This window comes from Ensifer sp. 1H6 (genome assembly GCF_001976035.1).
Taxonomy (GTDB): Bacteria; Pseudomonadota; Alphaproteobacteria; order Rhizobiales; family Rhizobiaceae; genus Ensifer; species Ensifer canadensis.
On record NZ_MOAI01000005.1, the window covers coordinates 57,163 to 114,833 of the forward strand.

Consider the following 57,671-nt stretch of genomic DNA (forward strand, 5'->3'; position numbering starts at 1 on the left):
GGCATTCTGGCTGAGTGCCTCGCGGAAGCTCTTTCGAGCACGCCGAACCTCCGGCAGGTTGAGTTGCTTGAGATAACGCTGGCCGAGCAGGTAGCTGCGATAGGAACTGCCGTTGCTTTCATAGGTCTTGCGCATGGTCTCGTTGCGCTCGACCTGACTGGCAATGGCAAACGCGATCTGTCGCGCAATCTCCTGGCGTGACCTCATCAAGCCATCGTCATCGAGCGTAAAGCGATCGGCCCAGATCACTTCGTCGTTGGCAAAGAAGATCAGCTGCGTGAACAGTGTCTGTCGGCTGCCTTCGTTCGTCAGGCGCGTATCGAGGATATAGCTGATGGCGTGTTGTTCGTAGGTGCTGGCCTTGTCCGCCTGCAGGCTGATCTGCGCTGCCGTGTAGGGCGCTATCACCGAAACCGAGCGGAGCGCGCAAAGGCCGATGGTCACGTCCTCGATCAGGGAGTGAGCAAACAGCGTGGCAGCAGCGTCGGCATTGCCGGCACCCGGCGGCAGCAGTACCACACGCGGCGGACGGGTTTCGCCCATGGTCTCCAGCAGCTGGGTGTTGGTCAAGCTAGACGGTGGTGCCGCCTTGGCGGTTGCGGCCACCAGTCCGCCGCCCGAAAGAAGGCGCGTGTCATAGTGCCGGCCCTCCAGCGTCAGGACGGTCTTGAGGATTTTGCGAACCTCGTCGTCGTCGGGGTTCTTCTCCAGAAGCTTGACGGCAGCGGACCTGACGAGCTTTCGATCCGGGCCGGTCGCAATCTCGGCCGCATTGATCAGGCACTCGCGCAGCAGGGCTGCGTGATCGGCGCGCCGTTGCTCGATCCAGTCGTGAAGCGCTCGGCCCTGCGACTTCAAATCCTTGAGAAAATCGTCACGGAATTTCTCCCCGGCCCATTGGAAGCGCGATAGCGCGTCCTGCTCGGCGTTCCGGCCGATGTCGTCGAGGTCGCTCGCAATCGAATCCGGCTGCATCCGAACAGTCGATGGCGAAAAACTGAGGAACGTGTGGCCGAGTTCTTCCTGACGCGACGTGATGCGGGAGATTGTCTTGCGCAGATTGACCAAGGCCTGGCTCGGAACGACTTCGTTCCACAAGAGCTTGGCGACTTCGTTTCGGGATTGCTCGCGATGGCCGCCGGCGATCGCCTGAGCGAGAATGAGCAGACCCTTCTCAGGGAAAGCGACATCGCAGTCGTCTTCGTCAACGAGACGTAATCGCCCGAGGGTCTGCAATCTAAATTTCATCTGGCTATCTCATCGGCAACCGGTGGCGGCTATCCATGCAGGTCTGGGGCGGGCGCAGTGCTGCCGTGGGCTGCGACTGTTTCCGCCTCGGGTGTCTGTGCGACGGCAGCCACCAGCGAGATGATTTTCTTGCGCAGGACCGGATCGGTAATCTTCAGGAAGGCCCGATTGAGCGCAATGCCCTCCTTTGACGAGACGAAGGACGAGATCTCGTTCGGCTCGCGGACATCGCCGAGGCCTGCCCTCGGGGATGCACCCTCTTCGCCTTCCTGGAAGAAGAAGCTCGGATTAACGCCGAGAACGTCGGCGATGGCTTGCAGCCGGCTGGCACCGATGCGATTCGTGCCCTTTTCGTACTTCTGGACCTGCTGGAACGTAATTCCGAGGCCGTCTGCGAGCTTTTCCTGGCTCAACCCGGCCATCAACCGACGCATCCTGACGCGGGAACCGACAAAGACATCAATCTGGCTGGGTGCTTTTGTGTTCACGTGTGTTTCCTCCGCATGTAGGCGTGACCAAATCATACATATGAGTTTGCTCGAATAAATGACTCGATGCAATCACTACGCGCCAAAACACGGATAATTGCGCTGTATGGCACGACTCATTCCCCATTGGATGGCAGGCGTTACGGCCGTTGTTACTGTTACGTACTTGCGCCCGGCCGGGGCAGCGGGTTGCTGTTGAGCAATGTGGGCCATGCCCGCCTGCAACGAAGTCCATTTCGGCAACGTCGGAGATGCGAGATGCGCGGAATAACCTTGACCTTGACGCTACTTTCCATAGCCGCTGCGCCGGCGTTGGCTGGTCCGGCCACGACGACTGCATCGGTCAATTTTCGGGCAGGCCCCGGCACCGGCTTCGACAGCATGGGGAAGATAGACGAGGGCGGACAGGTCGACGTCAAGGAATGTGACGATTCCGGCACCTGGTGCGCCGTCAGCTTTGAGGGGAAGGACGGTTTCGTCAGCGGCAAGTATCTGAACGCTGCCGATCCGAAAGCCCTTGGCTGGCCACGCGCCTACAAGACCGACAAGGGAGCGACGATCACACTCTACCAGCCACAGGTGAACGCCTGGAAGAATTTCGTCGATCTCGACGCCCTGATCGCCGCCGAATACAAGCAGTCCGACGATGCCAAGCCGATTTTCGGCGTCATCGGCGTCACCGGCAAGACCGTGACGGACAGTGGCTCGGACGAGGTCGTCGTCTCCGATATCAAGGTCAACGAGATCAACTTCTCGGTTCTCGATCGTCCGGAACTCGCCGACCTGGCACTGGAAGTCGGCAAGTTGATGCCTGTAGGCACGATAACGCTGTCGGAGGACAAGCTGACCGCGAGCCTTGCCGACTATGAGCGGCTCGGCAATGTCGAAGGGCTGAAAGCAGATCCACCGCCGATCTATGTCAGCAAGGAGCCGGCGGTGCTTGTCCAGACCGACGGCAAGGCGGTGTTTGCGCCGGTCAAGGCCGTCGAGGGTCTTTCCTTCGCCGTCAATACCAATTGGGACTTGTTCAAGCTCGACGCCGACAGCACCTACTACCTTCGCAACGAAAAGGCGTGGCTGCAGTCGAAAGACCTGTCGAGCGGCTGGCAGGCCGCAACGTCGCTGCCGAATATCTTCGGCAAGTTGCCGGATGATGACAACTGGAAGGACGCCAGGGCGGCAATCCCGCTTGCCACCGGTGAGGGCGTGACGCCAAAGGTCATCTATTCCGACAAGCCGTCAGAATTGCTCGTCTTCAACGGTGAACCGAAGCTCGAGGCGGTGCCCGGGATCGGCCTGAAGATCGCGACGAACACCGAGAGCGATGTCTTCTATCTGCCCGCGGATTCGAACTGGTACGTTCTTGTCTCCGGCCGCTGGTTCTCTGCCGCGTCGCTTGATGGTCCCTGGACCTTCGCCACGCCTAACCTTCCACAGGATTTCCAGAATATTCCGGAGGATGCCTCCTATTATACGGTCCGCTCTTCGGTTCCCGGCACCTCGGAGAATGCGGAAGCGCGACTGAAGGCGAGCATCCCCGAAAAGGCTCGCGTTTCGTTGGACGGCTCGGTCAAGGTTGACGTCGCCTATAGCGGAGACCCGAAATTCGAGAAAATCGACGGAACGTCGCTCACCTACGCCGTCAACACCAATGAGACGGTCATCAAGGTTGCCGACAAGTATTTCGTGTTGAAGGATGGAGTGTGGTTTGTCGGCGATACGCCGACCGGGCCGTTCACCGTTGCGAAGGCCGTTCCGGACGAAGTCTACACGATCCCGCCGTCGTCGCCTGTCTACAATGCCACCTATGTCCGGATCTACGAGACCGAGCCGGACGCAGTCTGGTTCGGATATACCATGGGGTATCTCGGCGCGTATCTTGCCTGGGACACGTTCGTCTACGGCACCGGCTGGTACTATGACGACTACTGGGACTACGGCTGGGCCGGTGGCGGCTATTGGCCATATTATCCGCGCCCGGTAACCTATGGCGTCGGCGCATTCTACAATCCGGCGGTAGGCACATTCGGTCGTTACGGCTACGCCTATGGCCCCTATCGCGGCATCGCTGCCGGCGCTGCCTACAATCCACGCACCGGCACCTATATCCGCGGTGCGGCAGGCTATGGACCTGCGGGTGAACGCGGCTTTGTCGCAGCCTATAATCCCCGTACCGGCAACGCTGCAATTGCTCGCGGCGGGAACAATGTTTACGGCAGCTGGGGGACGGCCGCCGTCAAGCATGGCTCGGACTTCGCCCGTATCAGCGGCGGGTCGACCGCTGGCGGCGCCGGTGCGCATTGGCGCACGTCCGATGGCAGCCACGGATTTGTCGCAGGAGGCAAGGGCGGCGACGTCTATGCCGGACGCGACGGCAATGTCTATCGCCGCGACGATGGCCAATGGCAGAAGCATACGCCCGACGGATGGCAACCGGTTCAAAAGCCATCGATTCAGGATGCGAAGAAAGCCGGCCAGCAGTTCGCGACCCAGCACCCGGATGCGGCGCAGAACCTGAACAAGCGCATAGACAATCGCGGTCAGATCGGCGACGGCAGCGCGATTGGTGACCGTGCACCCGACCATCTGGCAATCGACCGTGCGGGCCGCCAGATCGGCAATCAGCGTTCATTCGAACATCAGTCCTTCGACCAGCGGCCGTTGAATTTCCCGAGCGGCGGCGGCTTCGGAGGGGGCGGGTTCGATCGCCCCGGCGGATTTGGCGGTGGTGGCGGCGGATTTGGTGGCGGTGGCTTCCACGGCGGCGGCGGCGGATTCTCCGGCGGCGGTGGTTTTCACGGAGGTGGTGGCTTCCACGGTGGTGGTGGTTTCCGGCGCCGTTGACCGCAGAAATGTGCACCGAAAACGGAAGTTGGTATAAACGTCGGGGACTGTGTTAGCGTTTGTGCAAATGAGAACAGGAATCGATCGGCTCTCGCCGGTCGTTGGGGGTATGATCAGCATGGTCGGTGTCAGTTCGTTGCGTGGATTCTGGGGGCCGATGGCCCGCGTTCTCGCTTTCTTGATGGTGTTCCTAGGACTTGCGTCCGCAAGCCACGCGCAGAGCCAAGGCTCCACGTCCGCTGCGGAGCCGGCCAAGGTTCAGCAACTGATCGAGCTGCTCATGATCCGGAAGTGCGGCAATGGTTGGCCACCAAGCAGCCGGCGGCGCCCGGTGCGACCGCGCCGGCGGCAACGACATCGGCCGATGCCAAGCCGGAGCCCGGATTTGCGGCCCGCTGGACGGCTGAGATCCGCCACCATCTGACCGGCATCACCAACGCCGTGCCGCGCATTGGCCCCGAGTTCGACGCGGCGCGCATCCGCCTCGCTGGAGACATGGAAAACCATGGCTCGCCCCGATCCTCAAGGGATTCCTCTTGATTTTGCTGGTCGGGTACGGCGCCGAATACGCGCTACGCTATCTTTTGAGGCGGACGTTGCGTTCGGCGGCCTTGACCGGGGCGGCGCGCACGATTCTGGTCAAGGTGCTGCCGCTCCTGGTGTTCGCTATTGCCACGACCGCCGTGCTCGCCGTCGCTGAGTGGCCATCGCGGCTTGAAGAAACCATCGCGCCGCTCCTGGTTGCCTGGATCGGAGCCCGCTTGCTGATCACCAATGGGGCCGCAGTAATGTCTGGTGGAGCGGTCGATGCGACCGATCCATCCGGTCGAGCCGGCTATCTCTCGCTGACGGCTGAGGATGCGCGTTTTTGGTACCGCTCGTCAGTGGCAATCATTTGTGCCGCCGCCGCCATCTGGGGTATCGGCGACGCCATGCAGGCCCTTTCTGTCGCCCCCGACGTTCGCAACCTTGTGGCTGCCGCGCTCGGTCTTATCGTGCTTGCACTTGCAATCCTCACCGTGCTGAGGAGACCAGCCGCAACCACAGGATCGCGCCGTGTGGTCGGCAACATTCTGCTGGTCTCCTTCCTGGTGCTGCTTTGGGTGCTGTGGGTGGCCGACATGAGGGTTCTGTTCTGGATCGGCCTTTACTTCATCGGCTTGCCGCCGCTCCTGCGCTTCACCAGTGCCTTTGCCCGCACGATGCTGGATGTATCGGCGGACGACGATATGCGCGTCATGCGCAATGTGCTGATCGAACGCGGCGCCAGATTGGCGATCATTGCCTTGGCGGCCGGATGGCTCGCGCTTGTCTTCCGCGTCAACGCAGCGATGATGGTCCAGGACGACGTTTTCAATCGGATTTTCCGTGGTGCGCTTGCCGGTGTCGTCATTCTGCTCGCGGCTGACTTGATATGGCAGTTGACGAAGAGCCTGATCAGCCTGCGCGTCAAGCACGCTACCGTCGAAACGACTGACCCCTCCGAACGCGCACGCAACACCCGCTTGCTGACGCTGATGCCGATCCTGCGCAATTTCCTTGCGGCCTTCATTCTCGTGGTGGCGCTGCTGATGGTGCTTTCCGGCCTTGGCGTTCAGATCGGCCCGCTGATTGCCGGCGCCGGCGTTTTTGGCGTCGCCATCGGCTTTGGTTCTCAAACCCTGGTCAAGGATGTGATCAGCGGGATCTTCTACATGATGGATGACGCTTTCCGCATTGGCGAGTACATTCAAAGCGGCAGCTACAAGGGGACGGTGGAATCCTTCAGCATACGCTCGGTGAAGCTGCGGCATCATCGCGGTCCGGTCTTCACCGTGCCGTTCGGGTCTCTTGGTGCGGTTCAGAACATGAGTCGCGACTGGGTGATCGACAAGTTTATGATCAATGTGTCCTACGAGGCCGACATCGCCAAGGTGAAGAAGGTGGTGAAGGGCATTGGCGCGGCGCTTCTCGATGATCCCGACTTGGGGCCGACGATTATCGAGACGGTGAAGATGAAGGGCGTCGAGAGCTTCGGTGACTATGGCATCACCTTGAGTTTTGCGATGACGACCAAGCCGGGACATCAGACACAGGTCCGGCGCCGGGCACAGGCGATGATCAAGGAGGCCTTTGACAAGAACGGCATCTCCTTCGCTTCGCCGACAATGCACGTGGCCGGCGACGAACAGAACGCGGCTGCGGCAGCCGCGACGCGCGATGCGATCGCCAAGAAGAATGCAGCGGCAGCGCTCGCCGAGGGTGCACCACCGGAATAGGGTTTTCTCTGGCTGGGGAGGCCATCAATGAGACGCCTCGCATTGTTTCTGCTGTTCTTCGCCGTGGCGGGGACCGGTCATCTATGGGCTCAATCGGACGAAAGCACATTCCAGCCGATCATCGCCCCGCATATGGGTGATCTCGACGTCATGGAGAAGCGGCGGCTGGTGCGGATCATCGTGCCCTTCAGCAAGACCATCTACTTCATCGATCGCGGTCGGCAGCTCGGCACGGCAGTCGAGTTCGGAACGGCGCTCGAAAAAGAGCTGAATGCCGGGCGAAAGAAGGAGATCGAAAAGATAAGGGTCGCATTCGTGCCGATGGCACGTGGGCACCTGTTGACGGCGCTCGAGGAAGGCCTTGGCGACATCGTCATGGGAAATCTCACGATCACCGAGGCACGGCTGGCCAAGGTTGACTTCACCGATCCGTTGTTCAACGAGGCCAAGGAAGTACTGGTTACGGGACCGTCGGCGCCGGCGATCGCCAATCTGGACGATCTGAGCGGCCGGGAAGTCCGGGTTCGTACGTCCAGCAGCTACCACGAGCATCTGGTCGCGCTGAGCGATGGTTTCGTCAAGGCTGGGCGCGCGCCGATCACGATCAAGGAGATGGACGACAATCTCGAAGACGAGGACATTCTCGAGATGGTGAATGCCGGCCTTTTGCCCTGGGCGGTGGTCGACAGATACAAAGGCAGCATCTGGGCTACGGTGTTCACGGATATCAAGATGCGTGACGATATCGTTGTGTCCGATCACGGACAGATTGCCTGGGCGATCCGCAAGGATAGTCCTCGGCTCAAGACCGCGCTCGATGCCTTCGTCAAGACCCACCGGGTCGGCACCACCTTCGGCAACATCCTGAAGAACACCTACTACAAGAGCGACAAGATGCTGAAGCGTGCCTATGCGCCTGAGGACATGGAGCGCTTCCAGCAGCTGGTCGAGATTTTCCGCAAGCACGGCGGTACCTATTCCTTCGACTACCTGATGCTGATGGCGCAGGGCTATCAGGAATCGCAGCTTGACCAGTCCCGGCGCAGCCCGCGCGGTGCAGTCGGCATCATGCAGCTTCTGCCGTCTACCGCCGCCGACAAGGCTGTCGGCATCCATGGCATCGACAAGGACCAGAACCTGAATGTCGAGGCCGGATCGAAGTATCTGAGGTACCTGATCGATACCTATCTCGATGACCCGGCGGTCACGCCGCGCAACCGCATGCTCTTCGCCTTCGCGGCCTATAACGCCGGCCCCGGCAATTTGCACAAGTTCCGTGCAAAGGCAAAGGACATGGGCCTCGATCCGAATTTGTGGTTCGGCAATGTCGAAAATGCCGCGGCCGCGATCGTTGGGCGCGAGACGGTTCAATATGTCAGCAATATCTACAAGTACTACGTTGCCTACGGGTTGCTGGCGGAGCAGGCTCAGGAAGCCACCACAATAAAATCCTCGGCCGCTGCCAATGCCAGTGCGCAGTAGATTTGCATCACGTCGTCTTGAGTGGCCCGAGGCGTTCCTGATGACAGAGACCCGAAAGCCAACTGGACCTGATGGTGCCGACCGGCCTATTGAATGATGCCTTCAATCAATCGGATGAAGGCATTTTTGGGCGAGTGTGAAATGTTGCGGCGACCATGACGTACGTTTTTGAGGCGCTGGATACTGGGTCACGAGCGCCTCGTCCGGGCCGGCCCGAAGGAGGTTTTGGTGATGGTTGTATCGAGACGCGCGTTCCGTCCCTGCGGGCCATTGGTGCTGCTTGCAGTGTTGGGCCTGGCTCTGGCCGGCTGCACCACTCCGGATCTGGAGCCGATACCGGGAAGCATCACCTATGGCGGCCAGCCGAGGACGAAGCTGACGAAGGCGCCGGTGGGCAGCATGGTGCCGCATACTTTCGTGAGCGGGAACAGCTTTGTCAAAGAGACATACATTATCCAGCCGGATCGATCGCTCAGGCTTGTTCGAAGGGACTATTTCGACATACCTGTCAATTGATCCGGTTAAGGTCCGTGTGCGGCCCGAAGGCCGGCTTGCACTGCCGCTGCCGTTGACAGTGTCAAACGAAGACGCGATAGCTCGATCTGCATGAAAATCGCCTTCTACGCACCGCTGAAATCCCCCAGCCACCCCGTTCCATCCGGTGACCGGCTGATGGCGCGCCTGTTGATCGACGCGCTGCGGCAGGCGGGACATGAAGTGTGGATTGCCAGCGATTTGCGCAGCTTCATGGCGGATGCCAGCGAGGTACAATTCGCGTCGCTGGCGGCAGCCGCGGCCAGCGAAACGGAGCGTCTTCGCACGCTTTGGCAGTCCCTAACGCCACCTGATGTCTGGTTTTGCTATCACCCCTATTACAAGGCGCCGGATCTGATCGGGCCAGGGCTTGCTGCCGAGTTTTCCATTCCCTACGTCACAGCCGAGGCCTCCTACTCCTTCCGCCGCAATGAAGGCGTTCGCGCTGTTGCTCAACGGCATGTACTGCGCGCCATTGAACAGGCCGCGGTCAATATCTGCCTGACGCAGCGGGATCGCGATGGCCTGGTCGAGGCAGCACCCACCTGCCGGCAGGCGATGCTTCCCCCCTTCATCGATACGGCTCCGTTTACACGGGCATTCCGCAGTGCTGCGGATGGTTGTCGCCTCGTCACCGTGGCGATGATGCGCAGCGGCGACAAGATGGAGAGCTATCGTATGCTTGCCAGATCCCTGTCGCTGGTTGTCGATCGGCCGTGGACGATGACCGTTGTGGGTGATGGGCCGTGCCGGCAGGATGTCCACGACGTTTTTTCCACTTTGCCGGCAGACCGATTGATTTGGCTTGGCGAAAAAGATGCGAGCGACATCCCAGGCATCCTCGGTGAAAGCGCGCTTTATCTTTGGCCGGGCTGCGGTGAAGCCTATGGGCTGGCCTATCTCGAGGCACAGGCTGCCGGACTGCCTGTCGTTGCGCAGCGCACAGCGGGCGTGCCCGAGGTGGTGCGGGATGGCGAGACCGGGCTGTTGACACCCGAGGGCGACGTCGATGCCTATGCGGCAGCGATCCGCTGTCTGATCAACACCCCAGAGACCCGCCAACGGTTTGGCGAAAATGCCCGACGTTTCGTCCACGAAGAGCGGTCCTTCCCCGCCGCAGCACGGCGATTGGGCGAGATTTTCGATCAATTTCTGGAGGAGCCCGCGTGACCATTGATGCCAACTGGCACTTACTCGTCGATGAACTCGATCGCGCGCACGTGCGGGGACGAAAGGTCGACTTCTGGCTGAGGGACGACGATGCCATCGAGCCGAGTGTTCCGCTCGACCGGCTTCTGTTACTTGCCGCAAGCCATGCGGTGCCGGTGACGCTCGCCGTGCCGCCTGCGCCGGCAACCGAAGCGCTGGCGCGACGTCTCGCCGGCCTTGCCGATGTCTGCGTGACGGTGCATGGCTGGGCGCACCGCAATCATGCGCCGCCTGGCGAGAAAAAGCAGGAACTCGGTGCCCACCGGCCGCACGTCTTGATCCTCGATGAATTGCGATGCGGCGTCGAGCGTCTGCAAACGCTCTTTCCCGAACATTTCATTCCGATGCTCGTCCCGCCGTGGAACCGGATCGATCCGGCCCTGCTGCAACGACTGCCCGAGGCTGGATTTGCCGCCCTTTCGGTTTTCGGACCGGAGAAGCCGTCGCCTTTCCCGCTGGTCAACACTCATGTTGACGTCATGGATTGGCGCGGTACGCGCGGATGTCGGGACCACGGGCTTATCATTGCCGATATCGTCTCGCGCACGCGGCAGGTCAGCGGCGACATAGAGGGCAAGGAGCATCAGTCGGGCCGCACGGTCGGTCTCTTGACCCATCACCTCGTGCACGACGAGGCCGTCTGGGATTTTCTCGAGAAGCTCTTCACCGTCACGGCCGGGCACCCCGGTTGCCAGTGGCGTCAGGCGAAAGACCTCATAGATCGATGATCTGACCGTCACGGGCAGCGAACGCACCGGCAAACATGGACTGTACGTCGATTTCCATCGCGTCCAGCTGTGCGTCTGTTCGCGCGGGGTCGTGATGGAACATTGCCAAGCGCTTGACGCCGGCGGCCATCGCAAGGCGCGCGCCATGCATCCCGGTCGAATGACCAAAACCGCGAAAATGCGTCATCTCGCTTTCGAGATAAGTGCAGTCGTAGATCACCAATTCGGCGCCGGCGATGAGCTCAAGGACCGCCGGGTCGAGGATGCCGGGTTCGTGTTCGGTGTCGTAGACGAGCGCCACTGCGCGGCCGTTCCATTCGACGCGATAGCCGACGCAGCCGCCGGGATGGGTAAGGCTCGTCGTGCGGATCGTCACGCTCTCGCGCGGGGTCAGCACGTCTCCGGGCTTGAAGTCGACGCCTTCAAGGCTTGCCTGACAGATATCCGGATCGACGGGGAACCATGGCGGCCGCATGAAATCGCGGATCATTTCCTTGGTCGTCGTCAAGCCGTGCAGATGCCCCGACCAGAACCGCACCGACGACTGACACTTGTAGATTGGCTTGAAATACGGAAGGCCGATGATGTGGTCGTAGTGGCTGTGCGTAAAGAAGAGGTCGTAATTATCGACGCCTTCGGCAATCAAAGAGGCGCCCGCTTCGCGCAATCCTGATCCTGCATCGAAGAGCAACACTTCCTTGCCGCATCGAATTTCGATGCAGGATGTATTTCCCCCATAGCGCAGGAACTGCTCGCCGGATACCGGCAAACTCCCTCTTACGCCCCAGAACCGCACTCGAAAATTGTCTTCTTGCATTCCTGTTTCGGCTTCACGCTGTCCGCGCAAGCCTAGTTGCCTGCGCTTAACTGATAGACAAGCACATATGACCACCCCCCTGCAATGGCATGGGTTATTGTTTAGACATTAACCTTATCAATGCCCACAAATGACGATGGCATATTCGATGTTGTGTCGGGTGGTCCGAAGCCTTGTTGCGGGCAGTGGCCAACGGCCGTTTTGCAACAATCGTCAGGCTTTTCGGGAGCTTATCCGGCGACGTGGCCATCGCAGCTGTTGCTCCTCCTCGAGCTGATGCAGCGAATTCTTGCAATCGCCAGCGGATATGAAGCGGCACATCCCAAGCGTTGCTTCTGCCTCTACTCATGACGTTTGCGGCAGCGTCTGGTCACGATGTCACCATTTTATGCTGATGCCGATATTCCCCTCCAGCACTTGCGTTTTGTCTCCGCCGAGGTTGGTCGTGTAGTCCGCCGTCGCGAAGAGACTGGTCGATTCCGATATTTTTGCAACGAGACCACCGCCGATTTCCAAAGCGGTGCCGCCGACTTTGGTGACGATCGCGTCTGAGCCGAAGTTTATGCGCTGGTCCGCATCGAAGCCGTGCCAGATATTGGCTTTGACGTAGGGATGAAGCGTTGCCGTTTCTGTCGGAATGTCGCCTTGCAACCGAAAGCCCAAACGGCCGGTAACAGCGTCCTCGCTGTCGAAGGACGTCGTCGAGAATGCATCCTGTTGCTCGTCCAGCGAGAGATGTTGCCAAATCAACTGTGCCTGCGGTTCGAGCGTCCAGCTCTCGGTCAAGGCTATCGGATAGCCGCCCTCCAGCGATGCCGTAATGCCGGTTCCGTCAACCCCGATGCCGGTGCCGCCGTTGGAGTTCGCATCTCCGTCGAACCAGGTACCCATCAAAACGGCATCGAGATACCAGTCATTGGGGCCGATATGGGTCCAATATCCGCCGAGGCTGTTTGCGTCGACCTCGATGTCGCCGACGCTCAGATTGTTCCAGCCGAGCGCCTGGCCGGTGATGTCGCCGTCGGCGCGGACGTGGCTGAGGAAAAGACCGACGCGGTCATGATGGCCCGTATCGGTTTCCCATCCGAAAAGGTCCTGACCGGCCTGAAAGCCGAACAGGTTGCCATCGAATCCCGGCGCGACAGTTCCATCCCACTCCATTTCGGTGTTCTGGCCGAAAACACGCGCCCAACTTGTCGGCAGCGCTCCTGCGCCGTCAAGCAATGCCTGCTCGCCGCGACGTTCGTGGAACGTGCCGAGGCTGGAGAGGGCAAGATACTGGGCAACGGGCGGCACGGCCGCGTAGGTAGGCACCTCGACACGGTAGAGTGGAACGACTTCCACAGCTGTCGGCGTACCGTCTATCGTCACAACCACCACCTCGGGGGGTACTGGCGTGGCATCCTCTGAAGGGGGCGTAACGCCAGGTCCAGGCGGTACGATGACCACTTCCGGCGTCACGACCTCCGGCAGCGGGGTCGTCACCGGCGGCGAGACGATCTCTACCGGCGGGACGATCACCGGTGGTGTGACAACCGGAGGCGCAATGAGGGTGGAGCGCAGGTAAAAGTTCTCCTCCGTGCCGGCTGAAACACCGCCCTTGAAGAGAAAATATTCGCGGGCGCCGGCCGCAACCCGCCCATTGAGCCCGAACGCGCCGGCGGCCGCCGTTGCACCATTGGTAAGCTCGACCACCATGATGCCGTCCAGCAACGTCGATGCTCCGCGCCCGCCAGTGTTGGCGATACCGATGCCGGTGGTGCCGGAAGCCGTGCCCCCCGAGACGACCAGTCGGTCGGACGGCGAAGAATCGTTGCCGAGCACGGTGTTGAGCAGGAGCAGGCCGCCATTGCCGGTGTAGTTGCCGTTGACCGTGAAAGTGTCGCTCGTGCTTGCTGCGCCATTCGTGAGGTCGATGCTGCCGCTGTTGACGAGATTTGCGAATTGGCCGGCTGTGGCAGCTGATATCGCGACATTGGTGCCGCCCGCCAGAAGGGTGCTTGATGAATCGACATCAAGTGTCCCCGTTCCGGTGCCGCTGTCGCCAAGCGTCAGATTTCCATCGAAAGTCAGTACTGTGCCATTGGTGGCAGCGATGGTTTCCCAGTTCTGCAGACGAGCGACGCCGTTTGTCGTGACATTCGCGAGTGTCAGGTTGTCAATGCCAAGGCCGCCCGTGATCGCGTCCGTGCCGCCAAGATTCGCACTTGTGAGGTTGCGCAGCGTCGCGGTGTCGTTGTCAGCGCCGAGTTCGACTGTGCCCTGGATGACGCCGCCGCCATCCCAGGTAAACGTATCAGCCCCGAAACTCATCAACACGTCGCCAGCGAGGGATCCACCCGTCACGGTGACGTTGTCCGTGCCGCCGCTGACGCTGATATTGCCGCCGATCGTGCCACCGGAAAGGATGATTGTGTCGTTACCGAAGCCGGTGACGAGGTTGTTGTCGATCGCACCGCCGGACATGTCGAAGACGTTATCTGCGAGAAGCATGTTGACGCGGCCGATCCGACCGCCGGTCATGACCGCATGATCCCCGTCGTCGAAGAAATTCACGATTCTGCCACCGGACATGAAGAATGTGTCGAAGCCACCGCCTTGGTTGAGCGACTGGAGAACGCCGGCGGACATGGTGAAATCGTCGATCCCGTCACCCTGTTGCAGGTTGCCCGTGATGGTGCCGCTGTGAATCGCGACGGTGTCGGCGCCGGGGCCGAAGGTCACGGTGCCGTTTATCGTACCGGTGCCACCGGCGGGAAGCGTGAGGCTGTTGTTGCCGCCGAGGTCGCTGAGGCTGCCCGACGTACCGCTGTCGCAGACATAGACGTCGTCGCCCGCGGTAGGGGCGAACGTGCAAGCAGCGTTAGCCGTTACGTCCTGGATCAGAATGAGGCCGAGCGCGGTTGAGGCCATTAGGGCGACGCGACGCCAGGGCCGGCAAGGACAGTCCTCCGTTCGTTGGCGCCGAAAGCGCAGCAAAGAGAGGGGTATGCCGTCCGGGCGGCCTTGCGTTACAAGATGCATGATGGCCCCCCCCTGCTCCAATACGCCGTTTTCAATCCAAGGCTGATGATCGGCGATTGTTCTAGCGACATGGATAGGGCCACGGGTGCCGAGACCTGACAACCGTCAAAATTTTAGGAGGAAACTCGGACAATCGAGGATTGTTGCCAAGGCGTTACGTCCAGTTGCCAAGGTCTTTGACGGCTGATGCTGAAACCCGCTTCGCGGGCCTCTTGCGTTGCCGGGGTCGTCGCAGGTTCCCTCAACACGGGTATCGGGATTTGAAACTTTTTCTTGCGGTCTTGCGTGGAACATCTATCGACATAGCCAGTGGGTAAAAGCTCGGAGCATCGATGGCAGAGACGAGTGGAACACGATTCTACGACAGCGTGCCGCTCTTCGACGCGTTCGAAGGGGTTGCCGACGAAACGAATTACCGTGCCTTACCGGACGACTGGATGCTCGCGCTCGCCGATATCGTCAATTCAACCGGCGCGATCGCCGAGGGCCGCTACAAGACCGTGAACATGGCCGGCGCTAGCGTCATCTCCGCGCTGATGAACGGGCTTGACGAGAAATCCATGCCGTTTGTTTTCGGAGGCGACGGGGCACTGGCAGTTCTGCCAGCATCGATGGCGGAGCGCGCGAAAGCGGCGCTTGCCGCGGTGAAAACGTGGGTCCTTGAAGAACTCGGGCTCGAGTTGCGCGCGGCACTGGTGCCGGTCAGAGATATCAGGGCGGATGGCCTCGACATGCGCGTCGCCCGCTTCAAGGCGAGCGAGGAGGTTTCCTACGCCATGTTTGCCGGCGGCGGAGCAAGCTGGGCGGAAGCGGCCATGAAGGCGGGGCGTTACCAGGTGGAGGCGGCACCGCCGGGCACGCGACCCGATCTCACAGGTCTATCGTGCCGATGGAACCCAATCCAGTCACGACACGGCTCGATCGCCTCGATCATTACAGTGCCCGGCGAAAAAGGCAGCGGACCGGAATTTCAGGCGCTGATCGCCGACATCGTTGCTCTTGCCGACGAGGAAGAGCGACACGCGCATCCGGTTCCCGAGCTCGGGCCTGAACCACGCTTTTCCACTCAAGGCATCAAAGCCGAGGCGCGGGCGAGGGCGCCGCGTGGAGGGCGGCTTCTGGCGCGCCTGTGGATCACGCTGCAGACACTGGCGCTGTTCATCTGTTTTCGCATGGGTTGGAACCTCGGCACGTTCGATACGACCCGTTATCGGCGCGATCTCGCCAACAACACCGATTTCCGCAAATTCGATGACGGCCTCAAGATGACGATCGATATCAGCGCCGCGCGCCTCGCCTTGATCGAGGCGCGGCTGCGTCGGGCCGAGGCGGCCGGCGTCGGCCGCTACGGCCTGCACGAACAGGACTCTGCACTGATGACCTGCATCGTGCCCACCCCGATGAGCCGGGATCACATGCATTTCGTGGACGGAGCCTCAGGCGGCTATGCGGTTGCCGCCAGCAAGCTGAAGGCGGCCTTGGCTAGGCCTTGACGATGTGCGCGCCGGTCAGGCCGTGGCGCTGAAACACGTTGCGCGTATCGACGATAAGCGGTGAGGCGCTAGCAAGGGCGGCGTAGTCGACCTGGTCGTGGTCGGTTGCCACCAGCACGACATCGAACTGCCGGATCGACTGCTCGTCGAGCGTCACGGACCGTCTGCCCTTCAGAGCGCTGTATTCGCGCGTCGATGGGATCTCGGCGACATAGGGGTCGTGGTACTCGCACCGACCGCCGCGTTCCTCGATCAGTTCGATCAATTTCAGCGAAGGGCTTTCGCGAATATCGGGCACGTTCTTCTTGTAGGCGAGGCCGATGACAAGGACCTTCGAACGGCTGAGCGCCTTGCCCGCATGGCGATCGAGCGCCTCGGCGAGCCGGCTGACCACGTGGCGTGGCATTGCCGAATTGATCTCTCCGGCCAACTCGATGAACCGGGTGGGCAATTCGTATTCGCGCGACTTCCAGGTGAGATAGAAGGGATCGATCGGTATGCAATGCCCGCCGAGCCCTGGCCCGGGATAAAACGGCATGTAGCCGAACGGCTTGGTCTTCGCCGCCTCGATCACTTCCCAGACGTCGATGCCCATCGCCTCGAAGACAATCTTCAGCTCGTTGACGAGGGCGATGTTGACCGAGCGGAAGATGTTCTCGGTTAGCTTGACCGCTTCGGCGGTGGCGTTGGACGATACCGGTACGACCGTTTTGACCACCGCGGCATAGAAGCGTTCCATCAGGCTTGCGGCGAGCGGCCCGTCGCCTGCCACAACTTTCGGAATGCTGGTCGTCTCGTAGACCGGGTTGCCGGGGTCTTCGCGTTCGGGTGAAAAGCCGACAAAGAAATCAACGCCCGACCTGAGGCCGGTCTCCTCGAGGATCGTGCGCACGACGCCGTCGGTCGTTCCCGGGTAAGTGGTCGATTCGAGCACCACGAGCTGGCTGGCCCTGAGCGTTGCTGCAATCGCACGTGCCGTATTCTCAACGAAGGAAAGGTCGGGATCGCGGTGTTTCGTCAGGGGCGTTGGCACGCAGATGACGATGACATCGCAACTGCCCAGCTGTCCGAAATTGGTGGTGGAGCTGAAGCGCCCGGCTGTCGCCTGCTCGGCCAGCACGGCGTCCGGTACGGCTGCGATATAGGATTTGTGCGCGTCGAGCGCGACGATCTTTGCCGGGTCGATGTCGAATCCGGTCACCGAAAAGCCCGCTCGTGCCGCCGCAACTGCGAGCGGCAGGCCGACATAACCAAGTCCGATGACGCCGACATGGGCCGTGCGAGCCGAAATCGACGCCAGCAGCCTTTCGTGATGGGGTGAGGTCAATTTTCGGTTCCAGCTTTTGTGAACGGGAGGCGCCAGCCTGGCGACATGTCGTGGTTTGTTGGATAGAAACAAGGTACAAGTCAAGCGTGGCGCGGATGCCTTCCCCTGACTGCGGTGCATTGGCGTGCCATCAAATCTTCGTGTGGCCGTGGCGCGAAACAAAAAATTCGCGCGCCTCTGGAAATTGCAGAGGGCCATCAATATCTGCAGTATATAAGTGCCGCATTCCGGGTGCCTGCACGTCATCGACGCCGGAATCGGTTGGAGCATTTTCTTAACGGGCACGTATCATCATCAGCCGCCGCGAGCGAACGCCGACACATCGTCGGGCCGTTCGCCCATCGCAATTGGGCATGGTGCTGGACTGTCTGTCACGGTGAGGACGCGAAATGGGCCCGGTAAACGATAACGTATCTGAAATCCTGATCGACAAGGTCGCGGACTGGCTCATGCGGACGTCGCTCAGCGACGAGTCGCTGGAGACGATCGTCAAGGGCTTCTGCGAGCGGCTGGCAGCTGCCGGCCTGCCGTTAATGCGCGTGCACCTTTCCTTTTCCATGCTGCATCCGCTCTATGACGCGCTCGGCTTCACCTGGGCGCGCGGCAAGGGCGTCGAGGTCAGCGGCCTGCGGCACGAGGAACTCGCGCTCAATCCGGAGCGATTCCTGCGCAGCCCCTACTATTACCTGCTCAACAACAATCTCGAGCATGTCCGTCGGCGCCTCTACAAGGATACGCCGTCCGAGTTCCCGATCTTCGACGAGCTGAAGGAACAGGGGGCGACCGACTACATCGCCTTCATGCAGTCGCTCGGCGCCGATTCCGGCCACGGTATGGTCGGCTCCTGGACGACGGACCGCCACGGCGGCTTCACCGATGACGTCATCGGCGCGCTGTTGCGCCTGCAGAACCATCTCGCTGTTGCGGCCAAGATGGCCGTTCTCGGCAAGCTCGCCGACAACATGCTGACCACCTATCTCGGCTCGAGCGCCGGCCGCCGCGTGATGAGCGGGCAGGTCCGGCGCGGCGACGGCGAGACGGTGCGTGCGATCCTTGTCATGGCGGATATGCGCCGCTCGACCATGCTTGCCGAAAAGGAGGGCCGCCAATCCTATATCGAAACGCTGAACGGTTACTTCGATGCGATTGCTGCGCCGTTCAACCGCAACGGCGGCCATATCCTCAGCTTTGTCGGTGATGGTTTCCTGGCAGTCTATCCCTGCGGCCGGCACAAGGAACCTTCCGAATTTGCCGCGCGCGAGGCGTTCGGCGCGGTGCGCGCCGCAACCGCGCGCATGGAATTGCTCAATTCCGAGCGGCGCAAGCAAGGGCGTGACCCGATCGGCTATGGCGTTGGGCTTCATGTCGGCAATGTAATGTTCGGCAATGTCGGCCTTCGCGACCGGTTGACGTTCTCGGCCTTCGGCTCTGCGGTCAACGAGGTGCAGCGGCTGCAGAACCTGACGAAGAAATACGCCCACAGCGTTGTCGCCAGCGAGGCTTTCGCCAATTATTGCGGCGGCGACTGGACCGCGCTCGGGCAGGAAAAGCTGCGCGGCGTGCGCCAGAAATTCACCATTCTCTACCCAAATGAGGCAGCGCTTCTGCCAAAGCCGGATGAGCGCCTCGATGATGTTTTGCAGGATGGACTTTCGGAAGCAGAGCATGTCATGCTGCTCCATCGCAACACCCGCCCGCTGCAACCGCCGCGTGGCCTTATCGACAAGATGCTTCAGTAAGGACCTCAATGTTCCGAGCAGCCCTCATCGTCGCGAGCTTCTTCATCACTGGCGTTGCAGCAGCGCAGCCGTGGGAAACCAAGCTTTTCGACGGGTTCGAGGGAAAGGATTTCTCGCCGGACGGCGGGCTCTACTACCGGGAGAATTTCGAGCAGAGCGCGGGGACGGCCGAGTTTCAGAGCATCGTCAAGCGCAACGGTAATGGCGGACTGAAGCTGAGCGTCGTGCCGATCTGTCCGGATTCGCTCGACGGCTGCAGTGAGAGAGCGGAAATCTGGGAGAAGACGGCGCTGCGGGTGCCCTACGACCAGGGTATTTGGTACGGGTTCTCCATGAAGTTTGCCGACCCGATCCCCTCAGGCGATCATCGTTATCTCGTGGCGCAATGGAAACGCGAGATCGACCCGGGTGCTGAAGGCGATTTCAGCCCGTTCCTGGCGTTGCGCATGAACTTCGGCAAGTTGTTCGCAACTATCGAGACCAATTATATCGCGCCGGTTTCCACCGGGCCGGACGGGGTCGCCGCCGCCTGCAGGCCGGGTGAAGTGCCGGTATGGGGACGCCCGGGCGTCAACCAGATGCGCATGCTTGTGGCCGCTGATCCCGCGTGGAAGACGGATGACGGCAATCTGTTCAACGCCTGCACAGATGCGATCACGGTGAAGAACCACGGCAATCCATTGCCCGATCCGAAGTCGGGCTGGATCGATTTCGCGATTTATACGAAGCCGGGCGCCGACGGTACCGGCCATATCGAGCTCTTTGCCAATGGTAAGCCGATCATCACGGTCAAGGGCCATGTCGGGCATGCTGACAAGGGGCTCGGCCGTAATCAGTATTTCAAGTTCGGCCCCTATCGCGCGGCCGATGCGACCGACTGGACGCTCTATTATGACGATTTCCGTCGATCGCCGCGCTGCGCCGACGTGCTGCCCCAAGAAACTTGCCCTCTTCCCTGAGATTGCGACGCGACCGTAAACTATGCTGTGGTTGCAAGGGGCTAAGCTGGACAGCCCCCTGAAGCTGCGATAGTCTTTTTTAGAGGCGGCGGATACAAGGGCAATGAGGGAAGTGTGTTGTGATGACATCAGGGGCGGACCTGCTTCGAGTTGAAGGTCTGCGGATCACATTCTCGGTGCTCGGCGGTGAAGTTGAAGCCGTCAAGGAAGCGAATTTCAGAATTTTGCCAGGAAAGGTGACCGCCCTCGTCGGTGAGTCCGGTTCCGGGAAATCGGCCATCAGTCAGGCCGTCATGGGTATCCTGCCGAATGTCGCGCGGGTCGGTGGACATGTCCTGTTCAACGATCCGGCGGCCAAGGGCAAGCCGATCGACCTGCTTTCGCTGGAGCGCGAAGGTGAAGAAATACGTGCCTTGCGCGGCACCCGCATCAGCAAGATCTTCCAAGAACCGATGACGTCGCTGTCGCCGCTTCACACGATCGGCAACCAGATCTCCGAAGTCTTGAAAATTCATACGGATGCGGAAAAAGCTGAAAGGCGCGCCAGAACGGAAGAGCTTCTTGGTTATGTCGGGTTTTCGAACCCGAAGCGTGCCTATGATATGTATCCTTTCGAGCTCTCCGGCGGCATGCGCCAGCGTGCCATGATCGCCATGGCGCTGATCTGCCGACCGGCGCTGCTGATCGCCGACGAGCCGACGACTGCGCTCGATGTGACGGTGCAGGCGCAAATCCTGCAGTTGCTGCGCGAGCTGCAGGTCAAGCTCAACATGGCGATGCTGTTGATCACCCACGACCTCGGCGTGGTTGCCAATATGGCCGACGAAGTCGTGGTGATCTATCACGGCCAGATTGTCGAAGCAGGTCCGGTCGATGCGATCTTCCGCAATCCGCAGCATCCCTATCTCAAGGGCCTGATGGCCGCGGTCCCGCATTTCGACATGAAGCCGGGCGAGCGGTTGAAGGCATTGCGGGAGGTGCCGGTCAAGGCTGGGACACTGCTGGGTGCCAAGGCCTCCACTAGGGCGGTTGGCCCCGACGTTCTCCTGTCCGTACGCAACCTTTCCAAGACCTATGGAACGCGCAAGACCTCGTGGTTCGGCAAGAAGGACCCGTCTCGCCATCGCGCGGTGGACGATGTCAGCTTCGATATCCGTCGTGGCGAGTGTCTGGGTCTGGTCGGCGAGAGCGGCTGCGGCAAGACGACGGTCAGCAAGATTTTGATGCGGGCCATCACGCCTGATGGCGGCAGCGTCAGCTTCGATGACGGCGAAGGTCCGATCGACGTGCTCAAGGCGGAAGGTGATGAGCTGAAGACGCTGCGCTCGAAGATCCAGATGGTTTTTCAGGATCCGGTGTCGTCGCTCTCGCCACGCATGACTGTCAGGAATATCCTGAGCGAGCCGCTCGAAATCCACGGGCGCGGAACGGCGAAGTCGCGTGTCGAGACGGTGCGCTCGCTGCTGCAGGCCGTCGGGCTCGACCAGCGGTTCGTCAACCGCTATCCGCATAGTTTTTCCGGCGGCCAGCGCCAGCGCATCGGTATCGCGCGGGCGCTCGCTCTGGTGCCGCAACTGCTGATCTGTGACGAGCCGGTATCGGCGCTCGACGTTTCCGTCCAGGCCCAAATCCTCAATCTGCTCAAGGATCTGCAGAAGGAACTTGGGCTTACATGCCTGTTCATCTCGCACAATCTCGCGGTGGTCGACTATATGGCCGACCGGATCGCGGTGATGTGTGCGGGGCGCATCGTCGAACTCGCGCCGCGCGAAGTTCTGATGCGCAAACCGGTGCACCCCTATACGAAGTCGCTGCTCGCTGCCGTCCCCTATCCGGATCTCGATCGTCCGCTGGACTTCGATCTGCTCAAGGCCATTGAGGGGTCGGACATGCGGCGCTGGGGACCGCAGTTCAGCGACGACGGCGAGGAAGGTGCGCTTTTTCCTGCTGACCTCGGTGGCGACCACTATGTTCTCGCGCGCAAGTCAGTGGATGCAAGGGAGTTACGGCCATGATCACTCGCCGAACTGCGCTCGCCCTGCTCGCAACAGTGGCGTTTCCCAAGTACCTTCTTGCAGCGGCAAGCGAGCCGAGATTTTTCGAGGCGCTTGTCGCCGAGGGAAAGCTGCCACCCGTCAATGAACGGTTGCCGAAGACCCCGCGCGTCATCAACGTTGCGGCCATGGGACGCCAGCCAGGCAAACACGGCGGCACCGTGCAGAGCCTGATTGGCAGCGCGAAAGACATACGGTTGATGACCGTTTACGGCTACTCACGCCTGGTCGGCTACGACGAAGAACTCGAACTGCAGCCGGACGTGCTCGAAAGCTTCGAGACGGTCGAGGACCGGATCTTCACGTTCCATCTGCGCGAGGGACACAAGTGGTCGGACGGAAGCCCGCTTACGACGGACGATTTCCGCTACTGCTGGGAAGATGTTCTGCTCAACGAGAAACTGAGCCCGGCGGGCCTGCCGATGGCGCTGGTGATCGACGGCGAGGCGGCAAAGTTCGAGGTGCTCGACGAGCGGACCGTGCGCTACACCTGGTCCACGCCCAATCCCGATTTTCTGCAAAAGCTCGCCGCACCACAGCCCTTGGTGCTGGTGATGCCGGCGACGTACCTCAAGCAGTTCCACGATAAATATCAGGATGAGGACAAACTCAAGGCGCTTCTGAAGGAGCAAAGGGTCAAGAAGTGGAACCAGCTGCATATGCGCATGGCCCGTTCCTACCGCCCGGAAAATCCCGATCTGCCGACGCTTGACCCGTGGCGCAACACAACATCCTTGCCGGCCGAGCAGTTTGTCTTCGAGCGTAACGCCTTCTATCATCGGGTCGATGAGAACGGGTTGCAGCTCCCCTACATCGACAAGTTCGTGCTCAACGTCAGTTCTCCGGCGCTGATCCCGGCGAAGGCCGGCACCGGCGAGAGCGACCTGCAGGCGACAAATATCGACTTTATCGACTACACCTTCCTGAAAGATGCGGAAAAGCGCTATCCGGTAAAGGTTCTCCTCTGGAAGAAGACGCAAGGCTCACGGGTCGCGCTGCTTCCCAATCTCAATTGCTCCGATGCGGTCTGGCGGTCGTTGCTGCAGGATGTGCGCGTCCGCCGGGCGCTGTCGCTGGCGATCGATCGTTCTGAAATCAACAAGGCCGTCTTCTACGGACTGACCAAGGAGAGCGCCGACACTGTCCTGCCGGACAGCCCGCTGTTCCGGCCGGAGTTCGCCTCCGCCTGGATCGCCTACGACCCGGTGCAGGCCAATGCGTTGCTGGATGAGGCTGGCCTGACGAACCGCGGCAGCGATGGCATTCGTATTCTCCCTGACGGCCGTGCCGCTCAGATCGTCGTTGAGACCGCAGGCGAAAGCACCCTGGAGACCGATGTCCTGCAGTTGATCACCGACTACTGGCAGAAGATCGGCATTTCGCTCTTCATCCGCACGTCGCAACGCGACACCTTCCGCAGCCGTGCCGTCGGCGGTGAGATCGTCATGTCCATGTGGTTCGGACTCGACAATGGTGTGCCGACTGCGGACATGAACCCAGGCCAATTGGCGCCGACTGCGGACGATCAGCTGCAATGGCCGGTTTGGGGGCTCAACTATCTCTCGCATGGTGAGATGGGGCAGGCGCCCGATCTTCCGGCCGTCGTTGAGCTAACCGAGCTTCTGCAGCGTTGGCGGCACTCGGCCGAGGATGCCGAGCGCACCGAGGTCTGGGAGAGGATGCTGTCGATCTACACCGACCAGGTCTTCTCGATCGGCATCGTGAATGCCTCCCTGCAGCCAATTCTCGTTGCCAACAAGATCAAGAATGTCCCGGAAGCAGGGCTCTACGGATTCGATCCGACGAGCTATTTCGGCGTCTACAAACCCGATACGTTCTGGATCGAGCAGGAAGGCTGACATGCTGCGATACATCCTCTGGCGCATCGCGGCGATGGTCCCGACCTTGCTCATCATTTCAGCGCTCGTCTTCACCATCATTGAGCTGCCGCCCGGCGACTACTTCGAGAGTTACGTCGCCGAGATCAGGGCGCAGGGCGAAGGCGTCAACATGGAGCAGATCGAGGCTCTCCGGAAGGAATACGGCTTCGATCAGCCGCCGCTGCTGAGATATGTTCATTGGCTCGGCGGCATGCTGCAGGGCGATTTCGGCTACTCCTTCGAGTACGAACTGCCGGTCAGCGCCGTCGTCGGCGACAGGATGTGGCTGACGATCCTCGTCTCGTTCGTCACCATCATCTTTACCTGGCTGATCGCCTTCCCGATCGGCATCTACTCCGCGACTCACCAGTATAGCTGGGGCGATTATGGGCTGTCGCTGGTGGGGCTGATTGGCATAGCCATTCCGAACTTCATGCTGGCGCTGATCCTGATGTACTTTGCCAATATCTGGTTCGGCATCTCGATCGGCCATCTCATGGACCAGAAATATCTGGCAGAGCCCATGAGTTGGGCGAAGGCGAAATCGATCCTCGAACATATCTGGATACCGGTCATCATCGTTGGTGCGGCGGGGACCGCCGGCATGATCCGGCGTCTGCGCGCCAACCTGCTTGACGAATTGCAGAAGCAGTATGTCGTGACCGCCCGCGCAAAGGGGCTTTCGCCAATGCGTACGCTGGTCAAGTATCCGCTCAGGATGGCGCTGAACTTCTTCATCTCGGATATCGGTTCCATCCTGCCGGCGATCATTTCCGGCGCGGAAATCACCGCGATCGTGCTGTCTCTCGAAACGACCGGCCCGATGTTGATCAAGGCGTTGCAGAGCCAGGACATGTACTTGGCCGGCTCGTTCCTGATGTTCCTCGCATTTCTGACCGTCATCGGCGTGCTGATTTCCGATCTCGCGCTCGCCATTCTTGATCCTCGGATACGGCTGCAAGGCAGGAGCACCAAGTGACGTCATTCCTTCCGGCGCCCGGCGAACCGCTGCCGCACTACGTATCGACAGCACCATTCGATCCCTATTCCGTCGAAGCGATGACGGAAGAACAGGTGCGGGTTAACCAGGCTTCGCAGCTGCGGCTAATGTGGTGGAAGTTCCGCCGGCACAAGCTGGCGCTGATATCAGGCATTTTCCTGGTCGCGCTCTACCTGATGATCGCGATCTGCGAGTTCCTCGCACCCTACAATCTGCACACGCGCAATGTGGATTACATCTATGCGCCGCCGCAGTCTGTGCACCTGTTCCACGAGGGGAAGTTCGTTGGCCCGTTCGTCTACGGGCGGACGATGGAACTCGATATGGAGACGCTGAAGCGCAACTACACCGACAACCTGCAGGACGTCGAGCCGATCCGCTTCTTCTGCCGCGGTGACAGCTACCGCTTCTGGGGCCTGTTCGAAAGCAATGTGCACCTGGCATGCCCGGCAAAGGACGGTCAGCTCTTCCTGCTCGGCACCGACCGGCTCGGCCGCGATGTCCTGTCGCGCATCATCTATGGTGCGCGCATTTCGCTGACGATCGGCCTTCTCGGCATTACGGTGAGCTTCGTGCTCGGCATCGTCATCGGCGGTCTCGCCGGCTACCACGGCGGTGTCTTCGATCTCATCGTCCAGCGCATCATCGAAGTGCTGCAATCGATCCCGAGCATTCCGCTCTGGCTGTCGCTGGCCGCAATCATGCCTGCGACCTGGAGCCCGATCCTGATTTATCTGGGTATCACGATCATCCTCGGGCTTCTCGACTGGACCGGGCTTGCCCGAGCGGTGCGTTCGAAACTGCTTGCGCTGCGCGAGGAGGACTACGTTCTTGCCGCGCAATTGATGGGCGCAAAGAGCGGCCGCATCATCGGTCGACACCTGGTTCCGGGCTTCATGTCCCATCTCATCGCCACTGCGACCATTTCCATTCCAGGGATGATCCTCGGCGAAACGGCGCTGAGCTTCCTCGGATTGGGGCTGCGCCCCCCGATCACCAGCTGGGGCATCCTGCTGACGGAGGCGAAAAGCGTGAGCGTCATCGCCTTCTACCCCTGGCTGCTATTCCCAACGATCCCGGTCATTTTTGTGATTTTGGCGTTCAACTTCTTGGGAGACGGGTTGCGCGATGCCGCCGATCCCTACAAATGAGGTTCGTTTCGACGCCGGCCGCAAGCCGGCGTCGCGAGTTTTGATTCGTTTTTTCCTGAGCGAAAGGTTTCTGGCATGACGCGGCGCTTAGAAGATGCCCGGATACTCATGTACAGCCATGACACTTTCGGGCTCGGCCACCTGCGCCGATGCCGCACGATTGCGCATTCGCTGGTGGAAGATTATCGGGGTTTGAATATCCTGATCATATCGGGTGCGACGATTGCCGGCGCCTTCGATTATCGCGCGCGCGTCGATTTCGTGAAGATTCCGAGCGTCATCAAGCTGCACAACGGCGACTACACGTCTCTCGATCGCCATATCGAGTTGGACGAGACGTTGAAGATGCGCCAGTCGATCATCCGTCACACGGCGGAAACCTTCAAGCCAGACATCTTTATCGTCGACAAGGAGCCGATGGGGTTGCGAGGCGAGGTCGAGGAGACGCTCACCTATCTCAAGGCCCATGGCACGACGCTCGTTCTCGGCCTGCGCGAGGTGATGGATGCGCCGCATCTGCTCGAAGCGGAATGGAAACGCCGCGACACCATGCGCAAGATCGAGCAGTATTACGATACGATCTGGGTTTATGGGCCGCCCGACTTCTACGACCCGCTGACGGAACTCGAGGTGCCGCCCGCCGTGCGCGAGCGCATGAACTTCGTCGGCTTCCTGCAGAGGAGCGTACCGCGCGAGGAATTGCCCGGTCACAAGCCGGAAGGCGACTATATTCTCGTCACCACCGGCGGTGGCGGCGATGGTGCCGACCTGATCCACGATTTTATTCACGCCTACCAGCAGGATCCGGAGTTGACGCATAAGGCGCTTGTGGTCCTTGGCCCCTATATGCCGGTCAAGAAGCGCGAAAAGCTGATCAAAAAAGGAAGCAAGATCCCTTTCATCAAGATCATCGAGTTCGATAATCGCATGGAAGAGCTGATTGCCGGCGCCAAGGGCGTGGTGGCGATGGGCGGTTACAACACCTATTGCGAGATCCTGTCTTTCGATAAACCGGCGCTGATCGTCCCGCGGATTCAGCCGCGCGAGGAGCAACTGATCCGTGCACGTCGTGCCGCCGAGTGGGGTCTCATCGACATGCTGCTGCCCGACGAGGCGGTGGATCCCTTGCGTTTCGCCGCCGCGTTGAAGGCTTTGCCGCAACGCGCGCCGCCGTCGAAAAGTTGTGCCAACGGCCTGCGGCTCGAGGGGCTGGTGCATATCTCCGAAATCGTAGGCGGGTGGCTCGACGAGCAGTCGAGTGAGCACCTGAGTATTGTCAAGAAATCGAGCTGAAGCATTGCCAACGGACCGCAAGATTGCCGTCATTCTGAAGGGATATCCGCGCCTTTCGGAAACCTTCATTGCGCAGGAATTGCTCGGACTTGAGAAAGCGGGGCATGAGCTGGTCCTGATCGCGCTGAGGCGCCCGACCGACGGCAAGCGCCATCCCGTGCATGACGAGATCCGCGCCGACGTGCACTATCTGCCGGAGTACCTGCACGAGGAGCCATTGCGTGTCCTCAAGGGTCTGGTGCGTTCGCTGCCGAAGCCCGGATTCTGGAAGGCGCTTGGGCTGTTTGTGAAAGATCTGGGCCGGGACCTGACGCGCAATCGCTTCCGCCGTTTCGGGCAGGCGCTGGTTCTGGCATCGGAATGGCCGGGCGATCCGCGCTGGCTGCATGCCCACTTCATCCACACGCCGGCTTCCGTCACAGCTTATGCCAGCGTCATCGCCGGTACGCCCTGGACGTGCTCGGCGCATGCGAAGGATATCTGGACATCGCCCGACTGGGAGCTTTCCGAAAAGCTCGGCCGCGCGCGCTGGACGGTGACCTGCACCCGGACCGGCTACGAGCATCTGCAGAGCCTGACCTCGCAAAAGGCCAGAGTGCATCTGAGCTATCACGGCCTCGATCTCGAGCGTTTCCCGCGTTTCGACGGCGAACATTCGAGCCGCGACGGTTCCGATGAGGCAGACCCGGTGCGCATCGTCAGTGTCGGCAGGGCGGTGGGCAAGAAGGGCTACGATGTTCTCCTTCAAGCTCTAGCCCTCTTGCCTGAGGATCTTCACTGGCGCTTCGAGCATATCGGCGCCGGCGAATTGACAGCAAAGCTCAAGGTCCTGGGTAGCGAGCTCGGTATCTCGGACAGAATTGCCTGGAAGGGTGCGCTCGATCAGACCGACGTGCTCGCCCACTATCGCACCAGCGATATCTTTGCGCTCGCCTGCCGGGTGACGGCAGATGGCGACCGTGACGGACTGCCGAACGTGTTGGTCGAAGCGTCGAGCCAGCGGCTCGCCTGTGTGTCTACGGCAATCTCGGGCGTGCCGGAACTCCTGGTCGACGGAGAAAACGGTCGTATCGTGCTCTCCGAGGACGCGAAGGCACTGTCTCTCGCCTTGGAACAGCTGATCCGCGACCCAGAGGGTCGCCGCCGGCTGGGCGCTGCCGCCGAGAAACGGGTGAGGGCGCACTTTGACCACCACTCCAGCATCGAACAACTGACGACCCTGTTTGCAAACGAATGGAAAGCGGCGTGATGCGGCAGCGGCGGGTCTTCTTTTATGTCCAGCATCTGCTGGGGATCGGCCACCTCGCCCGGGCAAGCCGCATTGCCAGCGCACTTGCCGCCGATGGTTTCGACGTCACGGTTGTCACCGGAGGCACGGCCGTTCCCGGCTTTCCAAGCGCCGACCTCAAACACGTAGCCCTGCCGCCGGTTGTTGCCGGCGACAAGGGGTTCTCCGGCCTGGCGGACGAAACCGGAAATCCGGTCGATGATGACTTCAAGGACCGCCGACGGAAGATGTTGCTTGACGCTTTTCGCACCTGCGACCCGGATGTCGTGATCTTCGAGGCGTTTCCGTTCGGTCGCCGCCAGATGCGGTTTGAACTGATGCCGCTGCTCGACCTCATCGAGGCATCGAGCCCGCGCCCACTGGTGGCGACATCCCTTCGCGATATCCTGCAGGAGCGGACGAAGCCCGGCCGTGCCGAGGAGATGCTGGATCTGGTACAGGAGCATTTTGACCTTGTACTCGTGCATGGGGATCCCGCCTTCGCTCGGCTTGAAGAGACCTTCCCTTACGCGCAGGAGATCGCCGACAAGGTTGCCTATACCGGTCTGGTCGCGGGCGATCCGCCGGCGCCGCCGTTGGAGCGTTTCGATGTGCTGGTCTCGGCCGGTGGCGGCGCAGTCGGCAAGGAGCTGATTGGCGCCGGTCTGGAATCTGCGAAGCTCCTGCCGCCGGGGCTGCAATGGTGCATGATTACCGGGCCAAACCTTCCGCAGGTCGACTATGACGCATTCGAGGCCGCCGCGCCTGGCAATGTGAAGCTGTTCCGTTTCCGGCAGGATTTTGCCAGTCTGCTTTCGGGTGCGCGGCTTTCCGTCTCGCAGGCCGGCTACAATACGGTGTGTGACATCATTCGCGCCGGTTGTGCGTCGCTGCTGATCCCGTTCACGGCGGGCGGGGAAACGGAGCAATCAACGCGTGCGGTTCGACTGGAAAAGCTCGGGCTTGCCGGTGTCCTGCCGGAGAGCGAGGTAACGCCGGCCCGATTGGCGCGCGACGTTGAAACGCAGCTCGCACGGGCCAAGCCCACGATGCCGCCGCTCGACCTCGAAGGCGCCGCCCACACGGCGGCGATCCTGCGTGAGCGGCTTTCGCAAGTGGCGGTCAAACCGTCCCGATCAGCATGAACCTTGTATATTTCTTCGTCGGCAACGCACCGACGAAATCGAGCGTCGCGAGTTTCGCCTGGTCGGCGAAAGCATCGACGGACTCGACGCAGTTGATGTGCGTCGGTTCGCTGAAGTAATCGTTCGACTGCAGGAGAACACGTGTGCCTGATGGGATCAGCGCAAGCCAGCTCCGCAGATCGGCGATGTGCTCGCAACTCGTGTTGACGATCAGGTCGGCGTCGAGGCTTGCGTAGTCGATCGCATACATGTCGGCCGTGATGGCCCGGAAACGATCGGCAAAGGTCGCGTTGAGGGTGCGGGCGACAGCCTCGACGGAGGCGTCAATGTCGTAGCTCTCAGCCATTGCGATTTCGAAGCGACAATCCTCAAGCAACATCGCCGAAAGGATGCCGTACCACCCGCCGAGAACGACGATCCGCTTATAAGACTTGCCCGCCGCTTGCAGCAGCGTGTCGCGAGCCCAGAGCTTGCAGGCAACCTGCCTATGATTGAAGGCATTGGCTATATCGGCGTCAGGGTGTCTGGCAATCACCTTGGCGATGCCATCGATCAGCGGGCTTCCGGTATAGGCGGCGATACCGCGCGTCAGGTCGAAAGCGTTTTCGTACCAGTCGCTCGCAGGAGTAGGGGGATGGCTGGTGTGTTTCATGCACTCGTTGTAAGCTGGCAGACAATCGAGTGCAATATGGGCATTTTTCGTTCCCCACGCCTTGATCCGCCGCAGGGAGGCATGAGCGCCGATCTTGAAGGTGCGTTCAGGCGTCCATTGCGGTTTTCTCGCGCTCCTGCATAATCTAATAAACCGGATTCGAAACCGGATCAGATTTTTGCCGAAACGCCTTCGCGACCGGCCGCCCGTGGCAGTTCAGTCGGAAAGGACCACAAGCAAGCATATCGTGGCCGGGTATCGGTGGCTGCCCGCGCCGCAAACAACGCAGTGTTCAATAAGGTCTCGTTGCCAGAAACATGGAACCACGCCTCTCCCGCTACATTTGGACTCATACGCGCAAGGACCAGCTCTGGATCCTGTTGGTCGTGGCGTTCTCGATGGTCCCCTACTTCCTGTCCTTCGATCTGCCCAAGCAGATCGTCAACGGACCAATTCAGGGCGACGGTTTTGACAGCCCGGAAGCGACGCAGGCGTTCCTGGCGATCTCCTTTGACTTGCCCTATCTCGGGACGATCAATCTTTTTGACGGCTTCCAACTCGGTCGCGAAGGCATGTTGCTGGCCCTGAGCCTCGTGTTCCTGCTGCTGGTTGTCGTCAACGGCCTCTTCAAATTCTATATCAACACCTTCAAGGGGCGGCTCGGCGAGCGTCTCCTGCGGCGGATTCGCTTCGAGCTTGTCGATCGCGTTCTGAGGTTTCCACCGACGCATTTCAAACGGGTGAAACCGGCCGAGATCTCAACGATGATCAAGGACGAGGTGGAGCCGCTCGGCGGCTTTACCGGCGATGCCTTCGTGTCGCCCGCACTGCTTGGCGGTCAGGCGCTGACGGCGCTGATCTTCATCCTGCTACAGAGCTTCTGGCTCGGGCTGATCGCCTCTGTTATCGTCGCCGTTCAGGCGGTGATCATCCCGCGCATGCGCAAGCGGTTGCTCGTCCTTGGCCGCGAGCGCCAGCTGACTGCGCGCGAATTGTCTGGCCGGGTGAGCGAAATCGTTGACGGCATCGGCACGATCCGCGGCCACGACACCTCCAATCTCGAGCGCGCCGACATCGCGTCGCGGCTCGCGCGCATCTTCAAGATCCGCTACGACCTCTATCAGTGGAAATTCCTGGTCAAGTTCATCAACAATTTTCTCGCCCAGGTGACGCCGTTCATGTTCTATTCGATCGGCGGCTATTTCGCGCTTCAGGGCCGCCTCGATATCGGCCAGCTTGTCGCCGTCATCGGCGCCTACAAGGACCTGCCCGGGCCGCTGAAAGAGCTCATCGATTGGGACCAGGCGCGCCAGGACGTGCAGGTGAAGTACGCCCAGGTGGTCGAGCAGTTCAGCATCGAACCGCTGCTCGATCCCAAGGTCCACGCCCTCGCAGCGGCAAGTCCGGCGCCGCTGAACGGCTCGCTCGCGGCCGTCAACCTGACGGTGACCGATGATGGTGGTGTGACACTCCTCGACCACGTCTCGCTGCAGGTGCAGCCCGGCGAGGCGGTCGCACTCAAGGCCGGCGGGGAAGTTCTGGCAGAGGCCTTCGCTCGACTGATCTGGCCGGCTGGCGGTCGTGTTGTCATCGGCGGTCAGGATATACTGGAGATGCCGGAGTCGGTCACTGGCCGGCGGATTTCCTATGCCTCCTCAGACGTGTATGTGTTTCAGGGCAGCCTTGGCGACAACCTGCTCTACGGCTTGAAGCACGCGCCAATGACCGAGGTCCGGTATGAAGGCGAAAGGGCGGCCCATCGCAAGTGGGAGCTGGTCGAAGCCAAGCTTGCAGGCAATCCATCCTTCGACGTCAACAGCGATTGGGTCGATTATCAGGCAGCCGGGGCGACCGGACCAGACGATCTTCTGATCAAGATCAGGCCTGTCCTTGATGCTGTCCTCCTGACCAATGACGTTCTGGCGCTTGCCGTGCGCTCCACCATCGACCCGAACCGCAATGCGGCCTTTGCCTCTGGTATCGTCGAGATGCGCAGCGCGCTTCGGGAGCGCCTTGAACAGGAAAAGCTCAGCGATCTCGTGGTGTTCTTCGAGCCCGGCTCGTACAACATCGAAGCGACCATCGGCGAAAACTTGCTCTTCGGCACGATTACCGATCAGGTGATGTGGGACGGTGCGCTCGAGGGACACCCGTTCTTCAAGACCGTGCTTCAGCGCGTCGGCTTGCGTGACGTCTTCTACGAAATGGGGCTGGAAATCGCCGAGAACGTCGTCGAACTGTTCCGCGACCTGCCGCCGGATCACCCGTTCTTCCAGCAGTTGACATTCATGACGGCCGAAGAAATTCCTGTTTATGAGGCGTTGCTGCAAAAGGTCCGTGGGCGACCACGCGCGGACGTTGCCGAGGATGACCAAGTCAAGATCATTCGGCTGTGCTTCGGCTACATCGAGCCTCGACACCGCTTTGGTCTCCTGACCGACGAACTGATGTCCAAGATCGTAGCTGCCCGGCGCGAGTTCGACGAGGGCCTGCCGACGGACCTCGCCGGCATGATCGAGCACTATCGTCCGAACCGCTACATCGCGTCCGGCAGCATCATCGACAACGTGCTCTTCGGGCGCATCGGTCACAAGCACGCCGATGGATCGGAGAAAATCCGGGCGATCGTGCGCGATCTTTTCGAAGCCGTTGGCCTCTATAACGAGGTGCTGGCCTTCGGCTTCGAATTCAATGTCGGCGCCGGCGGCAAACGCTTGACCGCAGGCCAGCGCCAGAAGCTTGACCTGGCCCGCGCGCTCATCCGCATCTGCGACTTCTATATCTTCAACCAACCGCTGCTGGCGCTCGACCAACGGGTCCAGGAGCAGGTGGTCCGAAACGTCTTTGCGCTCTTGCGGCAGGGCGGGCGCAATCCGGCAATCGTCTGGGTGGTCGCAAATCCGGCGGTGATGGAACTGTTCGATCGTGTCGCCGTATTCGAAAATGGCCGACTGGTTCGCGACAACGAAACGGAAGTGGGGGCTAACGAAGGACCCGACTATAAGGAAATGGCATCTTGATGTAATATTAATGTCAGGGCACCAGCATAAGGTCCCGCGGCAACGCGGGAGGCAGGTCGCCCCGGCTGGATACTCGGAGAAACGGATTGTGATGTTGCTCAAGGATGAAGTCGAAATGCTGCGCCGGATAACCCTGTTTTCAGGATTGCCGCCTGCAAAATTGAAACTCCTTGCCTTCACCTCTGACCGGGTCATGTACAGCGCCGGGGAGGCCCTTTTCTATCAGGGCGATATTGGCGATGCCGCCTATGTCATTCTCTCAGGCAAGGCCGACGTGCTGGTGACGACTGCAAGCGGGCCGCTGAAGCTTGCGGAAGTGGAACAGAATTCGATCGTCGGCGAAATCGCCATTCTCTGTAACACCCCGCGCACGGCGACCGTGCGCACCACGACACCGCTGGAAGCCCTGCGCATCCGCAAGGACGACTTCCTGAAGCTGCTGGCCGACTTCCCCGAAATGGCGGTGGAAATCATGCGCGTGCTCGCTGACCGCCTCAGCCAGACGACGGCCGAACTTACGGAAGCGCGCAGCCGAAACGAGCGCATGGAAGCGTGAAATCGAACCGGCGGCGCCCGTCGTTGGCATGTCCTGGCCGCATGGAAGACCTTCGCAAAAACGATTCCGCTTGACCGGGATATGGGCTAGAGAAGCGCCATGCGTGCGATCACCTACTTCTGCAAGACCGTCCATTTCCCTGACAAGCCTGAGAAGAAGCGCTTCTTTGCGCGGCTTCAAAGCGGCGAGTGGGAGCCGTGCACATTTCAAAACATCGAGCGGCTGGTCGACGGCAACACGACCTTTGTCGATATCGGCGGCTGGATCGGCGTGACGCCCTATTGGGCAGCTCAGATAGCCGACAACGTCATTACGGTCGAACCCGACCCCGTCTGCTTCGGCATCCTCAAGGAAATGGAACCGCAGAACGAAGGGGAGGTCGCGCTGATCAATGCTGCACTTTCCGAGGATGACGTCCTGGTGCTGAACTCGGTCGGCGGATTTGGTAGCTCGGAGACCTCGGCGCTGATCGCCGACGACACGGGGCAGGCGATCAAGGCGAAAACGATCACGATTGCCGAACTGCAGTCGCTGGCGCGAACCGAGAAGCTATGCTTCAAGATCGATATCGAAGGCTACGAATACCGTTCCCTGGCCCAGTTCCGGGATATCGACCGCACGCGGACGACGGGCGTTTTGCTCGCCGTTCATCCGCAGATCCTGTTTGCGTCACTGAGCGGGCCGGCAATCGTCAGGGCATTGCGCACCGTCGTTGCCACCCTCGGGCTCGTGCGCAGCTTTCGCGGCTTCCGCCTCGACAATCCATCAGCGATATGGACTGCCCTCAAGAAATCCACCTTCCGGCGTGAATTCCGCGGGTTCGATCTACTCTTTGTTGCAAGGTCAGCGACCCGTAACGATGCGCGCTGAAGAGAAACAGTCGCTGACGTTCTGAGCCACGGCCGCAGCCAATACATGCCTTGTGGAAGCAGGACTTAGCTGAAAGGCGCTGAGTCCACGAATTAACCACGTCTGCAACAAGGTTAATTCTTGGTTTAAGAATGTTACTTCTGCTGGTATAAGCGGCTAGTTTCTATTTTCATTCCTCGGTTTTTCTGCTGTGCCATGAGAGCGGTCAGATGTCCTGGATGTATTTTGTTGGCGCAACCTATTGTATCGCTACGCTTTTCCTGTTGGCGATGACCTATCTGGAAGGTCTGCAGGCGCACGCGCCCTGGAATGTCTATCGTGTCGCCGGCATTGTGATCTGTATTTTCTGGCCGGTGCTCATTTTCTATCTAATGTTTAAAATTGTAACGAAAAGAAAAATTCCGCAGGGGTAAAGGTATTTCTGTGATGTTTTGATGACGTATTTTTGTCTTCCTGGAGAATTTACCATACAACCAGAAAACGCCGGCGGTTAACCCATGAACTCTTCATGCGGATTATGTTTCGGTTGTGATTGACCCGTGTGAAAGTTCTGAACATGTGCGGTTTTGGCGGCTATTTCGGTTCGGTCCGGGAAGCAGAAACCCTTCTCAAGAGGATGGTGACCGCGATCGCGCATCGCGGACCGGACGAGCATGGCACATTCGTGGCGCCGGAAGCCGGCCTCGGTCATGTCAGGCTCTCGATCGTCGGGCTTGGTGACGGCCAGCAGCCAATGTCAGATGCGACGGGCGAGCTAACAATCGCCTTCAACGGCGAGATCTTCAATTATGTCGAACTACGCGAGGAACTGCGCGCCAAGGGCCGGCATTTCCGGACTTCGAGCGACACCGAAGTTATCCTCCATCTCTACGATGAGATGGGCGAGGACTGCCTGTCCGTCCTCAATGGCGACTTTGCCTTTGCAATCTGGGACGCCCGCCGCCACCGAATGATGCTCGCTCGCGATCGCATGGGCGTGCGTCCACTTTTCTATACGACCAGAGGCGGCACACTCTACTTCGCATCCGAGATCAAGGCGCTGCTTCAGGTGCCCGGCATCGTAGCCGAGATCGACCCGATCGCGCTCGACCAGATCTTCACGCTTTGGGCGCCGATCGCGCCGCGGACAGGCTTTCGTGATATCCACGAGCTGGAACCCGCAAATTTCATGATCGCCGAGCGGGGGCGTCAGACGATCAGGCCCTATTGGCGTCTCGACTATCCGGATCGCGAGGCCACTTCACGCTTCGTCAATGAAGACGAAGCCGCCGACGAATTGCGGGCGCTGTTGAGCGACGCGACGCGGATCCGCATGCGGGCCGATGTGCCGGTCGGCTCCTATCTGTCGGGCGGTCTTGATTCCTCCATCGTCGCGGCGCTGGCGGCGGGTATGGCGCCGCAAGGATTGCGCACGTTCTCCGTCACGTTCGACAGCGTCGAGCACGACGAAAGCGCCTACCAGATGCAGATGGCCGCGGCCCTCGGCACGCAGCACAGCACCGTTGCCTGCCGTGCCGGCGATATCGCCAGGGTGTTCCCGGATGTGGTACGTTTTGCTGAAAGGCCGATCATCAGGACGGCGCCGGCGCCGCTCTATCAGCTTTCGGGCCTGGTGCGCGAACAGGGGCTCAAGGTCGTACTGACCGGCGAGGGGGCCGACGAGGTCTTTGCCGGCTATGATATCTTCAAGGAAGCGCGCGTGCGTCGGTTCTGCGGGCGTCAGCCTGGCTCGCACATCCGCCCGCATCTGTTCCGCAAGCTTTATCCCTATCTCCCTGGCCTACAGCAGCAGTCGGCTGAATATCTCGCCGCGTTCTTCGGGGCGGGAGACGTTGCGCTAGACGATCCGCTCTTTTCCCATCGCCCCCGCTTCAAGAGCACGGCGGCGACGAAGATCTTCTTCTCGCCCGATCTGCGCGCCAGCCTTGCCGGCTACGACGCGGCAGAGGAGCTGGCGAGCCGTCTGCCTCAGGATTTCGGCCGCTGGCATCCCTTGCATCAGGCTCAGTATCTCGAGGGTCGGTTCCTTTTGCCCGGCTATATCCTTTCGAGCCAGGGCGACCGCATGGCGATGGCGCATGGCATCGAAGGGCGTTTCCCGTTCCTCGATCATCGGCTGGTCGAGTTTGCGTCCGGCCTGCCGCCGGAGATGAAGCTCAAGGGGCTGGTGGAAAAGCACATCCTGCGCGAGGCAACCAAGGACCTGATGCCGGAAGCGATCGGCAAGCGCACCAAGCAACCCTATCGAGCACCCGATAGCCTTTCGTTCACCGGCGTCGGTGAACTCGATTACGTCCGCGAGGCAATGAGCCAAGACAGAATTGCCGCGGGTGGTCTCTTCAACCCGAAGGCGGTCACGAAACTCTACGAAAAGTGCCAATCCCAACCGGTATCCGGCTTCCGCGACAATGCAGCGTTCGTCGGAATCCTGTCGACACAGCTATGGCTGAAGACATTCACTGGCACGAGCATCCACGCCGCCCAGGCGGCCTGAACGACTGAGGAAAGGAAAGGAAAAGACATGACGGAGACGATCAAGGACAAGGTCAGGGCCTTTGTCATCGAGAACTTCTTGTTCGGCGACACGTCCTACGACCTTGCCGACACGGCATCGCTGATCGAGAACGATATCATTGACTCCACCGGCGTGCTGGAGCTGGTCGCATTCATCGAGGATCACTACGGCATCGCCATGGCGGACGCCGATATCGTACCGGCGAACCTGGATTCGCTCGCGCGCATCTCGGCTTTCATCGAAGCCAAATCTGGCGCGACGGTAGCGGCGTAAGCGACAACGGGTGAGGTCCACGCAGATGCGGTTCGAGCAATTCCTTATCGACAACGCCGCGGCGCATGCGGCGAAAACAGCATTGATCACCGACCGCAAGCGGCTGCGGTATGACGAGTTCGATCGGCTTTCGAGCCAACTGGCGGCCTCGCTTTCCAGGAACGGTGTCAAGCGCAATGACCGCGTGCTGGTGTTCATGGACAATTGCTGGGAAGCCGCTGTTTCGATCTTTGCCGTGCTGAAGGCAGGCGCGACCTTCAGTCCGATCAATTCGTCGACCAAGGCAGACAAGCTGGCCTACATCATCGGCGATTGCGAGGCAGCCGCCATCCTCACACAGGCAAAACTGATGCCGGTCGTGGGCGATGCCCGTGCGCTTGCCGGCGATGCGATGCTGTTCGTTGCTTCCACGGCGGCGCCCAACGGCCAGGTGCCTGCGGGTGCCACCGCATTCGACACATGCCTGGAAGGCGAGCCGCAGCCGGTTGTCCACGGCGGGATCGATGTTGACCTGGCGATGCTGATCTATACCTCCGGCTCCACTGGGCGCCCGAAGGGCGTGATGATGACACATCGCAATATCGATGCGGCGTCCGGATCGATCACCACCTATCTGCGCAACCAGCACGACGACATCATCCTCAACGTCCTGCCGCTCGCCTTCGACTACGGCCTCTATCAGCTGCTGATGGCGGTCCGGCTCGGAGCGACGCTGGTTCTCGAAAAGTCCTTCGCGTTTCCGCATGCGATCTTCGAGCGCATTCGCGAGGAGGGTGTCACCGGATTTCCGCTCGTGCCGACGATGGCGGCGATGATCTTGCAGATGCGCGATCTGGAGCCGGGTTTTCTACCCAGCCTTCGCTATCTTTCCAACACTGCCGCGGCGCTGCCGCCGGCACATATTGCCCGGCTAAGAGAACTCTTTCCCGGCGCGCGGCTCTACTCGATGTACGGGCTGACGGAATGCAAGCGCTGCACTTATCTGCCGCCCGAAGAACTTGATCGTCGGCCGGGCTCCGTCGGCATCGCCATCCCCAACACCGAGGCCTTTGTGGTCGACGATGAGGGTAAGCGCGTTCCGCCGGGCGTGCCCGGCGAACTCGTCATCCGTGGCCCGCACGTCATGCAGGGCTATTGGCGCAACGATGCCTCGACCGAACGCATGCTTCGGCCGGGACCGCACCCTTGGGAGAAGGTGCTCTACACCGGCGATCTGTTTCAGGCCGATGCGGAGGGCTTCCTCTATTTCGTCGGGCGCAAGGACGATATCATCAAGACCCGCGGCGAGAAAGTTGCGCCGAAGGAAGTCGAGACGGTCCTGCATTCCCATCCAGGCATTGCGGAAGCCGTCGTGCTTGGTGTGCCCGACCCGGTTCTCGGCCACGCGATCGCGGCACTTGTCGTGCGCTCGGACCAGACGCTCAGCGACAAGGACATCATCCGTCATTGCTCGCGCCATCTGGAGGACTTCATGGTCCCGAAGGTTGTCGAATTTCGCATCGAGTTGCCGAAGACGGACACGGGTAAGGTTAGCCGCCGACTTGCGGCCGAGACGATGGAGCCTGCAGAATGAACATTCGCCCGACCCAGGACACGGCTGCGTTTTCGGCCGAAACGCTTGATATCGACCATGCGGCTGAAACCGACCGCATCGTGGCAGGGCTGCGTGAGCAGCTGCGTGGAATGAAGAAGCGCGGCCTCGTGCTAGGTCTTTCCGGCGGCATCGATTCCAGCGTGTCTGTCGCCCTGGCTGTGCGAGCTGTGGGTGCGAAGAACGTCTTTTGTCTGTTCATGCCCGAGAACGACAGCGACCCGGAAAGCCTGAGGCTCGGCCGTCTGGTCGCCGAAACCTTTGGCGTCGATGCCGTGGTTGAGGATATCGGGCCGATCTTGCAGGCAATGGGCTGCTACGAGCGTCGCGACGCCTTCATCCGCCAACTTGTTCCTGCCTACGGCGAAGGCTGGGCATCGAAGATCGTGATCGCCAACGCGCTCGAAGGTGAGGGCTACAACATCTCGTCGCTGGTGGTCCAGGATCCACAGGGCAAACAGACCAAGCTGCGCATGCCGCCGCCTGTCTATCTCGGTATCGTTGCCGCCACCAACATGAAGCAGCGCACGCGCAAGCAGATCGAATATTACCATGCCGACCGGCTGAATTTCGCCGTCCTCGGCACGCCGAACCGGCTGGAATACGACCAAGGCTTCTTCGTGAAGAACGGCGATGGCGCCGCCGACGTCAAGCCGATAGCGCATCTCTACAAATCGCAGGTCTACGCGTTGGCGGCCTCTCTCGGCATTCCCGAGGAAATCCGCCGCCGCCCGCCGACGACGGATACCTATTCGTTGGAGCAGACGCAGGAAGAGTTCTATTTCTCGCTGCCCTACGACCGCATGGATCTATGCCTTTATGGCCTCAACAACGGACTGGCGATCGAGGCGGTTGCGCAGGCTGCGGGCTTGACGGCAACGCAGGTCGATCGCGTCTGGGCGGATATTGCCGCCAAACGCAAGGCGACGCGCTACCTTCATCTCGGGCCGCGACTCGTCCAGACCGTTGAGGAGATTGCTGACTGATTGGCATAGGGTGCGATGGCCAATCCGGCCGCATCGGTCAGTCGAAGCGGCCGCCCATAAGTCGGCTCCAATGTTCGCCGGCCAACCCGTTTATAAATCCTTGCGAATGGCGGAACGCCTGAACGAGTTCGTCGTCGCGCGAGTGGATCACGGTTGACGCCATGTGCACAAAGGCGATGCGACGACCGAGCATGGCCTCAAGGAGAGCTGGCTGCGTCCGACCACGCAGACCCGCGACACCGCGCGCGGCTGCGTGGTCGATCAAACAATCGATGACGGGGCCGGCCTGTCCGGGAAGGGCGAGGATCTGCAGCACGCGGCCGATATCGCCGGAGCGAGCGTGATAGGCAAAGGCGCCGACGACGGTTCCGGTGCGCGCGGTGACGGATGCGAAGATTGCGCTACCCTGATCAGGTTTTTGCACCGCGTCTGCGAGGATGTTGTTGAGCTGCCCTTCCGCCCAATCCGGGCGCAAAGGGAATTGGGCAGTGAGCGGACCGACGAGATCGGCGAAACCGCTTCTGTCGATTTCACCAACGCGAAAATTTGCCTGTCCCGTTCCGCTTTCGGGGACGGCCGACCAGCGCCGCTCCCCGCGACCCATCCTGTTGCGATAGAAACGATCAAACGCATGCGCGAGCGGATTGACCAGCCGAGCGAGCTTGATCCGGTGCTCGGCGACGCTGAGCGTGAATGCCGATGGCCGGATGACACGCACCCAATCAAGACTGTATTGCGGCAGTACGATACCGCGCAGTTTCGTCCACATCTGAGTCGATACTTCGCTTGCGGTCTCGCTGAACGACAGATCCTGTGGACCCGCGAGGAAGGCCTTCAGCAACCGTGCACCCGCCATCGGATCGCTTTCACGATCCTCGGCCATAAGGGAGCCGCATATGGCGGCTCGCAACGGCCGACCGTTAAACGTCATCGGCAGCGCGTTAACGCCAACGAAACCGGAGATGCGGCCGTCGCCGTTGACGTGGACGAGGGGCCGAATCTCGCGATCGCAGCCAGGTGCGTCCAGGTAGAGCTGCCGCATATAGTCGACGAGCGCAGCTGGCGGCTCCGTCTGATCCTTGCAGAAAACCCTCTGGAACATTCCAGCGATCGCAGGAATGTCTGCGGGTTCAAGCGGCCGGATGTTACTCATCGTTCCTCGTTCCCGGCACCCGCCGCAACGGATGCTTGAGCAACAAGTTTCCTGACGATGGCGACGCGTGGCCGGCCTTCCACATCGGTGGCGAAGGTGACGGCCTCATAGGCCTTGGTGCGGGCGAGAAGGGCGGATGCCTGTCGATCCTGGCCAGCGCCGAACTCGAAGAGCAGCCAGCCGCCCGGTTTCAGGAAAGCCACAGCATCGCGGATGAGGCGCTGATGGATCGAGATGCCGTATGGGCCGCCATCGAAAGCTTCCCGCGGTTCGGCTTCAAGCAGGTGGGCGCTGTCACCTTCGAGCCGAGATGTCGAAATATAGGGCGGGTTGCAGACGATCATGTCGACCGAGCCCTCGAGATTGTCGTCGGCCAGCGCACCAAACAGATCGCCCTGTCGTATGGTGACGCGATCGGCGACGTTCAGGCGAGTGACGTTTCTGCGGGCCAGCGCAACGGTGCTATCGGTCAAGTCCGCACCCCAGACGCGGGCGGAAACGACATCGGCCGCAAGCCCGAGCGCCAGGTTTCCGGAGCCGCAGCACATGTCGATGACGGTTGCGCCGGATGGCCGGTCATGCAGGATCCTTGAAGCCGTGCGTCCGAGCAGCTCCGTTTCTTCTCGTGGCACCAAGACATCGGGTGCCAGTTCGAGTTCGACGTCCATGAAACGGTGCAGACGCGGCGCCTCGCCGCTTGCCTGATCATCCTGAAGGGGATTGTTGTTTTGCGGCACGGCCTCTCCTTCATGCGTCGATCGATGGCTGCACGATCCACACTACTGCAATCAGGTAAACGGAAGCTAAAATGCAATTGATGCGGGAGTGTTAACCGCGCAATCATTTCTAAGTGCTATTCTTTGCGATGATCGGAAGCGTGTGCTCGGCTGTTGCGGCAACGCCCATCCGGCATCGGACGCACATTTCGTCGGATTGTTGTCAAAGGCAGATCGGGATGGCATCGGAAGGTCTCAGAGAACCGGGCGCGCACAGACCGTTCCTGTCGATGATCATGTCCTATGCCGCCTCGGGCGGCAGCCTCATCATTGGATCCGCTGCCCAGCTTCTGACGTTCGCGATCCTCGCACGTTGGCTCGGCGTTCATGAGTTCAGTGTCTTCGTGGCGATCACGGCGGTTGCCAATATTGCCGTGCATCTCTGCGGGCTGGGGGCGATGGAGTGCCTCGTGCGCCGCGTCGCACGCGATCGGAGCATGTACTCTCGCATGCTCGGTCACAACGTCATCTTGACCGCCATCAGCGGCATCGTTCTGGTTTTGCTTGGCGCGATTGCGCTGCCGTTCTTCTTCACGCTGTCAGCTGACCCGGCTACCAACATTGCCGTGATTACGCTGATGCTGATCACCAACATCATCTTCGTTCGCGTCATCGTGCTGACGGAGCAGATCTTTCTCGCTCACTCGAATTTCGCATCTGCCAACAAGGTTGTCGTCGGCTTCGCCATCGCCCGCACCATCGCCGCGGCGCTCGCCTGTATCGTCTTTGGCGTGGCGACCGTTGCCTCCTGGGCGGTCTGGCAGTTCGTATGCCATGTGCTTGTCGCCATCGGTTGCTGGTATGCCGTAAAGGGCCTTGGCCGGCCCGTCTATGGGATCGTGCGCGAAGAGCTGCCGCAGGGGCTCTACTTCAGCATCCCCTTCATTCTGCGCGCGGTGCGCCAGAATGCCGACCTGCTCGTCCTGAGCCTCGTTGCCTCCGCAGAAGTGATGTCGAGCTATAGCGTCGCGCGGCGCATGCTGGAGAGCAGCTATCTCTCGGTCGAGGCGCTGAACCGGTTGATTTATCCCGGTTCGGCCAAGGCAACGGCCTCCGGCCTGCACCATGCCTTCGAGCGGGTACGCAAGGTGCTCGTTGCTGCCACTTCGATCAGTATTGCGGCGGCGATCGCGGTCTTCGTGCTTGCGCCGGTCCTGCCTTACCTCTTCGGCAAGGACTATGTCTCGTTGGTGTCCTTCGTTCGAATTCTCTGCTGGGTCGTCGTGCCGATTGCCATGTGGTCGGTCGCAATGGAAGCGCTCGGAGCATCCGGGCATCACCCTGCGCGTGCCTCTGTTATGGGTCTCGGCAGCGTCCTTGGCGCTGCGTTGACAGCGTGGGCGACTTGGTATGCGCCACCTGCGGGCACGTTCATCTCCTTCTATGTGATCGAGATCGCGATGGTCATCGTTTCCTGGAGTGTCTTCCTGCGCTTCGTCCGGCGCGACAGGGAGGGAGCGGTTGAGCACGTCGTCCCGGCGAGGATGGCGCATGAAGGCTGAGCTGAGGGAACTGGAAACTGCCACAGCCATCGGGCATCGCATGCAGCACCCGGGCCGCGTGAGACCGATGGAGCTGGGCGATATCCCTGCAGTTAGCTCGCTCTTCAGCAAGATTTTCCGCAAGCGCGACATTGAGCCAAGTGGTGACCTCCGGCAGTATCTTGAAGCGGTCTTCTTCGGCAGTCCGCTTTACTCTCCCGAGCATGGCAGTATCGTCTACGATGACGGCACCATCGCCAGCGCAATCCTGGCATTGCCGATGGAATTCTCGATCCGCGGTCGCCATACCGTCGGCAAGCTTCTTTGCGCGTTCATGTCAGACGGCAAGGCGGGTGCCGTTGGTGCGGCATGTCTCGCTCGTACGATGCGCTCCGCGCGCCAGGACATGTGCTTCTCGGATAATTCGTCGCCGGTGAGTGCGGACCATTGGGTTGCCGGGGGCGGGGTCGTGCTTCCGATACAAAGCCTGGAGTGGCAGCGATCGTTTCGACCGGCTACCAGCAGCGCCATTCGTGCCAGCCGTCAATTTCCGGCATTGGGTTCGAAATTGGTGCTCGGTGTCCTTGGTGCATTCGACAGGGTGTTGCGCTGGCGAAGACCATCCGTCAAACCCACCCCGGCTTCAGGATGTATGACGAAGGTGATCGGGGCCGGCGAGTTTCTCGGTTGCGCCCGACCGATGATGGAACGGTTTTCGGTCAGGCCCGTTTGGTCAACCGAGGAGTTCGATTGGCTCGTCGCGATCGCCGGTAAGAACCAAGGCCTCGGTGAAGTGCATTTCCGACAAGTAACGGCGGATGGAAGAGCGATTGGCGTTTTCCTCTTTCTTGGCAGGGCGAACAGGACTGCGACGGTTCTGAATGTGCTTTGCCAACCGGGTCGGGAGTTTGAGGTGACGGCCGAGATGTTTGCCTGCCTCGACCGCGAAGGTTACGCCCAGGCCACAGGCGCCGCACAACCATTTCTGATGAACGCGATCTCGCGCCAACGCTGGCTGACGTTCCGCCACCGTGGCTATTTCTGCATGGTAACGCGCCATGGAGATCTCAAGGACGCGGCATTGCGCAACGACCTCTATATCGGCGGTCTGGCATCCGAAAGCTGGAGCCGGTTGCTGACGGACTTCTAAGCGTCAAGGTAAACGGCTGCCGGGCCGATTAACGGAATTTTCACCGTACAACTCTAATCCTTCATTGGAGATACGAGACGCGCAAGCCGGCGATTTTTGCGTCTTGAAGCGGGCGTGAGGGATGCGGATGTATAGGCCGAACGAGCCCCGACAACAAAGGTCGCCTCAGCCAGCGCACGGTCAACGTGCGATGGTCGGCGGCGGTTCGTTGCTCAACCTTCTGCCGACAGACGACGAGGACGCGCTCCCTCCTTTTGAAGAAAAGCAAGCGCCGCGAAGAGAGCCGGAAGTCCGGCGTTCCCAGGTGGTTGCGCGGGCACAGACCGAGACGCAGCCGACGCCGCATGTCGGTGGCCTGTTCTTCCCGCGGCTTCACCTCGTCAGCCAGATCGGGGTAGACGACGGTATTCGCTGGCTGCGCGACGGTATGCTCTGGATCATCGCCGCAGTGACGATTTGCACATTTGCGGCCCTTGTCTATGCAATGACTGCGTCGCCTCGATACACCGTCTACACGGATATCGTCGTCGACCCGTCCAATCTCAACGTTGTCAGCGACGATGTTTTTACAAGCAATCCGCAGCGTGACGCGCAGCTGTTGGAGGTGGAGAGCAAACTCCGGATCCTGACGTCACGCAATGTGCTGGCGCGGGTGATCGACGAATTGCAGCTCACGCGCGATCCCGAGTTCGTCAAGCTGGCATCCTTTGCATCGCTGCGCAACCTGTTTTCATCGAAGCAGGAACAAGAGGTCAACAACGAGCTTGCAGCCATGCGCGGGCTTTCGGAGCGCGTGGAGGCGCGGCGCGAGGAGCGTTCTTTCGTCGTCGTCATGAAGGTTTGGAGCGAGGAGCCGGCAAAGGCCGTGACCCTCTCGAACGCGATCGTCGATGCCTTCGAGCAGGAGCTGTTTCAGTCGGCGGCCGAAAGTGCAGGGCGTGTCGCCAAGAACCTCAACGCCCGGCTGGACGAATTGCGCCGCAACGTGACCGATGCCGAGCGGGCGGTGGAAGATTTCCGCAGGGTCAACGGCCTGCAGTCGACCAATGGTCAATTGGTCAGCAACCAGCTTTCCGGTGAACTCAACACCCAGGTCCTGGACGCACAGCAGCGCTTCATCCAGGCGGAGACACGCTACAACCAGATGAGTGCGGCAATCGCTCAAGGGAGAACCGCCAGCGCGTCGGAGTTCGAGTCCGAAAACATGACGAACCTGCGCGAGCAGTACAACTTGCTCCAGCAGCAGATTGCCTCGATGCAGCGCACGTTCGGCGAACGGCATCCCCGTCTGGTGTCGGCTCGATCCGAGCGCGCGACGATCGAGGGTGCGCTTGCCGACGAGGCCCGGCGCATTCTGGAGCGGGCCAAGGCGGACATGGATCGCGAGCAGCAGGCGCTTGAAGCCTTGCGCGGTAAGGCAAACGTCGAGAAGTCGAATGTCTTCACCGACAATGAGTCTCAGGTGCAACTGCGCGATCTGGAGCGCGATGCCCGTGCCAAAGCGGCGATTTACGAGACGCATCTTGCGCGCGCCCAGCAAATTACCGAACAGCAGCAGATCGATACGACCAATGTGCGGGTGATCTCGCGGGCGTTGCCGCCCAACGCACGCACGTGGCCGCCACGTACGGTGACCCTGCTGGTCGCCGGCGCTATGCTCGGCCTTTTCCTTGGTGTGTCGGCAGCGATCGCCCTCGGCCTGTGGAGATATATTCGCCGCCCGCAGCCGGCGACTGCCTGACGGGAGCGCGCCAATGACGAGCGCCGCCTACGCCGAAACCAATGCCGCCGAAACGCTGCGGCTGCGTGTCGGCACCGTCCTGTTCATCACGACGTTTCTGTTCTTCTGGATATCGATCACCCCGTTCGTCGACCTGACGGGAGCAGCAGTGCTTGATCCGTCGGCCGGTAATTCGAACCGATTGAACCAGATCGTTTCTCTTTTGTTGTTTACGGGCATGCTCGGTTACGGCCTATGCCATCCGATGCGAAATATCATCCTGCAGCCGCGGCCGCTGCTTGCAGTGCTGTTTACCTGGTTCCTTTTCGTATCGGTGATCTCAGCCCACCCAATGCTTGGGATCAAGGGCACCGTTCTTGCCATCATGGTCACGGTCAATGCCAGCATCTACCTGCTGTTGCCCGCCAGCGAACGGCATTTTGCCAAAATGCTGGGCATCGGTACGCTCATCATGCTCGGCGTTGCCTATTACGGCATCGCCTTTAAGCCGATGCTCTCTATTCATCAGGCGTCAGAACTGCGCGAGCCCATGAATGCGGGTCTATGGCGCGGCCATTTCCCGCACAAGAACAGTGCGGCCGCCGCGATGGTGATCGCGGCCTTCTTCGGGCTTTTCGTCATGAATAGCTGGTCGCGATTGGCCGGGATCGCCATCGTGCTGCTGTCGTTCAACTTCCTCATCCATACCGGCGGCAAGACCTCGACCGCGATGCTGCCGGCGATCCTGTTGCTTGCCTGGATATTCGAGAAGATCCGTCTCCTGCGCATCCCGATCGTCATCGGTGGCGTCGGGCTGTTCAATCTGTTTGCCGTCGGATCAGCCGTATTCATGCCGCTCAGCGAGTTCATCACCGAACTTGGCATCGACGCGACGTTCACCAACCGGGCGGATATCTGGCGCTTCGCGTTCACCGCGCTCGCCGAGCAGCCTATCACCGGCTACGGTTTCAAGGCATTCTGGCAAACGGAAGAGCTGGTCCACAGCGGCGGAGCGATCGAGACCTGGGCGGTGGCGGCTGCCAACGGCCACAATTCCTATCTCGACATCGCCTTGATGACGGGCTTTCCCGGGCTGCTGCTCACGGTGTTGTGGATCCTCATCCTGCCGCTGCGCAATATTGCCCGCATGGCGTCCGCCGAGCAGCATTCACATCTCACGCGGCTCTTTACGCGCGTCTGGCTCTATACGATCTTCAACGCCGGCCTTGAGAGCTTGTTCTACGAGGGCGGCAACCTGCTGTGGTTCACCTTCCTGTTTTCGCTCTACGGTCTGCATTTGCAGGCCCGCGCGGTCCTTGCCTTGCCGTCTCAATCTGCCGAAAAAAGGGGCGTGGCCTATGCCTGAGTTTTTGCAAAAGGTTGACGGCCTTGTCGACCGGCTGGCAAATCGTCTGATCTGGCGCCTTGCTCAGAAGAAGCTCGCCGTTGCGACCGACGTTCCGCTCGTCTCGTTCACCTTCGACGATGTGCCTGACAGCGCCTTGCACCAGGGTGCCGAAATCCTTGAACGGCACGGCGTCCGCGGCACATTCTACATTGCCGGGGGGCTCGAAGGGCGGGTTGAGCCGGATCGAACCTTGATCACCGCTGCGGGTTGTGAGGCTCTCTCCAAGCGCGAACACGAAGTCGGCTGCCACACCTTCAGCCACAGCAAGATAAGACGTCTCACCGGGGGGGCGCTTGCGCGCGACCTCGACCGAAATGCGGACTATCTGGCAGCCAGTGGCGTCGCTGAGCCGGCAAGGAACTTTGCGTTTCCCTACAACGCCGCCTGGCCGATGGCACGCAGGGAATTGGGGCGGCGCTACCGAACGTGCCGGGCCGCAGGGGAGGCGATCAACCGCGGTGCAGTCGATCCAATGATGTTGAAGGCGGTCGAGATCCGCCAGCCCGAGGCGCACGCTCTTGCGCTGACCCGCTGGATCGATGACCTCGTCGCGCAGCCGGGATGGCTGGTCTTTTTCACGCACGACATCGCGCCACGACCGACGCCTTATGGCTGCACGCCGGAGACGTTCGAGCATCTGGTCCGCTATGCGGTCGAGAAGGGATGCACCGTCCTGCCGGTCGACAAGGCACTCGATCGGCTTGGCGGATGAGGAGAACGATGTGCTCAACACGATAGCCGCCGGCAAGCGACTTCTCGCCATCAACAACTACTTCTATCGACGCGGCGGCGCCGAAGCGGTGTTCTTCGACCATATGAAGATGTTCGCCGATATTGGCTGGGATGTCGTGCCCTTTGCCATGGAGCACGAGGACAACGAGCGCTCTGAATGGTCCAAGTATTTCGTCTCCGAAATCGAATTTGGTCGGCAAACGAGCTTTCTGCGGAAAATAGAGCAGGCGGCAAGCGTGATCTATTCGCGCGAAGGCCAGCGCAACATCGCCAGGCTGATTGACCGCGCGCGTCCGTCGGTTGCCCATGCACACAACGTCTATCACCACCTGTCGCCGGCGATCTTTTCGACGTTGAAGGCAGCGGGCGTGCCGGTTGTCATGACGGCTCACGACCTCAAACTTGCCTGTCCTTCCTACAAGATGCTGCGCGACGGCAAGATCTGCGAGGACTGTCGCGGCGGACGGGTCTACAACGTCCTGCGTCACCGCTGCGTCAAGGGCTCGGCGATCTTGAGCGGTGTCGTGCTGGCAGAAACGGTGCTGCATCGTACGCTGGGCCTCTATCGCAACAAGGTCGACCGGATCGTCGTTCCGAGCCGGTTCTACGTGGAGAAGCTTGTCGAATGGGGCTGGCCGCGTGAGCAGATGGTGCACATTCCGAACTTCGTGGATATGGACGATTACAGCAGCGCCTGGGACGAGGGCGACTATTTCGTTTTCGCAGGCCGGCTTGCACCCGAAAAGGGCATCGCCACGCTGATCAAGGCGGCGGCACTTTCGAAACAGCGGTTGGTCGTCGCCGGTACAGGCCCCGAAGAGGCATCGCTTCGTCGGCTCGCGAGCGAGCTTAATGCAGACGCGACGTTCACCGGATATCTCTCAGGCGAGAGCCTGCACAAATTGATCGGATCATCCAGGGCACTCGTACTGCCGTCGGAATGGTACGAAAATGCGCCCATCAGCTTGCTGGAAGCCTATGCTCTGGGACGGCCGGTGGTCGGTTCAGCCGTCGGAGGCATTCCGGAAATGATCCAGGTCGGGGAAACGGGCATGACGGCAACGTCGGGAGACGCTGATGATCTGGCAAGGGCGCTGGCCGACATGACGGCTCTTGGGCCGACAGCGCGCGCCCGCATGGGCGCTGCCGGCAGGGCGTGGATATCCAGAGATTTCTCCGCCAATGCTTATCGCGACAGAACGCTTGATCTCTACGCTGCGCTCGGGGCGACCTAGTTGGCAGATTTATCCTTGCGTCATTAACCAAGGCTTGCGAATATACTTACCGCGGCATTAAATATGTTCGTTTATTGATCGAACAATTAGATATTTAACGATTTAATTACGATCTTATTAAGTATTGTTAACGTAAATGGCCTTGGGTGCGCAATCTTTGAGGCCACGCCATGGGCAGGAAGTTACGAGTCTCGCAAGTTGATCGTCGGCAACAGCCGTCGGTTTCCACTGAGATTGTACAATCTGGAATATTGGAAGGCGTCGACGGGAAGGGCGGTACTGCCCAGCGTGGAGTCCACCTCGTGCACAATCATCGCGAGCTGACAGGCAAAGATCGTCGGCTGAGCGCGCGAACCGGACGGCGGCGCGTGATGATGCTGGGCCTGCGCGGAATTCCGGATGTGCAGGGCGGCATCGAAAAGCATGTCGAGATCCTTGCCGGCAAGCTCACGAAGCACGGCTGGGACGTCGACGTGATCGGGCGGCGCCGATATCTTCCGGCATCTGTCCCCTTCAGCTGGAATGGCATTCGTGTCGTTCCTTTCTGGGCGCCGCGCCGGATGGCGCTGGAAGCCATCGTTCACACTTTCATGGGTGTTTGCTACGCGGGCTGGCAGCGTCCCGACGTGCTGCATATCCATGCGATCGGGCCAGCACTGTTCGTCCCGCTTGCGAGAATGCTCGGCCTGAAGGTGGTCGTGACCCATCATGGCTATGACTACGACCGGCAAAAATGGGGTGCTCTTGCCAAGGGTACGCTGAAGCTCGGTGAACGCCTGGGCATGCGCTTTGCAAGCGGGCGGATCGCCATTTCGAAGGATATCGCTGAGACCATGGGCGCGCGGCACAATGTGTCCATGGCCCTTGTGCCCAACGGGGTGTCGGTCACGCCGTCCAGGGGTGAGACCGGCATTCTTGCCGAGTTCGGCCTTGCGCCACGGCGGTACATTCTGCTTGCCGCACGGATCGTGCCTGAGAAGCGCCAGCTCGATCTGATCCGCGCCTATGCCAAATGTTCCAGTCCGGAGTTCCGGTTGGTTCTGGCCGGCGGTGCGGAATTCGAGACGTCCTACACCGAGGAGGTGAGAAGGCTGGCAGGTGATATCGCAGGTGTCGTTCTAACGGGCTTTCAGTCCGGTGACCGGCTTGCGGAGCTTTTCGGCAATGCGGCCCTGTTCGTTCTGCCTTCCAGCCACGAGGGCATGCCGATCGCGCTGTTGGAGGCCATGGCCTACGGCTTGCCGGTTCTTGCGAGCGATATCGTTGCCAATGTCGAGCTTGGCCTTGCACGCGACGAATATTTCCCGCTCGGCGATGTCGAGGCGCTGGCATCGGCCATGACGGCGAAGCTTGCCAATCCGCCCAGTGAAAGCGAGATGCGCGCCCGTGCGGCGCACGCCGAAGCCGCCTATAGCTGGACAAGCGTGGCGGAAAAGACCGTCGCGGTGTATAGCGCGTTGGTGGCAAAGTAGATCGCGCGCAATCGCACGCGACATCCCTGTTGCCGTCGGGCTGATTTTTGCCGTGTTGTGTGCGGTGCGGAGAGACAAGAACAGTATGAATATCAAACGCGCCGCTGGCCTATTTGGCTGGCTCGTATTCGCCGTGATCGCCTATTCGACCCTATCACCACTCGATCTGCGCCCGCGTATGGGCACGTTCGTGCATGTCGAGCGGTTCGGCGCGTTCGGGCTGATGGGGCTGCTCTTTGCAATTGCCTATCCCCGGCGGCTCCTGCTTGTCCTCGGGCTCGTTTTGGCCACCGCCATCGGGTTCGAATTGCTGCAGGTGGTGTCGGCAGACCGTCACGCCCGGATCGGGGACCTCGCCATCAAATTGCTTGGCGGTGCATGCGGCGTGGCTTCGGGTTGGGTCCTTATCCGCAATCGGTCGCGTCTGCTGCAATTGCTGGTGCAAATAAACCAAAACTCAAAGTATCGCGGGTAGAACTGGCTGCGCCGGGACGCTTGGCTACTGCATAATTCCTTAAATCGGAATCGATTTAAGGAGAAAATTATGCAGCAGGATTCAAGCGTTACAGCGTCCTTCGCGCGTCATATTTGACGCGCGGCGCTGTAGACGCCCCGGTGATTTTGGAGGCGCGCTTGTCAGTATCCGTCATCATCAAGACGCTGAACGAAGAGAAGCGAATAGCGGCCACGATTGAAAGTGCGCTTGCTGCCCTCGGAGCGACAGGTGGCGAAGTCATCGTCGCCGACAGCGGCTCATCCGACCGAACGGTCGAGATTGCCGCGCAATATCCCGTCGTCATCGCCCAGATCAGCCCGCCGGCGCGGCCAAGCTGCGGCATTGGCCCGCAGCTTGGCTTTCAATACTCCAAAGGCGACCATCTCTGTCTGCTTGACGGAGACATGTTGCTCGACCGTGATTTTCTCGCCGTCGCCGTGGCGTTTCTCGCCGACAATCCTGAGGTTGCCGGCGTTACCGGCCATGTCCAGGAGATGCTGACGTCCAATCTCGAGTTCTCGCGTCGCGTCAATCGCAACTCGCCGGAAAACCGGATCGGATCGATCGACCGGATGAACGGCGGTGGGCTCTACCGGCGCGATGCGATCGAAGCGGTCGGTTACCTCTCCGATCGCAACCTGCATGGATACGAAGAATTCGATCTCGGCATCCGGCTGCGAAGCGCTGGATGGGGGTTGCATCGCCTTGACCGGCGTTTCGTCCAGCACTTCGGACATACTGTCAATTCCTATCGCCTGCTGGTTCGACGCTGGAAAAGCAAATATCTCTTCGGTATCGGCGAACTTCTGCGCGCGTCGCTCGGTCGGCCGTATTTCTTCCAGCTGCTGCGTGAGCTGCCCGAGCTGAAGCTCTGGTGTCTCGTCTATCTGTGGTGGGCGCTCTCGCTCTGTGTGCTTTTGTTCTCGCCGAGCCTGGCTGTCGGCCTGGGCATCGTCTTCGCTGTCCTCGCCGCAGTCATCGTGTTGATGAGCATTCGCAAAGGCAGCTTGAACATGGGGCTGTACACGGTCGTCGCCTGGTTCTTCCACGCCGCTGCACTGCCTGTCGGTTTTTTCGGGCGGCGGCGAAGACCGGAGGTTCCGATCGAGAGCAAGTTGCTTGGAGCGGTAGCTTGATGCGCCAGAGATGTCTGGCTACGGTGCTGGCGCTTGCGGTGATGTGCGTGCCTGCGCGCGCCGCGGATCAATGGGTTCCGGTGAAGGAGATCTCCCTCGAATTGCGACCAGGCAGCCCGCTCGACTTCTCGTCCATCCTGCCCAACGGCCGGATCGATGGCGGTCATAGACTGGTTGTCGGCAAGGAGGGACGTCTCGCCTATGCGAAAGCGCCGGATACGCCGGTCAGGATGTTGTGCGCCTCGCTTGCCTGGAGCCCTGCGTCCGGCGGCTTCCCCGATCATGAAGGCGCGGACCGTTATGCGCGCCAGCTGGCGATGCATGGCTACAACATCGCGCGCCTGCATTTCGTCGACGCAAGTCTGATGTTCGGGCGTGATCGGGATCTCGATTTCGACCCGGAAACGCTCGATCGGATCCAGTATCTGCTTGCGGCCCTGAAGCGCAACGGCATCCACTGGATTATCGACGGCCTGTCGTCGCCGCGTGGCGCCTATGGCGGTTTCGATGACCGCTGGGACACGGGCGGCGATGTAAAACTCATGCTACATCTGGACGATCGGACCTTTGAGCATTGGAGGCGGTTGCAGCAGGCGGTCCTCGGGCGCGTGAACCCTTACACAGGCGAAGCTCCGATCCGCGACGAGGCCCTGGCCCTGGTCATTCTGGCCAATGAGAATGGCCTGGAGTTTGAGGCGGTGGTTCATGATCGGCCGGCCGGGCTCCCTATGACGACCGGTTGGCTCAGCCGTTCAATCTCTGGCTGAAGAAGCGTTACGGCACGACGGCGAGCCTGGCGAAGGTCTGGGGCGTGCTTGATTCCGGGGAAGTGCTTGAAACCGGCGGGATCAGGTTGCCTCGGGACCGCTATAACGACAGCCCGCGTCTGCGCGATCTTCAGGCATTCTTTGTCGAAACCGAGCGTGCCTCCACCGCACGCATGAGCAAGGTTCTGCGCGACCTTGGCTACACGGGCCTGATCACCAACTACAACAACTGGCCGTCGAGCCAGATGGCCCTCAGCAGGCGCGACCTCCAAGTCATCACGGCGAACACCTACCACGATTGGGTCGGCGGCTACACGCCGGGCAGCGAACTCCTTCAAACCAGCTCAATTGCCGATAGCGTCAACTACATCAGGATGATCGCTGCATCGCGCTGGCTCGGAAAACCGTTTGTCGTCAGCGAATACGACCACCTGTTCTGGAACCGCTACCGCTACGAGGGTGGTCTTGCCATGCCGGCCTATGCCGCCCTTCAGGGCTGGGACGCCCTTTGCCGCCACGGCCATGGACCGATCGCGCTCGCCTATGGTGAGCCGTTTCCGCATAAGCAAGCGATGCTGCCCTACGCGATCGCCCTCGATCCGGTTGCGCGCGCGGGCGAAACCCTGGCCGCCTTGCTCTATCGGCGCGGCGATGTCGCGACCTCGGATGTGACGATCCCATTTTCCGTGCGCGGCGAGGAGGATCTGACGGACGACATGCAGGCGCGCGAGCCGGAGTCTCTGACCGATCTTGCCCTGGTCGGTCGTATCGGTCTGGAACGCGCCGAGCGATTGGGTGATGCGATCGCGGTTACCCAGCCGCGGCGGGAAAGCAGCGACAATGTGCTGGCGCTGCTGCGTGCGAGCAGTAGGTTGAAGCCGGACAACGCAACGACCGTCGATGCCGGCATCTATCAAAGCAGCACCGGTGAAATCGTTCTCGATCGTTTCGCCAGGCAGCTGCGCGTAGCGACGCCGGCGACGGAAGCGATGGCGTTTGCGTCCCTGCGCGAACCGGTCGACCTCGGTGTGCTGCGGGTGGAGCGCGCCGACGGCAACGGTCTTGTCGCTCTCTCGGCGCTCGATCCTCCGGCAACCCTGTCCGACAGCCGGCGTTTCCTGTTGATCTTTGCAACCGACGCCCAGAACACGGACATGACGTTCCGTGACAGTGAAGAGAAGGTCATCGAGAGTTTTGGCCGGTTGCCGGTGTTGATCCGGCAGGGGACTGTCGATCTCTCCCTGTCGAAGACGGCGGCCAAGTGGCGCATTTCACCGGTGGGTCTTGACGGAACAGTTCACCCACCGGTCGTCGATGGCGCCGGTGCGGTTAAATTTCGCCTGAGCAACGACGGCCCGTCCGGCCCGACGACCTACTTCCTGCTGGAGTTGCGATAAGCGACGTTCGGCGAACAAGTCGGCCGTCAGGATCAATGATTGGCCACGATCTTCGGCTATCGTCATTCCTCCAAACCGTAGGAGGATGCAATGAGAACGTGGGAAGCGATGCACCCCGGCGCGCGCTGGATAGCGCCTGAAACGGACTTGCGCACCGTGGCAAGGATTATGCGTGACGAAGACATCGGCGCTCTGCCGGTCGGCGAAAACGATCGCCTCATCGGCATGGTGACGGACAGGGACATTGCGTTGCGGGCATGGGCAAACGGGCACGACGACGCTGCGTTGCTGACTGCGCGCGATGTCATGACAAGGGATATCGTCTACTGCCGCACCAGCGAAACGATCGAGGAGGCTGTTCGCCTGATGGAGAGCAAGAAGATACGGCGCCTGCCGGTGATCGATGACGAAAAGCGAATGGTCGGCATGTTGTCGCTCGGCGATATTTCGCATGCGAGCAGCCGTGAATTGACGACCGGATTGGTCAAGGCCGTCACCGCCCATCACGCATGACGTACGACTGTCCGTTTGGTTGCTGCCCTCGCCGTGTAACGCGAGGGCGGAGATTTTCCACTGCATGTTTCCTTAAATCCTATTCGATTCAAGGATAAAAACATGCAGCCATTCAAAGCGCTACAGCGACCTTTGCGCGTCTAATATGGCGCGCGGCGCTGTAGACCTGAAGCGGTGTCATCCGCTGGCGAAAAACGTCAGAAGCGGTAGGTGATGCCTGTGCCGATCAGCCAGGGATCGAGTTTGACCTTGCCCGTCACCGTGCCGGCGCCCGGCAGGGTCGCGTTGACCTCTGGCTCGAGGAACAGTTTCTTCACGTCGAAGTTGATACCCCAGTGATCGTCGAGCTTGATGTCGACACCGGCCTGCAGGGCCACGCCGAAGGTGTTCTTGAGGTTGAAGCTGGAGAAGTCGCCCTGGGCTTTTTCATTGTAGAAGATGGTGTAGTTCACGCCGGCGCCGACATAGGGCTTGATCGTGTCGGTGAGATTGACGTGGTACTGCAGCGTCAGTGTCGGCGGCAGCAACCAGGCCTTGCCGATCTCGCCGAGACCGGCGATCGAACCGCTGCCCCTTGCGCTGTGCGGGGTCGTGCCCAGGACCAGTTCCGCCGCAAGATTGTCGGTGAAGAAGTAGGTGATATCGAGTTCGGGCACGACCGAGTTGCTGACGCCGACTTTTTCGCCGTCAAGTGACGTGCCATTCAACTGCAGCGATGCCTTGTCTTCGGGTAAAACGGCAAGCGCGCGGGCGCGGATCATCCATGGGCTCTGCTCGCTTGCAGCCGGTAGCTGAGCGGCGGCCTCGCTCGGCGCGGTAAGGTCCGCGGCTTGAGCCGCAGTGACCGAGGCCGCCAGCAAAACGAGTGCGGCGGCGGTTGGCAGGATGGAGCGAGTAGACATGATTCCGGACCCCCAGAAGAAGTTGAAAATTGCCATTCAGGGCATGCGGCGGCAGGGAATCTGCGGCCGGCGGCACTATGGGCAACTCCGCTCGACGGGGGGTTGTTCTAGATCAAGGTACTTTGTTCGTTGGTGAGGGGGTCGCTAACGGTAGATTCGTGAGTGACCGAAGCGCTCAGGCCGGCATGCGCGGAATGCTGGCAAGCAACCGCTGTGTATAGGGATGCTGGGGCGCCGTCAGGATATCGCGCGTCTTGCCGCTCTCGACCACCTGTCCCTTTTCGAGGATGACCATCTCTTCGCAAAGCGATGCGACGACACCAAGGTCGTGCGAAACGAACACCAGCGTCAGCGTTGCCGACAGCGTCTTGAACAGTTCGACGATCCGGATGCGGGTCGACAGGTCGAGAGCGCTGACGGCTTCGTCGGCAAGAATGATCTGTGGACGGGCGACGATTGCGCGCGCAATCGCGATGCGCTGGCGCTGTCCGCCGGAAAATTCGTGCGGGTAGCGTTGCATGGCATCGAGCGGCAGGCCCACAGCCTCCAGGGCTTGCGCCACCGCATCCTTGCGTGGACCGGCGATGCGCAGCGATTGCAGCGGCTCAGCGATGATGTCGAGCACCTTCTGGCGAGGATCGAGCGACGAATAGGGGTCCTGGAACACCGGCTGCACCGCGCGCCGGTAACGGCGCATGAACGCGCCATCGGCCGGATCGAGTGCATCGTCGCCGAAGCGGATCGTGCCGCTCGTGGGCCGCTCCAGACCGAGCAGCAGCCGCAGCAGTGTCGTCTTGCCCGAACCGGACTCGCCCACCAGTCCAACGCTGGCGCCGGCGCGCACGCTGAACGACACGTCGCTCAAAATCTTGCGGTGACGGGAATAGCCGAAGTTCACATTCTGCAGGTCCAGCATCACGATCCCGTCCG

The 57,671-nt window shown here is 60.7% G+C and carries 44 protein-coding genes and 2 pseudogenes (2 of these 46 only partly in view); 35 read left to right on the forward strand and 11 right to left on the reverse strand.

The genetic code is table 11. The features are described from left to right. Together BKP54_RS07635 and BKP54_RS07640 are read right to left on the reverse strand one after the other, a co-directional pair. A protein-coding gene (locus tag BKP54_RS07635) for a hypothetical protein (protein ID WP_063963375.1) crosses the window boundary here: on the reverse strand, positions 1-1,248 show its 5' portion. It extends 624 nt beyond the left edge of the window; the window shows 1,248 of its 1,872 coding nt (coding positions 1-1,248); it begins with the start codon at positions 1,246-1,248; its stop codon lies beyond the left edge, outside the window. A 29-nt stretch (positions 1,249-1,277) separates the two neighbouring features. Beyond that, the gene (locus BKP54_RS07640) at positions 1,278-1,736 is read right to left on the reverse strand and encodes a helix-turn-helix transcriptional regulator (protein WP_025428516.1); all 459 of its coding nucleotides are present in this window, start codon (positions 1,734-1,736) and stop codon (positions 1,278-1,280) included. Between the two features lie 258 nt (positions 1,737-1,994). Here BKP54_RS07640 and BKP54_RS07645 point away from each other — a divergent pair, with 258 nt between their 5' ends. The 6 genes and pseudogenes from BKP54_RS07645 to BKP54_RS07670 all read left to right on the forward strand — a co-directional run bounded on the left by BKP54_RS07645 (position 1,995) and on the right by BKP54_RS07670 (position 10,791). Beyond that, the gene (locus BKP54_RS07645) at positions 1,995-4,580 is read left to right on the forward strand and encodes an SH3 domain-containing protein (protein ID WP_057211327.1); all 2,586 of its coding nucleotides are present in this window, start codon (positions 1,995-1,997) and stop codon (positions 4,578-4,580) included. 181 nt (positions 4,581-4,761) lie between these two features. Then, positions 4,762-6,838, forward strand: a pseudogene (locus tag BKP54_RS07650) (mechanosensitive ion channel family protein). A gap of 27 nt (positions 6,839-6,865) precedes the next feature. Then, a complete protein-coding gene (locus BKP54_RS07655; RefSeq protein ID WP_057211325.1) occupies positions 6,866-8,320 on the forward strand; it encodes a lytic transglycosylase F in 1,455 nt (484 codons plus the stop codon). Positions 8,321-8,551: 231 nt separating this feature from the next. Next, positions 8,552-8,836: a hypothetical protein gene (locus tag BKP54_RS07660; protein ID WP_051509226.1), complete on the forward strand. Its 285-nt coding sequence runs from the start codon at positions 8,552-8,554 to the stop codon at positions 8,834-8,836. Between the two features lie 90 nt (positions 8,837-8,926). Next, complete coding sequence (locus BKP54_RS07665; RefSeq protein WP_057211323.1) at positions 8,927-10,024, forward strand: glycosyltransferase family 4 protein; 1,098 nt, start codon at positions 8,927-8,929, stop codon at positions 10,022-10,024. Further along, positions 10,021-10,791 (forward strand): polysaccharide deacetylase family protein, encoded by a 771-nt coding sequence (locus tag BKP54_RS07670; RefSeq protein WP_057211321.1) that lies wholly within the window; start codon positions 10,021-10,023, stop codon positions 10,789-10,791. The genes BKP54_RS07665 and BKP54_RS07670 overlap by 4 nt, the downstream gene beginning before the upstream one ends. On the opposite strand, the gene BKP54_RS07675 is transcribed toward BKP54_RS07670, so the two are convergent. Together BKP54_RS07675 and BKP54_RS07680 are read right to left on the reverse strand one after the other, a co-directional pair. Further along, positions 10,778-11,608 (reverse strand): MBL fold metallo-hydrolase, encoded by an 831-nt coding sequence (locus BKP54_RS07675; RefSeq protein ID WP_025428523.1) that lies wholly within the window; start codon positions 11,606-11,608, stop codon positions 10,778-10,780. The genes BKP54_RS07670 and BKP54_RS07675 overlap by 14 nt on opposite strands. A 378-nt stretch (positions 11,609-11,986) precedes the next feature. Next, positions 11,987-14,521 carry an autotransporter outer membrane beta-barrel domain-containing protein gene (locus BKP54_RS07680; protein WP_057211319.1) on the reverse strand — a complete coding sequence of 845 codons (2,535 nt, stop codon included), beginning with the start codon at positions 14,519-14,521 and terminating at the stop codon, positions 11,987-11,989. Positions 14,522-14,964: 443 nt separating this feature from the next. Here BKP54_RS07680 and BKP54_RS07685 point away from each other — a divergent pair, with 443 nt between their 5' ends. Beyond that, on the forward strand, positions 14,965-16,125 hold the full coding sequence (locus BKP54_RS07685; protein ID WP_057211317.1) for a DUF3095 domain-containing protein: 1,161 nt from the start codon (positions 14,965-14,967) through the stop codon (positions 16,123-16,125). Here the strand turns inward: BKP54_RS07685 and BKP54_RS07690 are convergent. Continuing rightward, positions 16,115-17,452 (reverse strand): nucleotide sugar dehydrogenase, encoded by a 1,338-nt coding sequence (locus tag BKP54_RS07690; protein WP_057211314.1) that lies wholly within the window; start codon positions 17,450-17,452, stop codon positions 16,115-16,117. The two genes, BKP54_RS07685 and BKP54_RS07690, sit on opposite strands and share 11 nt — an antisense overlap. A gap of 389 nt (positions 17,453-17,841) precedes the next feature. Between BKP54_RS07690 and BKP54_RS07695 the strand changes: the two genes are divergently transcribed. The 9 genes from BKP54_RS07695 to BKP54_RS07735 all read left to right on the forward strand — a co-directional run bounded on the left by BKP54_RS07695 (position 17,842) and on the right by BKP54_RS07735 (position 29,940). Next, positions 17,842-19,191, forward strand: a complete 1,350-nt coding sequence (locus BKP54_RS07695) for an adenylate/guanylate cyclase domain-containing protein (protein WP_025428527.1) — start codon at positions 17,842-17,844, stop codon at positions 19,189-19,191. Between the two features lie 8 nt (positions 19,192-19,199). After that, positions 19,200-20,150, forward strand: coding sequence for a polysaccharide lyase (locus tag BKP54_RS07700; RefSeq protein WP_082523806.1), 951 nt, complete (start codon positions 19,200-19,202; stop codon positions 20,148-20,150). Positions 20,151-20,272: 122 nt separating this feature from the next. After that, the gene (locus BKP54_RS07705; RefSeq protein WP_025428529.1) at positions 20,273-22,165 is read left to right on the forward strand and encodes an ABC transporter ATP-binding protein; all 1,893 of its coding nucleotides are present in this window, start codon (positions 20,273-20,275) and stop codon (positions 22,163-22,165) included. Next, on the forward strand, positions 22,162-24,063 hold the full coding sequence (locus tag BKP54_RS07710; RefSeq protein ID WP_025428530.1) for an ABC transporter substrate-binding protein: 1,902 nt from the start codon (positions 22,162-22,164) through the stop codon (positions 24,061-24,063). The genes BKP54_RS07705 and BKP54_RS07710 overlap by 4 nt, the downstream gene beginning before the upstream one ends. Before the next feature lies 1 nt (position 24,064). Beyond that, a complete protein-coding gene (locus BKP54_RS07715) occupies positions 24,065-25,063 on the forward strand; it encodes an ABC transporter permease (RefSeq protein WP_025428531.1) in 999 nt (332 codons plus the stop codon). After that, complete coding sequence (locus BKP54_RS07720) at positions 25,060-26,235, forward strand: ABC transporter permease (protein ID WP_025428532.1); 1,176 nt, start codon at positions 25,060-25,062, stop codon at positions 26,233-26,235. Before BKP54_RS07715 ends, BKP54_RS07720 begins: the two co-directional genes overlap by 4 nt. Before the next feature lie 75 nt (positions 26,236-26,310). Beyond that, the gene (locus BKP54_RS07725; RefSeq protein WP_025428533.1) at positions 26,311-27,528 is read left to right on the forward strand and encodes a glycosyltransferase family protein; all 1,218 of its coding nucleotides are present in this window, start codon (positions 26,311-26,313) and stop codon (positions 27,526-27,528) included. A gap of 4 nt (positions 27,529-27,532) precedes the next feature. Then, positions 27,533-28,777: a glycosyltransferase family 4 protein gene (locus BKP54_RS07730; RefSeq protein WP_025428534.1), complete on the forward strand. Its 1,245-nt coding sequence runs from the start codon at positions 27,533-27,535 to the stop codon at positions 28,775-28,777. Beyond that, complete coding sequence (locus BKP54_RS07735) at positions 28,777-29,940, forward strand: glycosyltransferase (RefSeq protein WP_128090385.1); 1,164 nt, start codon at positions 28,777-28,779, stop codon at positions 29,938-29,940. Before BKP54_RS07730 ends, BKP54_RS07735 begins: the two co-directional genes overlap by 1 nt. Here the strand turns inward: BKP54_RS07735 and BKP54_RS07740 are convergent. Next, positions 29,918-30,592 (reverse strand): hypothetical protein, encoded by a 675-nt coding sequence (locus tag BKP54_RS07740; protein ID WP_025428536.1) that lies wholly within the window; start codon positions 30,590-30,592, stop codon positions 29,918-29,920. The genes BKP54_RS07735 and BKP54_RS07740 overlap by 23 nt on opposite strands. A gap of 317 nt (positions 30,593-30,909) precedes the next feature. On the opposite strand from BKP54_RS07740, the gene BKP54_RS07745 reads away from it, so the two are divergent. The 8 genes from BKP54_RS07745 to nadE all read left to right on the forward strand — a co-directional run bounded on the left by BKP54_RS07745 (position 30,910) and on the right by nadE (position 40,403). After that, positions 30,910-33,612, forward strand: coding sequence for an ABC transporter ATP-binding protein (locus tag BKP54_RS07745; RefSeq protein ID WP_057211311.1), 2,703 nt, complete (start codon positions 30,910-30,912; stop codon positions 33,610-33,612). 91 nt (positions 33,613-33,703) lie between these two features. Then, positions 33,704-34,168, forward strand: a complete 465-nt coding sequence (locus BKP54_RS07750) for a Crp/Fnr family transcriptional regulator (RefSeq protein ID WP_025428538.1) — start codon at positions 33,704-33,706, stop codon at positions 34,166-34,168. 99 nt (positions 34,169-34,267) lie between these two features. After that, a complete protein-coding gene (locus tag BKP54_RS07755) occupies positions 34,268-35,038 on the forward strand; it encodes an FkbM family methyltransferase (RefSeq protein WP_057211309.1) in 771 nt (256 codons plus the stop codon). Positions 35,039-35,247: 209 nt separating this feature from the next. After that, the gene (locus tag BKP54_RS07760) at positions 35,248-35,451 is read left to right on the forward strand and encodes a hypothetical protein (protein WP_084814341.1); all 204 of its coding nucleotides are present in this window, start codon (positions 35,248-35,250) and stop codon (positions 35,449-35,451) included. A gap of 143 nt (positions 35,452-35,594) precedes the next feature. Beyond that, entirely contained in the window at positions 35,595-37,532 is a 1,938-nt protein-coding gene (gene asnB, locus BKP54_RS07765; protein WP_025428541.1) for an asparagine synthase (glutamine-hydrolyzing), read from the forward strand. A gap of 27 nt (positions 37,533-37,559) precedes the next feature. Continuing rightward, positions 37,560-37,826 carry an acyl carrier protein gene (locus tag BKP54_RS07770; protein ID WP_025428542.1) on the forward strand — a complete coding sequence of 89 codons (267 nt, stop codon included), beginning with the start codon at positions 37,560-37,562 and terminating at the stop codon, positions 37,824-37,826. Positions 37,827-37,851: 25 nt separating this feature from the next. Next, positions 37,852-39,399, forward strand: a complete 1,548-nt coding sequence (locus BKP54_RS07775; protein WP_025428543.1) for a class I adenylate-forming enzyme family protein — start codon at positions 37,852-37,854, stop codon at positions 39,397-39,399. After that, complete coding sequence (nadE, locus tag BKP54_RS07780) at positions 39,396-40,403, forward strand: NAD(+) synthase (protein WP_057211307.1); 1,008 nt, start codon at positions 39,396-39,398, stop codon at positions 40,401-40,403. Before BKP54_RS07775 ends, nadE begins: the two co-directional genes overlap by 4 nt. A 37-nt stretch (positions 40,404-40,440) precedes the next feature. On the opposite strand, the gene BKP54_RS07785 is transcribed toward nadE, so the two are convergent. Both BKP54_RS07785 and BKP54_RS07790 read right to left on the reverse strand, forming a co-directional pair. After that, on the reverse strand, positions 40,441-41,556 hold the full coding sequence (locus tag BKP54_RS07785) for a hypothetical protein (protein WP_025428545.1): 1,116 nt from the start codon (positions 41,554-41,556) through the stop codon (positions 40,441-40,443). Further along, on the reverse strand, positions 41,553-42,224 hold the full coding sequence (locus BKP54_RS07790; protein WP_084814352.1) for a HemK/PrmC family methyltransferase: 672 nt from the start codon (positions 42,222-42,224) through the stop codon (positions 41,553-41,555). The genes BKP54_RS07785 and BKP54_RS07790 overlap by 4 nt, the downstream gene beginning before the upstream one ends. A gap of 287 nt (positions 42,225-42,511) precedes the next feature. Here BKP54_RS07790 and BKP54_RS07795 point away from each other — a divergent pair, with 287 nt between their 5' ends. The 11 genes and pseudogenes from BKP54_RS07795 (at position 42,512) to BKP54_RS07845 (ending at position 55,839) form a co-directional block, all read left to right on the forward strand. After that, positions 42,512-43,834, forward strand: coding sequence for a lipopolysaccharide biosynthesis protein (locus tag BKP54_RS07795; protein ID WP_057226718.1), 1,323 nt, complete (start codon positions 42,512-42,514; stop codon positions 43,832-43,834). A 40-nt stretch (positions 43,835-43,874) separates the two neighbouring features. Next, positions 43,875-44,963, forward strand: a complete 1,089-nt coding sequence (locus BKP54_RS07800) for a GNAT family N-acetyltransferase (RefSeq protein WP_128090389.1) — start codon at positions 43,875-43,877, stop codon at positions 44,961-44,963. A gap of 127 nt (positions 44,964-45,090) precedes the next feature. Beyond that, positions 45,091-46,704, forward strand: coding sequence for a GumC family protein (locus BKP54_RS07805; RefSeq protein WP_084814343.1), 1,614 nt, complete (start codon positions 45,091-45,093; stop codon positions 46,702-46,704). 13 nt (positions 46,705-46,717) lie between these two features. Next, the gene (locus BKP54_RS07810; protein WP_084814344.1) at positions 46,718-48,049 is read left to right on the forward strand and encodes an O-antigen ligase; all 1,332 of its coding nucleotides are present in this window, start codon (positions 46,718-46,720) and stop codon (positions 48,047-48,049) included. Then, complete coding sequence (locus tag BKP54_RS07815; RefSeq protein ID WP_057226709.1) at positions 48,042-48,803, forward strand: polysaccharide deacetylase family protein; 762 nt, start codon at positions 48,042-48,044, stop codon at positions 48,801-48,803. Before BKP54_RS07810 ends, BKP54_RS07815 begins: the two co-directional genes overlap by 8 nt. Positions 48,804-48,813: 10 nt before the next feature. Then, positions 48,814-50,058: a glycosyltransferase family 4 protein gene (locus tag BKP54_RS07820; protein ID WP_245317807.1), complete on the forward strand. Its 1,245-nt coding sequence runs from the start codon at positions 48,814-48,816 to the stop codon at positions 50,056-50,058. A gap of 371 nt (positions 50,059-50,429) precedes the next feature. After that, entirely contained in the window at positions 50,430-51,530 is a 1,101-nt protein-coding gene (locus tag BKP54_RS07825; protein ID WP_225906306.1) for a glycosyltransferase family 4 protein, read from the forward strand. An 85-nt stretch (positions 51,531-51,615) separates the two neighbouring features. Beyond that, positions 51,616-52,005: a VanZ family protein gene (locus tag BKP54_RS07830; RefSeq protein ID WP_084814346.1), complete on the forward strand. Its 390-nt coding sequence runs from the start codon at positions 51,616-51,618 to the stop codon at positions 52,003-52,005. A gap of 158 nt (positions 52,006-52,163) precedes the next feature. Continuing rightward, entirely contained in the window at positions 52,164-53,162 is a 999-nt protein-coding gene (locus tag BKP54_RS07835; RefSeq protein WP_025428555.1) for a glycosyltransferase, read from the forward strand. Beyond that, positions 53,162-55,326 (forward strand): annotated as a pseudogene (locus BKP54_RS07840) (glycoside hydrolase). Before BKP54_RS07835 ends, BKP54_RS07840 begins: the two are co-directional and overlap by 1 nt. Positions 55,327-55,416: 90 nt before the next feature. Next, a complete protein-coding gene (locus BKP54_RS07845; protein WP_025428557.1) occupies positions 55,417-55,839 on the forward strand; it encodes a CBS domain-containing protein in 423 nt (140 codons plus the stop codon). 197 nt (positions 55,840-56,036) lie between these two features. Here BKP54_RS07845 and BKP54_RS07850 read toward each other — a convergent pair whose 3' ends face one another. The 3 genes from BKP54_RS07850 to BKP54_RS07860 form a co-directional block, all read right to left on the reverse strand. Beyond that, positions 56,037-56,741 carry an OmpW family protein gene (locus BKP54_RS07850; RefSeq protein WP_025428558.1) on the reverse strand — a complete coding sequence of 235 codons (705 nt, stop codon included), beginning with the start codon at positions 56,739-56,741 and terminating at the stop codon, positions 56,037-56,039. A gap of 175 nt (positions 56,742-56,916) precedes the next feature. Beyond that, positions 56,917-57,663, reverse strand: a complete 747-nt coding sequence (locus tag BKP54_RS07855; RefSeq protein ID WP_025428559.1) for an ATP-binding cassette domain-containing protein — start codon at positions 57,661-57,663, stop codon at positions 56,917-56,919. After that, on the reverse strand, positions 57,657-57,671 hold the final stretch of the coding sequence (locus BKP54_RS07860) for an ABC transporter ATP-binding protein (RefSeq protein WP_025428560.1). It continues 798 nt past the right edge of the window; 15 of the gene's 813 nt are visible here — the last part of the coding sequence; its start codon lies beyond the right edge, outside the window — the gene reads right to left on this strand; the stop codon is at positions 57,657-57,659. Before BKP54_RS07860 ends, BKP54_RS07855 begins: the two co-directional genes overlap by 7 nt.

Bases quoted from the DNA above. Each gene is read 5' to 3' on its own strand.
- BKP54_RS07825 (WP_225906306.1), top strand. From the start codon at position 50,430: ATGATGCTGGGCCTGCGCGGAATTCCGGATGTGCAGGGCGGCATCGAA.
- BKP54_RS07830 (WP_084814346.1), top strand. From the start codon at position 51,616: ATGAATATCAAACGCGCCGCTGGCCTATTTGGCTGGCTCGTATTCGCC.
- BKP54_RS07755 (WP_057211309.1), top strand. From the start codon at position 34,268: ATGCGTGCGATCACCTACTTCTGCAAGACCGTCCATTTCCCTGACAAG.
- BKP54_RS07715 (WP_025428531.1), top strand. From the start codon at position 24,065: ATGCTGCGATACATCCTCTGGCGCATCGCGGCGATGGTCCCGACCTTG.
- BKP54_RS07735 (WP_128090385.1), top strand. From the start codon at position 28,777: ATGCGGCAGCGGCGGGTCTTCTTTTATGTCCAGCATCTGCTGGGGATC.
- BKP54_RS07815 (WP_057226709.1), top strand. From the start codon at position 48,042: ATGCCTGAGTTTTTGCAAAAGGTTGACGGCCTTGTCGACCGGCTGGCA.
- BKP54_RS07750 (WP_025428538.1), top strand. From the start codon at position 33,704: ATGTTGCTCAAGGATGAAGTCGAAATGCTGCGCCGGATAACCCTGTTT.
- BKP54_RS07675 (WP_025428523.1), bottom strand. From the start codon at position 11,608: ATGCAAGAAGACAATTTTCGAGTGCGGTTCTGGGGCGTAAGAGGGAGT.
- BKP54_RS07745 (WP_057211311.1), top strand. From the start codon at position 30,910: ATGGAACCACGCCTCTCCCGCTACATTTGGACTCATACGCGCAAGGAC.
- BKP54_RS07845 (WP_025428557.1), top strand. From the start codon at position 55,417: ATGAGAACGTGGGAAGCGATGCACCCCGGCGCGCGCTGGATAGCGCCT.
- BKP54_RS07795 (WP_057226718.1), top strand. From the start codon at position 42,512: ATGGCATCGGAAGGTCTCAGAGAACCGGGCGCGCACAGACCGTTCCTG.
- BKP54_RS07725 (WP_025428533.1), top strand. From the start codon at position 26,311: ATGACGCGGCGCTTAGAAGATGCCCGGATACTCATGTACAGCCATGAC.
- BKP54_RS07710 (WP_025428530.1), top strand. From the start codon at position 22,162: ATGATCACTCGCCGAACTGCGCTCGCCCTGCTCGCAACAGTGGCGTTT.
- asnB (WP_025428541.1), top strand. From the start codon at position 35,595: ATGTGCGGTTTTGGCGGCTATTTCGGTTCGGTCCGGGAAGCAGAAACC.
- BKP54_RS07805 (WP_084814343.1), top strand. From the start codon at position 45,091: ATGTATAGGCCGAACGAGCCCCGACAACAAAGGTCGCCTCAGCCAGCG.
- BKP54_RS07700 (WP_082523806.1), top strand. From the start codon at position 19,200: ATGTTCCGAGCAGCCCTCATCGTCGCGAGCTTCTTCATCACTGGCGTT.
- BKP54_RS07775 (WP_025428543.1), top strand. From the start codon at position 37,852: ATGCGGTTCGAGCAATTCCTTATCGACAACGCCGCGGCGCATGCGGCG.
- BKP54_RS07790 (WP_084814352.1), bottom strand. From the start codon at position 42,224: ATGGACGTCGAACTCGAACTGGCACCCGATGTCTTGGTGCCACGAGAA.
- BKP54_RS07760 (WP_084814341.1), top strand. From the start codon at position 35,248: ATGTCCTGGATGTATTTTGTTGGCGCAACCTATTGTATCGCTACGCTT.
- BKP54_RS07665 (WP_057211323.1), top strand. From the start codon at position 8,927: ATGAAAATCGCCTTCTACGCACCGCTGAAATCCCCCAGCCACCCCGTT.
- BKP54_RS07810 (WP_084814344.1), top strand. From the start codon at position 46,718: ATGACGAGCGCCGCCTACGCCGAAACCAATGCCGCCGAAACGCTGCGG.
- BKP54_RS07785 (WP_025428545.1), bottom strand. From the start codon at position 41,556: ATGAGTAACATCCGGCCGCTTGAACCCGCAGACATTCCTGCGATCGCT.
- BKP54_RS07680 (WP_057211319.1), bottom strand. From the start codon at position 14,521: ATGGCCTCAACCGCGCTCGGCCTCATTCTGATCCAGGACGTAACGGCT.
- BKP54_RS07695 (WP_025428527.1), top strand. From the start codon at position 17,842: ATGGGCCCGGTAAACGATAACGTATCTGAAATCCTGATCGACAAGGTC.
- BKP54_RS07645 (WP_057211327.1), top strand. From the start codon at position 1,995: ATGCGCGGAATAACCTTGACCTTGACGCTACTTTCCATAGCCGCTGCG.
- BKP54_RS07685 (WP_057211317.1), top strand. From the start codon at position 14,965: ATGGCAGAGACGAGTGGAACACGATTCTACGACAGCGTGCCGCTCTTC.
- BKP54_RS07660 (WP_051509226.1), top strand. From the start codon at position 8,552: ATGGTTGTATCGAGACGCGCGTTCCGTCCCTGCGGGCCATTGGTGCTG.
- BKP54_RS07770 (WP_025428542.1), top strand. From the start codon at position 37,560: ATGACGGAGACGATCAAGGACAAGGTCAGGGCCTTTGTCATCGAGAAC.
- BKP54_RS07655 (WP_057211325.1), top strand. From the start codon at position 6,866: ATGAGACGCCTCGCATTGTTTCTGCTGTTCTTCGCCGTGGCGGGGACC.
- BKP54_RS07850 (WP_025428558.1), bottom strand. From the start codon at position 56,741: ATGTCTACTCGCTCCATCCTGCCAACCGCCGCCGCACTCGTTTTGCTG.
- BKP54_RS07705 (WP_025428529.1), top strand. From the start codon at position 20,273: ATGACATCAGGGGCGGACCTGCTTCGAGTTGAAGGTCTGCGGATCACA.
- nadE (WP_057211307.1), top strand. From the start codon at position 39,396: ATGAACATTCGCCCGACCCAGGACACGGCTGCGTTTTCGGCCGAAACG.
- BKP54_RS07740 (WP_025428536.1), bottom strand. From the start codon at position 30,592: ATGAAACACACCAGCCATCCCCCTACTCCTGCGAGCGACTGGTACGAA.
- BKP54_RS07800 (WP_128090389.1), top strand. From the start codon at position 43,875: ATGCAGCACCCGGGCCGCGTGAGACCGATGGAGCTGGGCGATATCCCT.